The 57,671-nt window shown below is 43.7% G+C and carries 54 protein-coding genes and 2 pseudogenes (2 of these 56 only partly in view); 31 read left to right on the top strand and 25 right to left on the bottom strand.

All coding sequences use genetic code 11. The features are described 5' to 3' along the window. A protein-coding gene (locus HKI82_RS07900; RefSeq protein WP_171137688.1) for a GH36-type glycosyl hydrolase domain-containing protein crosses the window boundary here: on the bottom strand, positions 1-1,775 show its 5' portion. 589 nt of this gene lie to the left of the window's left edge; 1,775 of the gene's 2,364 nt are visible here — the first part of the coding sequence; it begins with the start codon at positions 1,773-1,775; the stop codon falls past the left edge of the window. Between the two features lie 19 nt (positions 1,776-1,794). Next, positions 1,795-2,814: a LacI family DNA-binding transcriptional regulator gene (locus HKI82_RS07895; protein ID WP_171137687.1), complete on the bottom strand. Its 1,020-nt coding sequence runs from the start codon at positions 2,812-2,814 to the stop codon at positions 1,795-1,797. A 269-nt stretch (positions 2,815-3,083) separates the two neighbouring features. Between HKI82_RS07895 and HKI82_RS07890 the strand changes: the two genes are divergently transcribed. The 5 genes from HKI82_RS07890 to HKI82_RS07870 all read left to right on the top strand — a co-directional run bounded on the left by HKI82_RS07890 (position 3,084) and on the right by HKI82_RS07870 (position 8,468). Continuing rightward, a complete protein-coding gene (locus HKI82_RS07890; protein WP_171137686.1) occupies positions 3,084-4,310 on the top strand; it encodes an ABC transporter substrate-binding protein in 1,227 nt (408 codons plus the stop codon). An 83-nt stretch (positions 4,311-4,393) separates the two neighbouring features. Next, positions 4,394-5,278, top strand: a complete 885-nt coding sequence (locus HKI82_RS07885) for a carbohydrate ABC transporter permease (protein ID WP_042482017.1) — start codon at positions 4,394-4,396, stop codon at positions 5,276-5,278. A 12-nt stretch (positions 5,279-5,290) separates the two neighbouring features. Next, positions 5,291-6,199: a carbohydrate ABC transporter permease gene (locus HKI82_RS07880; RefSeq protein WP_112403930.1), complete on the top strand. Its 909-nt coding sequence runs from the start codon at positions 5,291-5,293 to the stop codon at positions 6,197-6,199. A gap of 4 nt (positions 6,200-6,203) precedes the next feature. Beyond that, on the top strand, positions 6,204-7,295 hold the full coding sequence (locus HKI82_RS07875) for an ABC transporter ATP-binding protein (protein ID WP_171137685.1): 1,092 nt from the start codon (positions 6,204-6,206) through the stop codon (positions 7,293-7,295). Positions 7,296-7,472: 177 nt separating this feature from the next. Continuing rightward, the gene (locus HKI82_RS07870; RefSeq protein ID WP_171137684.1) at positions 7,473-8,468 is read left to right on the top strand and encodes a Gfo/Idh/MocA family protein; all 996 of its coding nucleotides are present in this window, start codon (positions 7,473-7,475) and stop codon (positions 8,466-8,468) included. 96 nt (positions 8,469-8,564) lie between these two features. Here the strand turns inward: HKI82_RS07870 and HKI82_RS07865 are convergent, their stop codons facing one another. Next, entirely contained in the window at positions 8,565-9,452 is an 888-nt protein-coding gene (locus tag HKI82_RS07865; protein WP_171137683.1) for a LysR family transcriptional regulator, read from the bottom strand. Positions 9,453-9,545: 93 nt separating this feature from the next. Here HKI82_RS07865 and HKI82_RS07860 point away from each other — a divergent pair, with 93 nt between their 5' ends. After that, positions 9,546-10,475: a DMT family transporter gene (locus HKI82_RS07860; protein WP_171137682.1), complete on the top strand. Its 930-nt coding sequence runs from the start codon at positions 9,546-9,548 to the stop codon at positions 10,473-10,475. Between the two features lie 158 nt (positions 10,476-10,633). Here the strand turns inward: HKI82_RS07860 and HKI82_RS07855 are convergent, their stop codons facing one another. The 9 genes and pseudogenes from HKI82_RS07855 to HKI82_RS07820 form a co-directional block, all read right to left on the bottom strand. Beyond that, positions 10,634-11,917 (bottom strand): GGDEF domain-containing protein, encoded by a 1,284-nt coding sequence (locus HKI82_RS07855; protein WP_171137681.1) that lies wholly within the window; start codon positions 11,915-11,917, stop codon positions 10,634-10,636. Positions 11,918-12,803: 886 nt separating this feature from the next. Further along, positions 12,804-14,534 carry a hypothetical protein gene (locus tag HKI82_RS07850; protein ID WP_171137680.1) on the bottom strand — a complete coding sequence of 577 codons (1,731 nt, stop codon included), beginning with the start codon at positions 14,532-14,534 and terminating at the stop codon, positions 12,804-12,806. Between the two features lie 656 nt (positions 14,535-15,190). Continuing rightward, a complete protein-coding gene (locus HKI82_RS07845; RefSeq protein WP_042482032.1) occupies positions 15,191-16,165 on the bottom strand; it encodes an alpha-L-glutamate ligase-like protein in 975 nt (324 codons plus the stop codon). A gap of 1 nt (position 16,166) precedes the next feature. Then, entirely contained in the window at positions 16,167-17,675 is a 1,509-nt protein-coding gene (locus HKI82_RS07840) for an inactive transglutaminase family protein (protein ID WP_042482034.1), read from the bottom strand. 21 nt (positions 17,676-17,696) lie between these two features. Further along, positions 17,697-18,125, bottom strand: a pseudogene (locus tag HKI82_RS20720) (ATP-dependent zinc protease family protein); the annotation flags it as partial. 125 nt (positions 18,126-18,250) lie between these two features. Then, positions 18,251-18,440, bottom strand: a pseudogene (locus tag HKI82_RS20715) (ATP-dependent Zn protease); the annotation flags it as partial. Between the two features lie 216 nt (positions 18,441-18,656). After that, complete coding sequence (gene cmoB, locus HKI82_RS07830; protein WP_171137679.1) at positions 18,657-19,628, bottom strand: tRNA 5-methoxyuridine(34)/uridine 5-oxyacetic acid(34) synthase CmoB; 972 nt, start codon at positions 19,626-19,628, stop codon at positions 18,657-18,659. A gap of 84 nt (positions 19,629-19,712) precedes the next feature. After that, on the bottom strand, positions 19,713-20,441 hold the full coding sequence (cmoA, locus tag HKI82_RS07825; RefSeq protein WP_102941688.1) for a carboxy-S-adenosyl-L-methionine synthase CmoA: 729 nt from the start codon (positions 20,439-20,441) through the stop codon (positions 19,713-19,715). A 139-nt stretch (positions 20,442-20,580) separates the two neighbouring features. Continuing rightward, positions 20,581-21,444, bottom strand: a complete 864-nt coding sequence (locus tag HKI82_RS07820; RefSeq protein WP_240956677.1) for a DUF72 domain-containing protein — start codon at positions 21,442-21,444, stop codon at positions 20,581-20,583. Between the two features lie 341 nt (positions 21,445-21,785). Here HKI82_RS07820 and aspS point away from each other — a divergent pair, with 341 nt between their 5' ends. Both aspS and HKI82_RS07810 read left to right on the top strand, forming a co-directional pair. Next, positions 21,786-23,561, top strand: coding sequence for an aspartate--tRNA ligase (gene aspS / locus HKI82_RS07815; RefSeq protein ID WP_102941689.1), 1,776 nt, complete (start codon positions 21,786-21,788; stop codon positions 23,559-23,561). Positions 23,562-23,715: 154 nt separating this feature from the next. Then, complete coding sequence (locus tag HKI82_RS07810; RefSeq protein WP_042482044.1) at positions 23,716-24,294, top strand: thymidine kinase; 579 nt, start codon at positions 23,716-23,718, stop codon at positions 24,292-24,294. A 65-nt stretch (positions 24,295-24,359) separates the two neighbouring features. Here the strand turns inward: HKI82_RS07810 and HKI82_RS07805 are convergent, their stop codons facing one another. Both HKI82_RS07805 and HKI82_RS07800 read right to left on the bottom strand, forming a co-directional pair. Next, the gene (locus HKI82_RS07805; RefSeq protein ID WP_171137678.1) at positions 24,360-24,992 is read right to left on the bottom strand and encodes a YdcF family protein; all 633 of its coding nucleotides are present in this window, start codon (positions 24,990-24,992) and stop codon (positions 24,360-24,362) included. 4 nt (positions 24,993-24,996) lie between these two features. Further along, complete coding sequence (locus tag HKI82_RS07800) at positions 24,997-25,815, bottom strand: NAD(P)H-binding protein (RefSeq protein WP_171137677.1); 819 nt, start codon at positions 25,813-25,815, stop codon at positions 24,997-24,999. Positions 25,816-26,065: 250 nt separating this feature from the next. Here HKI82_RS07800 and HKI82_RS07795 point away from each other — a divergent pair, with 250 nt between their 5' ends. From HKI82_RS07795 to citC, 4 genes are all read left to right on the top strand, one after another. After that, entirely contained in the window at positions 26,066-27,058 is a 993-nt protein-coding gene (locus HKI82_RS07795; RefSeq protein WP_171137676.1) for a Bug family tripartite tricarboxylate transporter substrate binding protein, read from the top strand. Between the two features lie 87 nt (positions 27,059-27,145). Beyond that, positions 27,146-27,640 (top strand): tripartite tricarboxylate transporter TctB family protein, encoded by a 495-nt coding sequence (locus tag HKI82_RS07790; RefSeq protein ID WP_171137675.1) that lies wholly within the window; start codon positions 27,146-27,148, stop codon positions 27,638-27,640. Between the two features lie 11 nt (positions 27,641-27,651). Beyond that, complete coding sequence (locus HKI82_RS07785) at positions 27,652-29,157, top strand: tripartite tricarboxylate transporter permease (RefSeq protein ID WP_102941695.1); 1,506 nt, start codon at positions 27,652-27,654, stop codon at positions 29,155-29,157. A 225-nt stretch (positions 29,158-29,382) separates the two neighbouring features. Then, positions 29,383-30,477: a [citrate (pro-3S)-lyase] ligase gene (gene citC, locus HKI82_RS07780; protein ID WP_102941696.1), complete on the top strand. Its 1,095-nt coding sequence runs from the start codon at positions 29,383-29,385 to the stop codon at positions 30,475-30,477. 90 nt (positions 30,478-30,567) lie between these two features. On the opposite strand, the gene citX (HKI82_RS07775) is transcribed toward citC, so the two are convergent. Further along, the gene (citX, locus tag HKI82_RS07775) at positions 30,568-31,068 is read right to left on the bottom strand and encodes a citrate lyase holo-[acyl-carrier protein] synthase (RefSeq protein WP_171137674.1); all 501 of its coding nucleotides are present in this window, start codon (positions 31,066-31,068) and stop codon (positions 30,568-30,570) included. A 302-nt stretch (positions 31,069-31,370) separates the two neighbouring features. Here citX (HKI82_RS07775) and HKI82_RS07770 point away from each other — a divergent pair, with 302 nt between their 5' ends. From HKI82_RS07770 to HKI82_RS07720, 11 genes are all read left to right on the top strand, one after another. After that, positions 31,371-31,631, top strand: coding sequence for an OadG family protein (locus HKI82_RS07770; RefSeq protein ID WP_102941698.1), 261 nt, complete (start codon positions 31,371-31,373; stop codon positions 31,629-31,631). A gap of 17 nt (positions 31,632-31,648) precedes the next feature. Continuing rightward, a complete protein-coding gene (gene oadA / locus HKI82_RS07765; protein ID WP_102941699.1) occupies positions 31,649-33,436 on the top strand; it encodes a sodium-extruding oxaloacetate decarboxylase subunit alpha in 1,788 nt (595 codons plus the stop codon). Positions 33,437-33,445: 9 nt separating this feature from the next. Beyond that, positions 33,446-34,747 (top strand): sodium ion-translocating decarboxylase subunit beta, encoded by a 1,302-nt coding sequence (locus HKI82_RS07760; protein ID WP_102941700.1) that lies wholly within the window; start codon positions 33,446-33,448, stop codon positions 34,745-34,747. Positions 34,748-34,914: 167 nt separating this feature from the next. Next, positions 34,915-36,534: an ATP-binding protein gene (locus HKI82_RS07755; protein WP_146027676.1), complete on the top strand. Its 1,620-nt coding sequence runs from the start codon at positions 34,915-34,917 to the stop codon at positions 36,532-36,534. Further along, positions 36,531-37,223 carry a response regulator gene (locus HKI82_RS07750; RefSeq protein ID WP_042482057.1) on the top strand — a complete coding sequence of 231 codons (693 nt, stop codon included), beginning with the start codon at positions 36,531-36,533 and terminating at the stop codon, positions 37,221-37,223. Before HKI82_RS07755 ends, HKI82_RS07750 begins: the two co-directional genes overlap by 4 nt. A gap of 238 nt (positions 37,224-37,461) precedes the next feature. Further along, entirely contained in the window at positions 37,462-37,758 is a 297-nt protein-coding gene (citD, locus tag HKI82_RS07745) for a citrate lyase acyl carrier protein (protein WP_102941701.1), read from the top strand. Beyond that, positions 37,755-38,630, top strand: coding sequence for a citrate (pro-3S)-lyase subunit beta (gene citE / locus HKI82_RS07740; protein WP_171137673.1), 876 nt, complete (start codon positions 37,755-37,757; stop codon positions 38,628-38,630). Before citD ends, citE begins: the two co-directional genes overlap by 4 nt. Positions 38,631-38,702: 72 nt before the next feature. Then, positions 38,703-40,172, top strand: coding sequence for a citrate lyase subunit alpha (citF, locus tag HKI82_RS07735; protein WP_171137726.1), 1,470 nt, complete (start codon positions 38,703-38,705; stop codon positions 40,170-40,172). Positions 40,173-40,175: 3 nt separating this feature from the next. Then, positions 40,176-40,697, top strand: coding sequence for a citrate lyase holo-[acyl-carrier protein] synthase (citX, locus tag HKI82_RS07730; RefSeq protein WP_171137672.1), 522 nt, complete (start codon positions 40,176-40,178; stop codon positions 40,695-40,697). Further along, on the top strand, positions 40,684-41,616 hold the full coding sequence (gene citG / locus HKI82_RS07725; protein ID WP_171137671.1) for a triphosphoribosyl-dephospho-CoA synthase CitG: 933 nt from the start codon (positions 40,684-40,686) through the stop codon (positions 41,614-41,616). Before citX (HKI82_RS07730) ends, citG begins: the two co-directional genes overlap by 14 nt. Before the next feature lie 82 nt (positions 41,617-41,698). After that, positions 41,699-41,875 carry a hypothetical protein gene (locus tag HKI82_RS07720; RefSeq protein ID WP_171137670.1) on the top strand — a complete coding sequence of 59 codons (177 nt, stop codon included), beginning with the start codon at positions 41,699-41,701 and terminating at the stop codon, positions 41,873-41,875. 194 nt (positions 41,876-42,069) lie between these two features. Here HKI82_RS07720 and HKI82_RS07715 read toward each other — a convergent pair whose 3' ends face one another. Beyond that, positions 42,070-42,345, bottom strand: coding sequence for a hypothetical protein (locus HKI82_RS07715; protein WP_171137669.1), 276 nt, complete (start codon positions 42,343-42,345; stop codon positions 42,070-42,072). 466 nt (positions 42,346-42,811) lie between these two features. Between HKI82_RS07715 and HKI82_RS07710 the strand changes: the two genes are divergently transcribed. After that, a complete protein-coding gene (locus HKI82_RS07710; RefSeq protein WP_171137668.1) occupies positions 42,812-44,131 on the top strand; it encodes a DNA repair protein in 1,320 nt (439 codons plus the stop codon). Positions 44,132-44,198: 67 nt separating this feature from the next. Here the strand turns inward: HKI82_RS07710 and HKI82_RS07705 are convergent, their stop codons facing one another. Then, positions 44,199-44,432 (bottom strand): TIGR02647 family protein, encoded by a 234-nt coding sequence (locus HKI82_RS07705; protein WP_102941708.1) that lies wholly within the window; start codon positions 44,430-44,432, stop codon positions 44,199-44,201. Between the two features lie 336 nt (positions 44,433-44,768). Here HKI82_RS07705 and focA point away from each other — a divergent pair, with 336 nt between their 5' ends. Continuing rightward, positions 44,769-45,611, top strand: coding sequence for a formate transporter FocA (gene focA, locus HKI82_RS07700; protein WP_171137667.1), 843 nt, complete (start codon positions 44,769-44,771; stop codon positions 45,609-45,611). A gap of 261 nt (positions 45,612-45,872) precedes the next feature. On the opposite strand, the gene HKI82_RS07695 is transcribed toward focA, so the two are convergent. Then, on the bottom strand, positions 45,873-46,661 hold the full coding sequence (locus tag HKI82_RS07695) for an ABC transporter permease (RefSeq protein WP_171137666.1): 789 nt from the start codon (positions 46,659-46,661) through the stop codon (positions 45,873-45,875). 197 nt (positions 46,662-46,858) lie between these two features. On the opposite strand from HKI82_RS07695, the gene HKI82_RS07690 reads away from it, so the two are divergent. Together HKI82_RS07690 and HKI82_RS07685 are read left to right on the top strand one after the other, a co-directional pair. Then, on the top strand, positions 46,859-47,764 hold the full coding sequence (locus HKI82_RS07690) for a manganese-dependent inorganic pyrophosphatase (RefSeq protein WP_171137665.1): 906 nt from the start codon (positions 46,859-46,861) through the stop codon (positions 47,762-47,764). A 90-nt stretch (positions 47,765-47,854) separates the two neighbouring features. Further along, on the top strand, positions 47,855-48,244 hold the full coding sequence (locus HKI82_RS07685) for a DUF2750 domain-containing protein (protein ID WP_042482078.1): 390 nt from the start codon (positions 47,855-47,857) through the stop codon (positions 48,242-48,244). On the opposite strand, the gene HKI82_RS07680 is transcribed toward HKI82_RS07685, so the two are convergent. From HKI82_RS07680 to pspF, 7 genes are all read right to left on the bottom strand, one after another. Then, entirely contained in the window at positions 48,245-49,033 is a 789-nt protein-coding gene (locus tag HKI82_RS07680; RefSeq protein WP_171137664.1) for a DUF2927 domain-containing protein, read from the bottom strand. It lies immediately after the preceding gene. Further along, the gene (locus HKI82_RS07675) at positions 49,021-49,809 is read right to left on the bottom strand and encodes a peptide ABC transporter ATP-binding protein (protein WP_042482082.1); all 789 of its coding nucleotides are present in this window, start codon (positions 49,807-49,809) and stop codon (positions 49,021-49,023) included. Before HKI82_RS07675 ends, HKI82_RS07680 begins: the two co-directional genes overlap by 13 nt. Beyond that, a complete protein-coding gene (locus HKI82_RS07670) occupies positions 49,806-50,801 on the bottom strand; it encodes a peptide ABC transporter ATP-binding protein (protein WP_042482085.1) in 996 nt (331 codons plus the stop codon). Before HKI82_RS07670 ends, HKI82_RS07675 begins: the two co-directional genes overlap by 4 nt. Continuing rightward, complete coding sequence (sapC, locus tag HKI82_RS07665) at positions 50,801-51,688, bottom strand: putrescine export ABC transporter permease SapC (protein WP_171137663.1); 888 nt, start codon at positions 51,686-51,688, stop codon at positions 50,801-50,803. Before sapC ends, HKI82_RS07670 begins: the two co-directional genes overlap by 1 nt. After that, complete coding sequence (locus HKI82_RS07660; RefSeq protein ID WP_102941714.1) at positions 51,675-52,637, bottom strand: ABC transporter permease; 963 nt, start codon at positions 52,635-52,637, stop codon at positions 51,675-51,677. Before HKI82_RS07660 ends, sapC begins: the two co-directional genes overlap by 14 nt. Next, a complete protein-coding gene (gene sapA, locus HKI82_RS07655) occupies positions 52,637-54,259 on the bottom strand; it encodes an ABC transporter substrate-binding protein SapA (protein ID WP_102941715.1) in 1,623 nt (540 codons plus the stop codon). Before sapA ends, HKI82_RS07660 begins: the two co-directional genes overlap by 1 nt. Before the next feature lie 285 nt (positions 54,260-54,544). Further along, the gene (pspF, locus tag HKI82_RS07650; protein WP_171137662.1) at positions 54,545-55,546 is read right to left on the bottom strand and encodes a phage shock protein operon transcriptional activator; all 1,002 of its coding nucleotides are present in this window, start codon (positions 55,544-55,546) and stop codon (positions 54,545-54,547) included. A gap of 251 nt (positions 55,547-55,797) precedes the next feature. Here pspF and pspA point away from each other — a divergent pair, with 251 nt between their 5' ends. The 4 genes in view from pspA to HKI82_RS07630 are tightly spaced (at most 35 nt apart) and all read left to right on the top strand, a layout consistent with a single transcriptional unit that may run on beyond the window. Further along, positions 55,798-56,469: a phage shock protein PspA gene (pspA, locus tag HKI82_RS07645; RefSeq protein ID WP_171137661.1), complete on the top strand. Its 672-nt coding sequence runs from the start codon at positions 55,798-55,800 to the stop codon at positions 56,467-56,469. A gap of 30 nt (positions 56,470-56,499) precedes the next feature. Further along, positions 56,500-56,733: an envelope stress response membrane protein PspB gene (gene pspB / locus HKI82_RS07640; protein WP_102941718.1), complete on the top strand. Its 234-nt coding sequence runs from the start codon at positions 56,500-56,502 to the stop codon at positions 56,731-56,733. Next, a complete protein-coding gene (gene pspC / locus HKI82_RS07635; RefSeq protein WP_171137660.1) occupies positions 56,726-57,115 on the top strand; it encodes an envelope stress response membrane protein PspC in 390 nt (129 codons plus the stop codon). The genes pspB and pspC overlap by 8 nt, the downstream gene beginning before the upstream one ends. Before the next feature lie 35 nt (positions 57,116-57,150). Next, positions 57,151-57,671: the 5' portion of a DNA-3-methyladenine glycosylase I gene (locus tag HKI82_RS07630; protein WP_171137659.1), read on the top strand. It continues 43 nt past the right edge of the window; 521 of the gene's 564 nt are visible here — the first part of the coding sequence; it begins with the start codon at positions 57,151-57,153; its stop codon lies beyond the right edge, outside the window.

Below are 57,671 nucleotides of genomic sequence, written 5' to 3'. Positions count from 1 at the left end.
CCATAAGGCGTATCCAACTGTTCATCGACGGCTTTGAGCATTCGTGCGGTTTGTTGTTCATTAGGCATATTGGCTAGGAAAGCCCAACTTTGCGTATTTAAGAAGATACGTCCTTCTTTGTCTTGTGGAACGCCAAAAGTCACACCATCATCAGTGATACCACGAGCATACCAGTCGCCTTGCCATAAATACTCGTCGGCAATAACCGCTAGTTCATCGACGGTTTTTTGGAACTGGTCGATTTTCTCGCTGTGATTAACAGCGCGTGATTGGCGAATCCAGGATTGCAGAGCAAAACTTAGTGCTTGGGTTAACCAGCCTGAAACCCCTTTGCCTTTGTAACCCACCATATTCATTGGGTCACACCAATCTCCTTGAGCAATATAAGGCAAGCCGCGTTCATCACGGGCGTGACACATATATTCCATGGCAAGGTTCATGTGTTCCAATACGCTGCTCTTCTCATCAGAATCCGCCCAAGCGACAGGCTCATCCAGCAACGCCCAGTCATTAGTCTCATTCAAATAAGCTTCCAGAATGAGTGTTAACCAGACTGAGTGGTCGGTATGAGGGATCTGGTTGATATATTTTAATTCGGCTTCTGGTGTTAACAGAATGCCGTCAGGCATTTCACCGTCACGTTTCTGCTGTGCCAAAGAAGTGAGAATAACTTGCTTAGTCTCTTGGCTGTCGACATAGGCCATGCCCATGCCATCTTGCAAATAGTTACGTGTTTGTGGGTCAGTGGTTAATCGATGCGTATCCCCGTGGTAGAACACTTGACGAGGCAACCAGTTATTAACGAACTGATCAAAGATTTTGTCCGGTGTTGATACCTGCAACACCCCTTTACCTGACTCAATATAACTCTTGTAGCCAGCCACAGTCTGGTTCTTATTCGCACCCAGAGTTTGTTCTAGGGTGTGGCTGATCTCCGCTTTATTCAATGCTGGGCCGAATGCAAAGTTAAACTCTTGTTCTTCTTCAGATTGCAGGTCTAACGCAAACTGCATAATGCACGCAGGCATTTCATAGTAGTTTGCCTGATCGCTCAATGAACTACCTTGTTGAAGGGCGGTTGGATTATGTAAGCCACCTTGTCCTTCGAAACGAGGAATGCTGGTTTCAAAATGAGTCGGGCGCACATCACAGGCGAAGTATGTGATGTCTTTAAGATGTTTGTTCTTTTCGTAGTCTTCAAGCTTTTGATATGGCGTGATCGAGGTACAAACAATCGAATTCAGCGTCTCATCGTAGTGAGCCGCCATGTTCATCCAAGACATATAGCCGACCGGAAAGTAGGGGACGAGCGAAATTTTTCTCGCCTTACTGTCGCGATTCACAACCTTGACCTTCCAAAGCTCAGCAACAAAATCGGCACTAAGGGTCAGCGTCATTTCCATTTCGATACCCAAGTGCTTGATATGCCATTTAATATCATTGAGGCCGGGTAGGAACTGATAGCTGTCCAGTTCTTTCTTCATTGGTGCAAAAGGCGCAGAGAACATTTCACCACTTTCATCATCTCTCAAATAGAAAAAGCGACCTGGATGGTGAGCGAAGTACGGTTGCTCTGGCTGCATAAAACTGGTGGCAGCCATATTCGGGTTGTGAGCGTATTTTTTAGGCTCAGGATTCATATATTGAGCTACAGCGTAACCTTGACAATTCACATGAATCATCATCTTCTTATTCCATAAATATCCCGCGCTGTTGGGTACTAGAGTTGGGTCATCTAGTAAGAAGCGTTTGCCGGAGTCAATATAGTGTGTCATTCAATAGCCCTCTGAAATACTACTTATTTTTCAATTGTTTTACTGAGTGTGTTGAATTGCGGATGGATAGCGTCGGCTCAAACCGAGTCTTTATCGGGAGCGATTCGCCGTAACATAAATTGAGAATCTGATGGCAAGCATTAATAGAAATTTCTTCTAGTGGAATGCGCACACTGGTTAGCGATGGTGAGGCATATTCTGCCAAGTCAATATCGTCATAACCAATCACAGAAACCTGCTTACCCACTACGATACCTTGTTCGTTCAGCGTGGAAATTGCCGCCATGGCACTGTTGTCGTTACCGCAAAACAGAGCGGTAAATGGAATGCCTTTATCAATCAAACGTTGAGTGGCAGCGCGACCCAGTTCAAAACTGTAGCCGCCGGATTCAATTAACTCTGGTTTCACCTCAATGCCAGATTCCGCCAATCGGTCTATGAAGCCCTGATGACGACTGATGGCATCTTGTGCATTCATACGTCCAGTGACGATGGCAATTTCAGTGTGGCCCAGTTCAATGAGGTGTTCAGCCGCTAGGCGACCACCTTGGTAATGATTGGCGCAGAAGGTCTTATCTATTAACTCTTCGATATCACGGTTAATAAACACAACTTTAGGATAGCGAGCTTCGATCTTTGCTAACTGGATAACGGATAGTTCAGGGCAGGACATCAAAATGCCGTCGCAATCGCGTTCAATCAAGTAATCGAGGCACTTGATTCGTTCTTCATCGTTTTGTGAGTCTTCAGCGTTGGCCAGAATGATGTGCTTGTCCCGCTTGCGTAATTCGCGCTCTATGGTTTGCAGCATTTTTCTATGAAATGAGCCAGAGAAAGAGGGTACCCAAAGACCAACAATATCTGAACGTTTTGACGACAATGAACGCGCCATGCTGTTCGGACGATATTGCAATTCTGCCATTGCTGAAGCGATTTTCTTGCCAGCTTTTGGTGAAACAGAAGCGTTTCCAGAAAGATATCTGGAAACGGTTCCGACTCCTACACCTGCTAACTTGGCTACGTCTTTTATAGTTGCCATAGATATCTACTCACTTACCTAAATTACTGCTTTTAGCCCATGTTAGAGCCATATTTTGCATAATTACAGACTTTTTTTGCCTTAAAACATTAAATTATGCAAATAGTGATCGATTCCTCATATTGATATATTTAATAAAAGATCTTCTAGAAGAGTCCTATTTATAGATATATAAAATATAAAAATGGAATCGATTCCATTTTGAACCATTAAGATTCAGCGTTAATTATTATTAATAGACACAATAACGAACTCTAAAGGTACCCCCAATGATTAAGAAACTTACTCTGGTTGCCGCCATTACCCTCGCCACCACGCCAGCTTTTGCAAAGGAAGAAGCAGAAGTGATGCACTGGTGGACTTCCGGCGGCGAATCCGCGGCGATCAAAGTCTTGGCCGATTCATTTGAAGCTCAAGGTGGAACTTGGAAAGATAGCGCAGTTGCGGGTGGTTCAAATGCTCGTAGCGCAGCAATCAACCGTATGATTGGTGGTTCCCCAACGACAGCGGCTCTATTTAATACTTCTCAGCAGTACCACGAGATGATCGCAGAAGACATGCTGAACAACATCGATGAAGTAGCGAAAGCCAATAACTGGGAATCAATCTTGCCGCAGCCAACGTTGAATGCCATCAAAGTTAATGGTCATTTCTATGCTGCTCCTGTGAACATTCACATGCCGGGTTGGTTCTGGTATTCAAAAGAGGCGTTTGCTAAAGCAGGTATTGAGAAAGAGCCTACCACTGTTGATGAACTATTTTCTGCTCTAGACAAGCTCAAAGCTGCTGGCTATATCCCTCTGGCTCTTGGTGGTCAAAACTGGCAAGAAAACCTAATGTTCGCAACGGTTCTAAGTAACGTAGGCGGCAAGCAACTTTACCTAGATGCGCTAGGCAAACGTGATAGTGAAACTCTTAACTCAGCTGAGTTTAGAAAGGTTGTTGATACTTTCTTGAAACTTAAGCCATACGTAGATACAGGATCTCCGGGTCGTAACTGGAATGATACAACCAGCCTTGTTATCAACGATAAAGCAGGTATTCAAATCATGGGTGACTGGGCTAAGGGTGAGTTCACTCAAGCCAACAAGATCCCAGGTCAAGACTACGGTTGTTTTCCAGGTTTAGGCGATGACTCTCTTTACATCGTGGGCGGTGACGTATTCGTATTCCCGAAAACCGACGATAAAGAACAAATCTCAGTTCAAAACAAACTGGTTGAATCAATGCTCAGCCCTGAGACGCAAGTTAAGTTCAATAACCTGAAAGGTTCAGTCCCAGTTCGTACCGATATCGATGTATCAAGCATGGATATTTGTGCACAGAAAGGTGCGGCGATCCTGAAAGTGGCAGAACGTCAGGTACCAGATGGCTCAATGCTGATGGAAGAATATCTGTACGGTTCACTTAAAGATGCTGTGACTGAAGTATGGAACGCGCAAGAAATGACGACAGATAAAGCAGTCTCAATCTTTGCTCAAGCGCTTCGTGACTAATATTGCTTTCACTGACAAGGCGTACTTATGTGCGCCTTTTTAAAGAATGTCTCTCTTATTTTGAATTATCGTGGAGTGCATCGATGAATGTTGCTGCGGTGCAAAGACACCTAAAACGTAACGCACTTGCCTATTTGGCAGCCTTACCCATGGCACTGACCGTGTTGATTGCCTATATGGGCACTATGTTCTGGTCGGTTCGTCTTTCGTTTTCTAGTTCAAGAATGTTGCCTAAAAGTGACTTCGTTGGATTCGCTCAGTATGAGCGACTATTCAGTACTTCCCGTTGGGTGACTTCGCTGGAAAACCTACTGGTCATTGCTTTTCTGTTCCTAGCAATCTGTTTTGTGCTGGGCTTTTTATTGGCTGTTTTTATAGATCAAAAAATCAAAGCTGAGAGCTTCTTCAGAACCGTATTTTTGTTCCCTTATGCCATGTCGTTTATCGTCACTGGCTTAGTGTGGCAGTGGATATTTAATCCACAGTTAGGTATCCAAAAAACCATGATCTCTTTGGGTTGGGAGTCTTTCTCTTTTGATTGGATTGTTAACCCCGATATGGTGCTTTATACCGTTGTGATCGCTGCGGTGTGGCAGGGGGCTGGTCTTGTCATGGCACTGCTTCTGGCTGGTCTTCGTGGTATTGATGAAGACTTATGGAAAGCGACCAAAATAGACGGTATCCCAACTTGGCGTGTCTATATCAGCATTATTTTGCCTATGCTGCGCCCAATGATTATCACTACTGTCGTTTTACTTTCTATCAGCATCATCAAGATGTATGACGTCGTTGTCGCGATGACTGGCGGCGGCCCCGGTGTGGCAAGTGAAGTTCCGGCTAAGTTCATCATGGATAACCTATTTGAACGCGCCAATATCGGGTTGGCGACGGCAGCATCGACCGTGATGCTAACCACTGTCCTGTGCTTAATCGCGCCTTTCATCTACTCAAATTACATTAAGAAATAAGGTAGGTAACTTATGTCGGCGACACATTCACCTACAATGAAACTGACCGCATCAGAGCGACCGATGTCAGTCAAAGCACAATGGGGACGCTTTGGTGTATATGGTTTTTTAACCATTACAGCACTGTTCTTTTTGTTGCCTCTTTACGTGATGCTGGTGACCTCATTTAAAGAACTGGACGAGATTCGTCTATCTTCTATTTTTGCTCTGCCACAAAACTTTTCATGGGATGCATGGAAAATGGCATGGAGTAGCGCTTGTACTGGCTTGGAGTGTAATGGTCTACAAGTCGGTTTTTGGAACTCAGTCCGTATCTTAATTCCAAGTGTGGTTATCTCAGTGCTATTTGGTGCCATCAACGGATATGCACTGTCATTTTGGAAAATTAAGGGCGCGAACCTGCTTTTTGCTTGCCTACTGTTAGGCGCATTTATCCCTTATCAAGTGTTTATCTATCCCTTGATTCGAGTTTATGCAGATATTGGTATTTACGGCACTTTGACTGGGGTAGTGGTATCTCACGTCATTTTCGGTATGCCAATTATGACGCTGCTGTTTAGAAACTATTACAGCACTCTACCGATGGAACTGTTTAATGCTGCGCGCATAGATGGAGCAGGTTTCTTCAAGGTGTTCTTCAATATCATGCTGCCAATGTCAGTGCCCATTATCATCGTGGCGGTGATCATGCAGGTAACTAATATCTGGAATGACTTCTTAATCGGTTTGGTTTTCGCGGGTAACGACAACCTGCCAATGACCGTTCAACTCAACAACATCGTGAATACAACGACAGGCGAGCGTGCTTATAACGTCAATATGGCCGCTACTATTCTTACATCACTTGTACCGCTAATCATTTATGTCGCTTCAGGGCGTTGGTTTGTTCGTGGTATCGCCTCTGGTGCAGTAAAAGGGTAATTTTATGGGAATCGTAAACATCAGTAAGCTCGACATCAGTTATGAGTCGACAAAAATCGTTAAGCAGTTAGACCTTGTTATTGATGATGGTGAGTTTCTCGTATTGCTTGGCCCTTCAGGCTGCGGGAAATCTACGTTACTTAATGCGATCGGTGGTTTGATTGATACCAGTGGCGGAAGCATCCATTTTGATGGTAAAGACGTGACTTGGGCAGACCCAAAAGACCGTGGCATTGGCATGGTATTCCAGTCTTATGCGCTGTATCCAACAATGAGCGTTGAGAAAAACATGTCTTTCGGGTTGCGCATTGCAGGCGTAGATAAAGCGACTATCGATAAGAAAGTCGCGTGGGCGGCAAAGTTGCTGCAACTAGAGCCGCTACTAAAACGTAAGCCGTCAGCACTTTCAGGCGGGCAACGTCAACGTGTTGCGATAGGTCGAGCTTTAGTTCGCGATGCGGATATCTATCTGTTTGATGAGCCTTTATCGAATCTAGATGCGAAACTACGTGCGGAATTAAGGTTAGAAATCAAGAAGCTACATAAGACGCTCAAATCAACAATGATCTACGTTACACACGATCAAATTGAGGCGTTGACTCTAGCTGACCGAATTGCAGTAATGAAAGACGGAATTATTCAGCAACTGGATACCCCTCATAATGTCTACAACAAACCACAAAACCTGTTTGTTGCGACATTCTTAGGTTCTCCAGCAATGAACTGTATTAAAGGGCATCTAAGCGTAAATGCGGATAAAGTGCTGTTTAATTCAGCAGATTTGAACATTGATGTGAGTGGATACCCATTTGTTGAACAGCCTGTAGATGGTGCCGCAGTGACGTTAGGTGTTCGTCCTGAACACTTAATTGCAGAGCTTAATGAAGACGCTTCCGACAACGTTATTCAAGGGGTAGTGGAGTTGGTCGAGCCGATGGGATCTGATACCTTGGTTTGGACCAAGTTTACCGAGCAGCATACTTTATCTCACCGAGTAACTTCGGAAGACCAACTTTCTGTAGGCGATTCATTCAAAGTGAAAGTTGAAGCAACCAAATGCTCGATTTTTGATACTCAGTCGACTCAGCGTCTGTAAAGCTGTTGTGCTGAAAAGCCTGTGACGCCTCACTCTTTCTGTTACTCAATAGAAAGCTAGGCTAAGGTTTAGTTTATACGTTCTAAACCTTAAACTCGTTGATAACTTGGAGAAGCTGGCTTTGAGTCGGCTTCTTCATTTTGCTTTTTGGGAACAAAAAAATAACAGGGAACATTTATGTCTGAAACTACCTTTAACTGGGGGGTTATTGCCCCTGGCCGAATAGCTCACAACTTTGCCAAAGCCCTTAAAGTGGTACCCAATGCGAGTTTGTATGCGGTAGCCAGCTCTAACCTAGAACGAGCGAAAACCTTCGCCCAAGAGTACGATTGCGAGCATGCCTACGACGACTACCAAACTCTGATTGATGATCCTCAAGTTGATGCGATCTACATAGCAAACCCACATCGCTTTCACTTTGAGTGTGCAAAAAAATGCCTGATAGCGGGTAAGCCGGTACTGTGTGAAAAACCCATCACCGTCAATGAAGCACAAGTTCAAGAACTGGTAGAGTTAGCGCAGAAGCATCAAACCTTTTTGATGGAAGCGGTTTGGACTCGCTTTTTGCCAGTTTGGCAGCAAGTGAAAGTGTGGCTTGAAGAACAACGCATTGGCGAGTTGCGCGTATTGAGTTCTTCCTTCTCATTTAATGTTCCGCGTGATGAGAATGACCGCTTGTTAAACAATGAACTTGCTGGTGGTGCCTTACTTGATACGGGGATTTACAACCTCACCATGTCGCAGTTTGTGTTGCAGCGTGAACCAAGCTCAATCGTCGCCAATGGCTTGATCGGCGAAACCAATGTTGATGAGCGTACAAGCGTGATTCTTGATTACGATGGCATAGCCAGTCAGTTCACATGTGGGCTCAATGCCACCTTGGACAACAGCTTTACCATTTATGGCAGTAACGGAAACATTGCCGTTGATTCTATGTTCTGGGGTGCTACCAAAGCAGTTCTCAAAGTTAAAGGCGAAGAAGAGCTGGTGATAGAGTTACCTTTCAGAGCAACAGGGTTTGAATATCAAATCGAAGAGGTGATGAACTGTATTGCTCAAGGCAAACTGCAAAGTGACGTTATCAGCTGGCAGGACAGTATTAATACCATGAAAACCATGGATGAAATTCGCCGCCAAATTGGTCTCGAATACCCTTTCTTAAACCGTGATTAGTCGCTTGAATACCGTCTTCTAGGCGGCAGTGCAAAAAACGCATAAAAGATAACTTCCAACACTCGGCCAGCTATTTAAACGCTGGCTGAGTGCTTTCTATTTAAAGTGTAATAGCACGAACTCGATGAACAGACGCACTCGCATTGGCAGGTTGTCGCGGTCGCGATACAGCATATGTAATGTGCGGGCTTTACTACTCCAGTCGGGTAGCACGTGATTCATTTCACCCTGAGCTATCATAGGTAGCGCAAAGTAATCTGGTACGTATCCAATACCCAACCCTGTTTTGATGGCGTGAGTTAGCATTACAATTTCATCCACTTCCAGTCTTACCCCCTTATTCGGGTGATAATCAAACTCTTCGCCACTCTCTTTGTGTATCAACTGCCAAGGTATCATAGGGCGACAAATGACTGTGGGATGCCCGCACAACTTATCTGGTGTGGTTATGCCGGAAATATCATAGTCAGGATGAGAGCACAAAATGAAGTGGATGTGCTTTAACGGCCTTGCTATCCAGTTGTCGACCACAGTGTTTCCGACTCTAAACACCACATCCATGCCTTCCGCTTCAATATCAATCAAGGTGTTGGAAAAACTAAGATCTAGCTGAATATCGGGATACTTCAGCAAGAACTCATAAAAAATGGCACGCAGAAACTGAGAGCCTGCATTGATGGGGGCGGAAATGCGGATTTTTCCTTGAGGCTGATACTTATCCCGATGCAGATCCTCGTCAATATCGTTGAGTTCATCAAACAGGGCGACCGAGCGTTGAAAATATTGCTCCCCGATACTGGTCAGAACGACACGATGAGCGTCGCGATTAAGAAGACGAAGTTGCAAATCGGTTTCCAGCTGGCGGATGCGGCGACTCAAAGTTGAGAGCGGCATACTCAAAGATTGGGCAGCGTCTTTGAAACTGCCCAAACGTGCTACAGTACAAAAACAGCGCAGATCGTCTAACGAATAGCTAGGTTTCATTATTGGCATTTACCGTCTTGTTATTGCTTGTTTATCCAACTATTGAAATCAATACACTAAGGAATACATTTTGACAAGTCATCTGGAGTGACGATGAAATCTGATTCAACGATGAAAGCAGTGATCCTTCTTATTATATGTACCTTCTTTTGGGGTAGTTGCTTTCCAATTGGCAAACACGTTTTAGAGGAAGTTCATGCTCTTACTTTGGTGTTCTGGCGCTTCGTTATTGCGGCCTTGTGTCTGGCTGTGTATCTCAAGGCAGTGCGCATACCCAAACTGAACTTGAGTTTGAATCAATGGGTTTGGGTTATTGCCGTCAGCGCCGTGGGAATAGGGGGCTTGAACCTCGGTTTGTTTACAGGCTTGGCTTCTACTAATGCCACTAACGGCTCATTAATTATGGCGCTTAGTCCTTTGATGACCTCTCTTATCGCCTGTGTTGCGTTGCGAACGCTGCCGTCTGCTATGCAGTGTTTTAGCCTGCTGGTCAGTTTGACGGGTGTTCTGATGGTGATCACCAACGGACATTTTGAGGCGCTATTTTCAATGCAAATCAACCACGGTGATAAGCTGATATTCTTCGGAATGCTGGCTTGGAGTTTCTACACATACTTCAGCCAAGGCATCAGTCGTTGGATGCCAGTGATCCCTTATACCTTCGTTGGCATGTTAAGTGGGGCTGCAGTTATTGGTGTGATGTGTTTGGCAACGCCAGCGGTGCATCCATTTGCCGAGTTATGGAATAGTTCTGTGTTGGGTATATCAGAAATATTGTATATAGGGGTATTTGGCACCGTTGCTGGCTATCTGTTATGGCTAAACGGTGTGCGACACTTAGGTTCTGCCAATGCGGCACTGTTTTTCAACTTTGTACCCATCTTCTCTGTATTGACCTCGTATATGCTCGGTCAAGCGGTGACAGAATTACAACTGCTTGGTATTGCCGTCGTTATTACAGGCTTATTATTACCACGTATTTCCCTGTTTAAACGCGAATCTAAAACCTGCTCAGAATCTTAGGTGGGAAGACAAGCATTTCAATTATATAGGCGGAAACTTCCGCCTTTATCGTTCACCCAGCTTGTGATTTTGCTTACTTAACTCAATGCCCAAAGCGTTTAACAAGCTTACAAGGCTAGATATATTTGAGATTCAGAATGTCGCTTAAAAATTAAGACCTAACACTTTGCAAACGAGAAGGCATTTTTGCCGGATTTCTTCACCTTATACATCGCATCATCTGCAATCTTCAGTAGATCTTTCAGGTTATCAGCATCTTCCGGATATGAAGCAATTCCGATGCTGGCATTCACATTAACCATTCCACTAGGCAGAGAAATAGGCTCAGCTAAACTACTCAGGGTACGCTTAGCAATGCTCTCTGTATCGTTAGCACCGAGTTGAAGTATGACAAACTCATCACCACCGACACGAGCCAAAATATCCGATTGGCGAATGACGGACTTAATTCGCTGAGCAACAATTTTTAGTACTTCATCCCCAATATCATGACCATGTTTATCATTGATCTGCTTAAAACCATCAAGGTCGATAAACAGTGCTCGCACACTTTCACCATGTATCGTGGCATCGTTCAAAAACTGCTTTGCGGCTTCTTGCATATGATGCAGGCTAGAAACTTGAGTCAAAGTATCGGTCATGGCGATATGGTGTAAGTTTTCATGTGCCTGTTCTAGTTCCGCCAATGCTTCATAAAGTTCGGTCACATCATACTCAACCACCAGCAATAAAAACTCTCCGGTTAAAGGGTGGCGAGTGCGTCTAATATCAAGTGAATGCTGACGATCACCTTCGGCCGTGCGCATAATGTAATCCCAACGACCGCCTTTTTCCTCGATTGCTTTCGCCAGACATTCTCGCCCCTGTTCGGGAGAGGCAAAACGCGCCACGAACACACTCTGTCCTTCAGGGATTGGTTTGCTGTGTAAATGGGCATAAGTTTCTGTGGCGGCTGGATTTTCAATTACGATCTCGCCAGCATCAGTAAAGGTGGTAGCAGCGACTCGTGTATAACGCATCGCTTCTACCAACAATAAATTTTCAGGCTGCTGACCCAATTCCACTTTTTCGTTAATAAAAGCAATGATTCCACGATGCTTTTCAGGACCCAATAACACAGCTCTGTGCATCATAAAGACAGTTTTGGGTTTTCCGTTAGGGTAGGTTGTCCATGGATCTATCGTCAGACCATTTTTAGCTGCCAGCTCAAATGTCTGCGCCGTTCTATCCTTTGCACCTTGGGTGTCACCAGAGAGGTCTTTATCAATAAGTTGTTGAACATTCTCTAATCCCCAAAAGTCGACGGCGGCCTGATTTCCCCACCACCAACCATGTTTATCGAGGTCAAAAAACCAAACCACATTAGGAATGAGTTCATACAAAGCTAATTCGTCGTGGCTTTTGATATGGACCAAATGGTCGTAGTTACTTTTGCTTTCCATGCGTTAAGTCAACTCATCTACAATGTCTGAAAACAGTAAAATCATCATATCACTGCATTTGAGAGAGAACAGTAGCTCGGTGCATACCTATCTCACACCATTGATAAATCCCTATTGAGATTAGTGAAATCTACATCGAATCTATTCATTACGATGAAGCATGACTATTTTCGCCAATTTGGCAAAACGCTTTAAAACATCAGAGGTACACTGTTCTAGAACTGTTAGAGTCGGCACAATCTAACTCGAAAATGCCCCATTATGAGTTACGGCCCAAAGTTCAAACAATGATGTTCAGGTAGCTTTGATATACAAAAAGTAATGAACAACAATAGACAAGAGCTGGCCCTATTTGTTCACACTATTCAGTTAACATAAGCTTTGCTTTAAGAAAAGTAAGTTTGATGTCATCAGTTTTGGTGAACTTGAACTTGAACTTGAACTTGAACTTGAACTTACCGTTAGTCGAAGTATTAAACCTTTCAAAATAGTATTCGAGTAGCGGATCGTCTCTGCCACCGTGAACCCAAGTGTAGAACTTATCAAGTTCATAACGTAATTCTTTATCAAGGTTAGATCTTATCCTCAGTTCACTATCGTTTTCTAGGTCACGATGTTCATTTTTTGAAGATTCGTCTTAATCTCTTCAATCAGAGGTTGAAGGGATTCTTTATACATATCAGCCAATGGTACAGGGTCAGCGTCGGTTACTTCCGCTTCAAAAATAATAATCAGGTCGTTAATCTTCCCGAACACAAAAAAATGTGGTTGGTGTACCAAGCCGCAAACATATGTCGACCAAAGTTCGTCGGTTTATTGATCTGGTGGTTGAAGAATTACGATGATAGAAGTTAGCCAGCGATATTACATCGCTGGCTTGATAAGCTTAGCCAAGCACATTGAGTTGTTTCTTCAACTGTTGCAGGGACTCTTTGAATTCAGAAACTTTGGCTTGCAGCGGTTTGAGTAGCGTTTTGCGCTGACGCATATTCTTGCTCGATGAAGTGATTCGTTTGCATAGTGCAAAGACGTTAAACAAGATAGCACCAATGACACTGATGGAAAGCAGCGCATCTGAATTGGCAAACATCCCCGCAATGCTAGTGATGAAAAACAGTATGTTCCATCCCCACCAAGCATTGGCTCCTTGTACATCAGAGTAGTTGGCGAACGATCTATCTTTGTACTCTTTATCTTTGGAAATATTGTAAGCATATTCAAAGTAATAGTGGTAGTTATCTTCGCGCTCAAGGTAGCTATCGGCAATCGCTAACCAATCACCCACATCAACGTCACCTAAGATATCTTCAGAAAGAGTAAAGGTTACCGTTTTGCCTGATACATACTCGAGAATTACCTTGCCTTTAAGCGTTGACGAGCGATTACGGTAACTAGAGTGTCGAGTATCATAGGTAGAGTATTGATAGTTATTTCCGCGATAATGTTTGGTTTCGGTCGTCGTCGTGGTGTGACGAGTGACGTCAGAGACATCAGCATTGACCGATTTAGATTGAACTCGAGCCAAAATAAACTCATTGGTTAATGTCCAATGACGTGCGCCACTCAACGCATAGTGATGGGTGTATTGGCCTTGAGAGTGATAAGAGTATATTTCGTCGAGTCGTCGTTGAATATCGCTTACAGAGAGCGAGGTTGGTGCGGAAGCGAATTGTACATGCTCACGTTGTGCCACTTCGTGATTGGTTTCGCTTGCTTCAAGTGTTGGTTCTACTGCGCCAAACTCAGCATTTGAGGCATATTGCGTGGTGATCGCTGGTGGCACTTGTACCGCACTTTGGTTACCACAGCATGTGCAGTATCTGGTGTTCTCGGGTAAGCGTGCATTACACTGAATGCAAATCACATCTGAAGATTGTTTAGGTCGCTCAAGATTGTTGTAACCCAATTGATATTTGGTCACTTTTAATAGCTTGTTGAATGATGCGTTTAACGCCTCATGCTGTGCAGTCGCGAAAGCAAATTTCTTTTTATTTCGTTTTAGTTCCAGGAACAAAACGATGAGTGCGACGGCGATGCTTACCACCCAAGCAGACTCGGAAGCCGAGCGTGAACCGTTAAATAGCGTAATGGCAGATAGAATACCTGCGACAATCCACAGCCAAGGAGTTTTCTTACTCGGGCTTGGGTAGATATTTTCAACCGTATAGCACTGCCCGTCATCACCATGAACAACGACACAGGGCGCGGCTTGGTTGTCTTTGACAAACTTTTTGGCATCGCGGCTTTTTTTGTATAAGAGGGTCATGGTTGTTGGGTAATAGAGCGTGAGAATATCGCCACGACCAATAGACGTAGTGTATTTGTGCTCCGCTGAAATCGAAGTTTCGATGATCTCACCTTGGTTGGTTTCCAGTTTGATCCACCAATATGAGTATTCAAGGTTTCGTGAAGAACTCTTAGAGAAGCGCTTATAAAGTCTCGACTGGAGAACTCGGCCGGTTTTCGCCTCGGCTTCTTTATAGTACTGCTTCACTTCATCGAAAATGTCTGGGCAGACATCTTCTACGCTGTATTTTTTTTGTACGCTGCTGAGTACTTCGCCACAGTCAGCACAGAATTTATCGCCATGAAATATCGTGCTTTGGCAATGTTTCATGTTATGTCCTTATTTGAATAGAAAAAAGGGGCAAATTACGTTGCCCCTTGGAATGAGATAAATAAATGTATGTCGCCAAGTCGTATTGGCTTACCAAAGCCGCGCAGGGTGGCATTACTTTGCTTTAGAATTGTTGCAAACATCATGTAATTGAATCAAGAAGAGCTAGCCAAAAAGTTTAGTTATGTTTTATGAAGTGTGATTTTAATCAACCAGCTGCAATATATTCAACTGTATGGTTACGCATTTAAATTGTTGAAATGTAATGGTATGTGTGATGTTCTGTTGAATATTTATGTGGTAACTCTAATGAATATTTCTTCAGCTTCAAGAGAATCTATCTTCAAATGTTTGTAGAGGCATAACCTTAATCTCTATGTGCGAACATTATGCGACTATATTATCTTCATCTAATGTGTACCACGTATATGACTCACACAAATTACAAAACGCTCTCAAATGATCTATTAGTGTAATGGCTTAGTGAAATTGACCAGTCGTAAATAGGCCAACTGCATTTTTTGCAATATCAGGTGTAATCCGAAAACTCAGAGTGTACTACGGTTCGTAAATCGGAATTGTCCAAAACCCATTCACCCGTACAAAAAAGCCAGAGAATTAATCTCTGGCTTTGTGTTTTAGGAGAAGGGAAGTGTTTACTCTTCTTTGGCTCCAAAATGTTTGGCGGCGTAAGCAACACGCTCTTCTGCTGATGGGTAAATCATCGGCGTACCTAGGCTTTCAATATGTTGCAGACGAGGCAGAAGACCAGCACCGTTGGCGATTTGAATCGCTAGGCCGGGGCGGGCGTTAAGTTCTAACACCATAGGCCCTTCTTCTTTGTCGAGCACCATATCTGTACCCATATAGCCAAGGCCCGTCATTTCCCAAGCACTTGCCGCAAGTGTTAACAAACGTTGCCAGTGTGGTACCTGAAGCGTATTCAGCTCTTTACCGGTATCAGGGTGAAGTGTGACAGGGCGGTTGAACTGAACCGCTCGTACCGCTTTACCCGACGCAATATCAATACCCACGCCAACAGCACCTTGGTGCAAGTTCGCTTTACCATCAGAAGCGGATGTGGAAAGACGCATCATCGCCATTACTGGGTAGCCTTTAAATACGATAATACGTACGTCAGGAACACCTTCGTAACTGAAACCGTCAAAACAGTCATCAAACTTAATCAGGTTTTCAACCACTGCTACGTCGTTCTTACCACCTAAAGAGAACAAGCCCGCCAGTGCGTTACTCACATGGCGCTCTACGTCTTCTTTGTTGATGGTTGAACCCGACGGTTTGGTGTACACGCCATCTTTGTGTGACGTGATAACTAGAATCCCTTTACCGCCGCTACCACGAGCGGGTTTGATAACAAACCCCGGCCAGTCTTTGACCATCTCATGGATATGCTTTACGTCACCTTGGTTGCTCACCACACCAATTAGCTTTGGTACCGTTGCACCGGCTTGTTGAGCAATGAGCTTTGTTTTTAGCTTGTCATCCACCAATGGGTATTTAGAACGGTCGTTGTAGCGACCAATATAAGCGTGGTTACGCTTGTTCATTCCCATAATCCCTTTGCGCTTTAGCTTAAAGGGTGATGTGTATTCTGAGAGATTAAGAAACATATTAATCTCCGTCTACAAGAGGCTTAAATCGACGCAACTCTGTGATGCGGTAACCTGTGTATGTACCTAGAAGCAAGATGATACCTAGAACAATCAGTTGTAGACCGATGAAGTTAAAGGTCAGATGCTGTACATAAGAGTTGGTCATTGCCAAGTAAATTAATACTGCCGTTAGAAGTGATCCACCGCCTTGCAGCACGACTTCTTTCGCACCTTCTTCTTCCCAAAGAATAGACATACGTTCGATCGTCCAAGAGAGGATAATCATAGGGAAGAAAGTAATGGTTAAGCCTTCTGTTAAGCCAATCTTGAAGGCGACAACGGTAAAGATAGAAATTATCAAAATTACCGCGATGATAACGGCGGATATCCTCGCTACCAGTAGCAAGTTAAGCTTGGATAGGTAACTTCGAATGATAAGCCCCGTACCAACGATAAGTAGGAAGCCAATAATACCGGTTGTTAGCTGTGTCTGAACGAAGGCAACTGCAATCAGAACAGGCATGAATGTGCCGGATGTCTTAAGACCAATAATCACACGCAGGAACACAACAATCAGTGCGCCAATCGGGATCAGCATGATGGTTTTAAACATCGCTTGCTCTTCAAGTGGCAAGCTGTGAATAGAGAGGTTTAATAGACCGTCAGCATCAACTTTGTTGTCGGTTGCTTGTTGTGGTGACACTTCTTGCGCGATCATGCTGAAGTGCACTTGGCTGTTACGTCCGCCAATCACATCAAGTAGCGATACGTTCGATTCATCCCAAACAAGTAGGTTTGGATGAGAAGGCTGAGTCCCTGTTTCTGGGTTGAAAAGAACCCATTTCTTGCCATCCCACACTTGGTTCATGTGTTGAATAGTCTGGCGACGACGCCCATCTTCAAGATGAATAACACCCACAACTTTGTTTGGGATCTGAGCATAAGAAAGTAGCTTTTCCGCCGCTTCTACTTTACTCATCTTATTAGTAAGCAATGCTGCGTTTTGGCTTTCAGAATCGTTCAGATTTTTGATTAATTCACGCGAGAAAGAGATATCGTCAGCAGAGCGTTCGGTAGCGCGGTTAATCAGAGCAATGGCGGCAGTTTCAACAGGACCTTCAAAAGTCGGCTTAACAACTTCTTGCATTGGAGGAACGGTGGTGACTTTTGCTTGAGGGTCTACAAGAAACTGAGTCTTGTAGTAAATCGTTTGAGGACCTTGAGCTTGTCGGATAGACCATTCTGCGCGTCGGCCAGATTGGTCACTGACATAGGAAACACCATAGCCGGGTGAAGAGGCGGTTTCGCCGATAAGTGTGTAGCCATTTTGAGTGTGAGGAGCGGCAAGAGAAACCTTAGCTTCTTTGCCTAATGCGTTAAATTCTATCCTAGCTTCAATATCCCAAATCTGGCGGGTTTCACCTGGGGTCCAAGGTACTCCATAATTTTGATGACGGAGTACGCTCAATGCAATCCCAGCTGCAATCAGTAAAAAAACTGATAGATAAAATGGAACTCTTGACGTCATAAGTTACCTTTATTTTTGTTATTAATTTGTCTCTGTATGAATGTACTTACGACTCACATCCACTACAGCTATATCACGAATAAACTCGCGCCCTAGCAAGATAGGATGGCTCATTTGAGAGCGGTCTGCCAGCGTAAATTCTGTTTTTTCGTTGATGCTACCAATTTTAACCCATAGCTGAACAACTGCACGTCTTTCAGTCTCTTCATTGGTTGATTGGCGGATTCGTACGTAACGTACAATTGGCGATTCTATCCAATTAGAATCATCAGGTTTGTTCTCTCCGTCTGATAAATGGAAACGAACCCATTGCTTGCCGTTGCGCTCAAATTCCGAAATATCAATGGCGTTGAGTGAAGACGTCGCTGCGCCAGTATCGACACGGGCATCGAAGATTTGGTCAAGCGCTTTGATTTCTACGTGTTCGATTTCACCCAGCACCAGTTTATGTTGCGGTTGTGGCTTAGACACAAGTAGTTGTTTAGAGGTAGGAGACTTCTTATTAACACTTTTCGGTACACGCTTCTCTGCGATGACTTTTAGTCCTTTCACATCATCCGCTAAAGTCAGAACTTTGCTTTCTAGGCTATCGATATAGTCATTCTGATTGCTAAGTTGAAGCTGTAAATTGGTTATTTCGTTAGTGATTTGGGCATTTGACTGCTGAATCGCAGTAAGAGTAGCTTGATGATATTCATCACCATTCATTAGGGTACAACCAGAAAGAAAGCCTAGAGCTACGATTGGTGCTATGCGCTTAAACATTTACGGCCTTATTTATTTGTTTTTACTGTGATATTTGATGAGACAAAGATGACGAATTCATCCTGCGGGTAGGATAACTTTGAAAGAGGATGAGAGAGTTAAAACTGTGTCAAAATATCCCGATTTACTGGTTTCTTGGGCTCTCTCTTAGCTTGCGGTACCACATAAAGTTGCAGTGCTGCAACTTTATGTAGACTCAGAACGATACGAAAATGATTAAGGGTTTTTAGCAACCAGAATTGCACGACGTGGTGCTGGATAACCTTCGACCGTTTTGGTCGGATCATTCGGGTCGATGTAATCTGGCAGAGAGTTGTGCGTCATCCATTCGGTGCTACGTTGTTCACCAAGTGATGTCACGTTCTCATCAACGATTCTCACGTCTTCAAAGCCCACTTTTTCTAACCATGCTTTTAATGCTAAAGCGGATGGGAAGAAGTAGACATTGCGCATCTGTGCATAGCGGTCAAACGGAACCAATACGGCGTTTTCATCGCCTTCGATGACAAGTGTCTCTAATACTAATTCACCACCAGACACAAGCTGGTTCTTCAATTGAATCAAATGATCAATCGGGGAACGACGGTGATACAGCACACCCATGCTAAATACAGTATCAAACGCTTTCAGTTCAGGAAGTTGCTCAATACCAAGAGGTAGTAAGTGCACCTTCTGGTTGTCACCCATCAGCTTACGTACAGCTTCGAACTGGACTAGGAATAACTCAGAAGGGTCAATACCAATTACTTGATATGCACCTTCACCGAGCATGCGCCACATGTGGTAGCCGTTACCACAACCCACATCCAATACGGAACGGTTCTTTAACGGTGAAATATGAGGAAGCAGACGATCCCATTTCCAGTCTGAGCGCCATTCGGTATCGATATGAATACCGTGCAGGTGGTAAGGACCTTTACGCCAAGGGTGGAAAGTCTTGAGCAAGTTCTCCAGTTTTTTCTTTTCACCATCAGACAGAGGTTCACTGTTGCTGACAGTTACCGACTCTTTTAGGTCTATATGATCAGGTTGTGAGCTAGAAATTTTGTTTAAAGCACGCAACCAGCGATCCAAGTCACCGTGAGGTTGTTGTTGCCAGTCAGTAAGTTGTTGAGGCAAGACATTAAGCCAAGGTTGCAGGCGTGTGTCTTGTGCAAGCAATTGATAGACATTAGCAAAATTCAACATGGAGAATCCTAATCAAAAAATTTGAGACCCTAAAAACAATAAAGAGAAGCTGAAGGTAAGGGCAGTACTTCAGCTTCTGAAATCTTATTTAATGGCAAACATTGAGCCAAAGTTAAAGCACTGGAACCAAACTTCGAAGCTGGAGAAGCCTAATTTTGCGAAACGCTCTTTGTGCAGTTCAATCGAATCTGGACGCATCACGTTTTCAATCGCGCTGCGTTTTTGGCTGATTTCCAACTCGCTGTAGCCGTTTGCACGTTTGAAATCATGGTGCAGGTCGATTAGCAGCTCATGAGCACTTTCGTTATTGAATACAAACTTCTCAGACACAATCAAAATGCCACCCGGACGCAATCCTGCATAGATTTTTTCTAGCAGAGAGTAGCGGTCTTCCGGTGACAGAAATTGCAGAGTGAAATTCAGTACCACCATAGATGCATTGCTGATTTCGATATCGCGGATATCCGCTTCAATCACTTCTACTGGGGTATCAGAGCGGTAAGCGTTGACGTGCAGCTTGCAGCGTTCAACCATCGCATGAGAGTTATCCACTGCGATGATGTTACAACCTTCTTGCTGAATATGGCGACGCATGGAAAGCGTCGCAGCACCAAGCGAGCAACCTAAGTCGTACACTTGTGTGTTCGGTTTTACAAATCGTTCAGCCAACATACCAATAGCAGAGATGATGTTGCTGTATCCCGGAACCGAGCGTTGAATCATGTCTGGAAAGACTTCAACCACGCGCTCATCAAACGTGAAATCGCCAATCTTATCGATTGGGGCAGAAAAGATAGTGTCTTTTGGGCTCATGGTTGACCTCACGCCGAAGCAAAATGCCTACTTAAACAGTAGATGGTTCAAGAAAAGGCGCGTATTTTATGAAAAAATGTGGCGTCTGTCATTAAATGCAGCTTATGTATTTCTTTCTAAAACGCCGAAGTACTTTTTTCTAAAACATACTTAGCTGATTTGTATCGCTTTGAGCAGGGAATACCGCTAAATCCGGCAGAGCAGTAACGCTTTGTAAACGCTGGTAAATCGCCAGTGCTAATTCCGGAGCGTAGTTGTTGTCTGGGGTGTGAATCATCACATAAGGTTGCTTGCCCTCAGCAATCCAAGTCGGCAGCTTTTGAACCCAAGGTTCGAAGAATGGCATGTTGGCGTCCATGTCAGGGTGTCCGATAAAACGAATCATCGGTTTATTCCCTGTCGAAATCGCATGAACCGGCACTCTGGGCTTTTTCTGCTGTGCATCAATAATGGCTTCGGATGTGCGTTCTGCCGAGAAGAGAGGGCGGCTATCCATAATGATGCGGTCGATATTTTCTTCGTTCAGCCATTGATTTAACGCTTTCTCTGCTTCCCCTTTAGCGAAAAAGCTTGGGTGTCTTACTTCCACACCCAAAGGAAACTGCGCTGGAAAATAGCGTCGAAACTTTTTTAACTGCTCCAGATGAGTTGGACCAAAAGCAGCAGGCAGTTGAATGGTCCACATACCCACTTTGTCATGTAACGGTTCCATCAGGCTCATGAAGGCTTTCAGTTCGTCCTGACAACCATTCAACATGCTCTGGTGAGTAATGGATTTCGGCAGTTTAAACGTAAATCGGAATGACTCAGGTGTTGCCGCTTTCCAATTGTTGACTGTCGCAGGTGACGGAGAGGCGTAAAAGGTGGTGTTACCTTCTACCGTATGAAATACCTGAGCGTATTTTTCGAGTCGCTGAGATGCTTGAGTACCACTTCCGTAGAAATGCTGCTGCCAGAAAGGGTGAGACCACATCGTCAGTCCGAGTCGAAGAGGGTATTCCATTGCATCCATAGCCAGTGTTGTTTGCTCTTTTTTGTTGTTTATCGTCACGAGAGTTTTGAAGAATACGATACTTTAGCGCTATAATCAGCGCCAATTTTTCCATGTTGCAGATGCTATTGTCGCTAAAATGGCGGTTTATTGTACTAAATGTCAGCAACGATGGATAAAACACAACAAATTGTATTCTGGAAGGTCGATTTTATACGTCTTTCAGCGTATAAATGGAACTTTTCCGTGGCAGAGTCCTTTCTTGAAGAAAAGTTGTTGTTTACAACTGCTTCAACAGAGCCGACTGTGTCGCATAGAATTTGATGACTTATTAAGAGATTGGGAATTTCATTATGCGTAGCCATTATTGTGGTCACCTGAACAAGTCCCTTGCAGGACAAACTGTGGAGCTGTGCGGTTGGGTTAACCGTCGTCGTGATTTAGGCGGTCTTATCTTCATTGATATGCGAGATCGTGAAGGTATCGTTCAGGTGGTTGTTGATCCGGATATGGCAGACGTCTTTGAAGTTGCTAACCAACTTCGTAATGAGTTCTGTATCAAGTTGACGGGTGAAGTTCGCGCTCGTCCAGAAAGCCAAATCAACAAAGACATGACAACCGGTGAAGTAGAGATTCTGGCGACTGGCCTTTCTATTATCAACCGTAGTGATGTGCTGCCTCTAGACTTCAACCAGAAGAACTCAGAAGAGCAACGTCTGAAATATCGTTACTTGGACCTACGTCGTCCAGAAATGAGCGACCGTATTAAGCTACGTGCCAAAGCATCAAGCTTTGTTCGCCGTTTCCTAGACAGCAACGATTTCCTAGATATCGAAACACCAGTACTGACTAAAGCAACACCTGAAGGTGCTCGTGACTACTTGGTTCCAAGCCGTGTTCACAAAGGTAGCTTCTACGCGCTTCCTCAGTCTCCTCAGCTATTCAAACAGCTGCTGATGATGTCTGGTTTTGACCGTTACTACCAAATCGTTAAGTGTTTCCGTGACGAAGACTTACGTGCTGACCGTCAGCCTGAATTCACTCAGATCGATATCGAAACTTCATTCATGAGCGCAGAACAAGTTCGCGCTGTGACTGAAAAGATGATTCGCGAAATGTGGTTAGAGCTGAAAGGTGTAGACTTGGGTGAGTTCCCAATCATGCCTTACTCAGAAGCTTTGCGTCGTTTTGGTAGCGATAAGCCTGACCTACGTAACCCGCTAGAGCTAGTTGATGTTGCTGATCTGCTTAAAGACGTAGATTTCAAAGTATTCTCTGGCCCAGCAAACGATGAGAACGGCCGTGTTGCTGCTCTACGCGTACCAGGCGGTGCGGCACTTAGCCGTAAGCAAATCGATGAATACACGTCATTCGTAGCGATTTACGGTGCGAAAGGTCTGGCATGGATGAAGGTGAATGATCTAGCAGCAGGCGCTGAAGGCATTCAATCTCCAGTAGCGAAATTCCTGACTGAAGAGATCATTGCGTCAATCATCGAACGTACTGGTGCTCAAAATGGCGATATCATCCTATTTGGTGCAGACAAAGCGAACATCGTTGCTGAAGCAATTGGTGCGCTACGTCTGAAAGTAGGTAAAGACCTAGAGCTAACCGATACTTCAGCTTGGGCTCCGCTATGGGTTATCGACTTCCCAATGTTTGAAAGCGACGGTGAAGGTAATGTTGCAGCAATGCACCACCCATTCACGTCTCCTCTGAACATGACTCCAGAAGAGTTGAAGGCGAACCCGACTGCTGCGCTATCTAACGCATACGACATGGTACTAAACGGCTACGAAGTGGGTGGCGGTTCTGTACGTATTCACGATGCGAAAATGCAGGCAGCGGTATTCGATATCCTAGGTATTGAAGCTGACGAACAACAACTTAAGTTCGGTTTCCTATTGGATGCACTTAAGTTTGGTACGCCTCCACACGCGGGTCTTGCATTCGGTCTTGACCGTCTAGTGATGCTGCTATGTGGTACAGATAACATCCGTGATGTTATCGCGTTCCCTAAAACAACTGCTGCTGCGTGTCTGATGACAGATGCGCCAAGTTTGGCAAACCCAGCGGCTCTTGAAGAGTTGGCAATTGCTGTAACTGTTGCGAAAGAAAAAGCAGAGTAAATTCTGCATTGATTTGAGGGTGGCTAACTAGCCACCCTTTTTATTGTCTAACTGATAGTTTTATTGTCTAACTGATAGTGGATCAAAGTAAGCATTCTCTTTGCTTTGTATAATCCCGACAAAATGATTTTGAATAAGATAGGAAATTTGTCCCTTGGCTCAGATGTATTTTTACTACTCTGCAATGAATGCAGGTAAATCAACCACACTGCTGCAATCGTCTTTTAACTATCAAGAACGTGGGATGACACCTGTTATCTTTACCGCAGCAATTGATGACCGCTATGGCATTGGTAAAGTGAGCTCACGTATTGGTCTGGAAGCAGAGGCACATCTATTTCAAGCCGAAACCAACCTTTTTGATGTGATAAAAAGTCTCAATGAAGATGAAAAGCGTCACTGCGTGCTGGTTGATGAGTGTCAGTTCCTGTCTAAAGAGCAGGTTTATCAATTAACAGAAGTGGTTGATAAGCTTCATATCCCAGTACTGTGCTATGGCCTGCGTACCGACTTTCTTGGTGAATTGTTTGAAGGTAGTAAGTATCTACTTTCATGGGCAGATAAGCTGGTGGAACTGAAAACCATTTGTCACTGCGGACGCAAAGCGAACATGGTTATCCGTACCGATGAACATGGCAATGCGATCTCCGAAGGTGATCAGGTTGCGATTGGTGGCAACGACAAATACGTCTCTGTATGCCGAATGCATTACAAAGAAGCATTAGGTAAATAGCGAAAAGCAGATAAATAAAAGGATGGGATTGCCATCCTTTTTTAGTTCATAAACGAGGGCCTGTATTAAGCTGCTAAAGGTTTTAATGCCTGATAGGCTTGCAATACATCTTCAGGGATTTCCTGCTCAATCTGGAAGCCTTTCGCAGGGTAATTCTGAATACGTTCAAAATCACCAATCAGCGCTTCGACAACGAAGTCTAATGTCAGGTCTTCAGTCAGATAATCAAAGAAACTATTCGCTTGAGATGTGACTTGCAGTGATTCCAGTTCTTCTGGCCATTGCTGCATGAAAGTCGCATAGGCTCGTCTTTCCATATACGGCTTTTGAACCAAGATGATTTTTTTAGCTGTGATGCCTTTTTTCTTTAAAAGCTCATAGGTGAAAAGTACGTTTTCACCGCTGTTAGAAGAGCGAGGCTCCAGCAATATTGCGTCACTTGGTAAGCCGCAGTCTTTTGCTACTTCAGCAAAAGTCACTGCTTCGCTGCGCTCAAACAATCCTTCAGTGAAACGACCATGACCGCCAGAGAATACAACCAAAGGAGCCAAGCCTTGATGATAAAGGGACGCTGCAACTTCGGCGACACGGGTATCGTTGCTTCCAAGAACAATGAGGACATCGGCTTTTTGTAGCTGATGGCCCATTTGCATATATTGCCAAAGCGTTTCTAAATGCTGATAAATTCGTTTACTCATCGCCTTACAAGGCCTCCAGAGTGTGAGAATAGTGAAACTTGTATCCCGCTTTAATGAGTTTGTCGCTGACAATTCGCTTGTCTGCTACATCAACAATCGGAGGGAGTTCTTCATCCAAATTTGCGGCTTTAAGAGCGGCTTGATAGAACTCGGCTTTGCTTACTGTCGCAGGAGTGGTGGCATTGACTACCGTATGGTTGAGGTGCTCGATAGCAAAAACCGTCGCTCCGATAGCATCATAAAGGTGCAGCATGTTTGCAGGAGCCAATCGACTGACCTGTTTTAACCTTGAAGCAAAGCGGGCAGGGTGGCGATCGGGTCCAATAAGACCACTGCATCGAACAATGACGTAATCCAAGCCAGAGTCTATTACAGTTTGTTCTGCCTGCAACATCTTCTTCGCATTGGCTGAGAATTCATCGTTATTTGTAGCCAGTTCAAGAGAAGCATCCTGTTCATACATATCTTGAGCGCGGTCTGGATAGACGGTGGTTGAACTTATCATGACCAACTTACTGACTCCCGCAGAGTTCGCTCGCTCAGTTAAAGCTTGCCATTGGGTAATGTATTCATCCCCTTGTCCACGGCGAAAGCCAGGAGGAAAGCTACCAACAACGGTATCAATGTTGTATTCGGCAAGTGTGTCAGCAAGCTTTTGCGGGTTATTGAGGTCACAAACAAAACCGGCGATTCCGTTTTGTTTCAGTTCTGACAGACCTAAGTCAGAGGTTCTACTGGCGAACACCGAATAGCCTAGTTTATCCAGTTGCTTGGCTAACGGTAGACCCAACCAGCCTGCTCCAATAATAGCGATTCGTTTCATTGCGTTACCTTTAAAAATGGCTGTAGCCAAATACTATCGCTTGTACCACTGAAATACTAATTGTTCTCTGTAGAAGGGCGATTACTAAAATTCATTAACGCCATTTTCAGCATTAAAGAACTAGTCTTAAGAGTTTTAACTCACAAATAACATTACAGCTCTCATGGATAATTAATTCATCGACGCCAAGCTGATGAAAATAAATTAGCGAAGTGTTGGATAGTTTCCAATAACAATAATAGGAATTTCCATGAACATGAATATCAAAAGTGTAATGATTGGTACCGCCCTAGCTTCTGTCGCATTTATGCCGTTGAGTAGTGCAGTAGCAAAGGACTACCCACCTAAAACTATGTCTTTTGTTGCTCCAGCTGGTGCTGGTGGTGGCTGGGATTTAACCATCCGTACAGTCGCAAAAACTCTGAAAGATACTCAGCTAGTTGAATCCAATATGCCGATTACCAACCGACCTGGTGGTGGTGGTGCAGTAAACTTGGCTTACATGCAGACTCAAGCTGGTAAAGACAACTTAATCTCGGTTTACTCTCCACCAATTCTGCTTACTCATTTAACCGGAGCAAGTAAATATAGCTACCAAGATACTACGCCACTTGCTCGATTAATTACCGACTATGGTGCGTTTGTTGTTTCTAAGGATTCTAAATATACCTCAATCAAAGAAGTGATGGATGCTCTAAAAAAGGATCCAAAATCCGTGAAAATTGGTGGCACTTCTTCTGCGGGTAGTATGGACCACATTCAGTTCCTAATGGTTGCTAAGGCTGCTGGTGTACCTAAGTTAAATCAGATTGACTACATCTCTTTCCAAGACGGCGGTGCGGTTGCTCAAGTATTGGGTGGACACGTAGACCTTATTTCTACAGGGCTTGGTGACGTAGTTCAGTTGGTGAAAAGCGGCAACCTACGCGCATTAGCACAGACGGCAGACAAGCGTGTTGGTGAAGGTGCTATCGCGGATATCCCGACAGTGAAAGAGCAAGGTATTGATACAACGTTTGAAAACTGGCGTGGTCTGTTCGGACCAAAAGATATGCCTGATTACGCAGTTGCTTACTGGGGCACAACACTTAAAAACATGGTTGAGACGCCTGAGTGGGCTGAAGCTCGTAAACGTAACGGTTGGGATGGCGCATATCAAAATGGTGAAGACTTTACTAAGTTCTTAGCCAAAACAAACGATCAATATAAAGAAATTTTAGACGAAATTTTCGCTAAAAAATAATGTTCCGTTTCTATGACATAAGAGGGGAATATTCCCTCTTATTCTTGATTTAAAAATAATTAAATCTAGCAATAAGGTCTTGTTCCTATGAAGAAAAATGATGTCAGTCCTAATTGGGACGCATTCACAGGATTATTTGCAATAGGCTTTGGCGTTATTTACGGTTATATGTCGTATTCGATGCCAAGAGCTGCATTTGGTAATCCTATGGATCCAATATATTTCCCTCTTGGTATATCCGTAATTTCGTTTTTAATTGGCGTTCTTTTACTGGTTAAAAGTAATTTTAGTGCTTCAGTACAAGCATATAAAAACTTAATCAATGAAGATGCTAGTAAGAAAAATGACCGACGCCGTATTCTATATACCTGTCTGCTTTCAGTTGGTTACGCTCTTATATTTGAACATCTGGGATACGTTATCAGTACATTTCTATTTATGGTTGTAATGATGACTATTACAAGCGGAAAAGACATGTGGAAAAAAAGTGTTGTGATTTCACTGTTATTTGCCGTAGGTGTTTATTTCATATTTAACACGCTATTAAGTATTAGCCTTCCACCATTACCATTCGGGGAATAGGGTGAACTATTATGATGGATATTTTATCTAACTTGATGAATGGATTTGGCGTTGCTTTACAGCCTTACCATCTACTACTTGTGACTGTGGGCGGTGTACTGGGTACTATCGTCGGTATGCTACCTGGCTTAGGCCCTGCAACGGGTGTTGCGGTGCTATTGCCTATGACTTTTGCGATGGGACCTACGGCAGCATTGATCACCATGACCGGTGTGTACATTGGTGCAATGTTCGGTGGTTCACGCAGCTCTATTTTGATTAACACTCCGGGAGACGGTGCCGCGCTGGCCGCAACGTTTGACGGCTACCCAATGGCAATGCAAGGTCGTGCTGAATCTGCACTGGCGATATCTGCCATTGCATCATTAGTTGGCGGTACTATCGCTGCTATTCTGATGACACTATTGGCTGAACCTGTGGCGAGTTTCGCCTTAAAATTTGGTCCTGCTGAGTACTTCTTGTTAATGGTTGCTGCGCTTTCCATGACGGCTTCTATGTCGAAAGGGAACATGCTCAAAGGCTTCTTATCTATGGTGATCGGTTTAGCAATCGCCACCATTGGTATCGATGCGCAATCCGGTGTTGAGCGTTTTACTTTTGGCAACCTTGAACTTCAAACAGGTGTCGATTTCCTTGTGGTGATCATTGGTATCTATGCGCTAGGTGAAGTATTTAAGAGCTTCCGTTCATTAAGCGAAGGCACGAAAAAGGCGCAGACTAAGTTCAAACGCATTTGGATTAGTGGTGACGATTGGTCTCGTTCTAAATGGCCGATTCTACGTAGTGCTCCAGTAGGGTTCATTATCGGTTCTTTACCTGGTGCTGGCGGTACTATGGCATCGCTTATGTGCTACAACAATGAGAAACAACTCTCTAAAAACAGCGAAGAATTTGGTAAGGGTGCAATTGAGGGGCTGGCTGCACCAGAATCTGCAAATAACGCAGCGTCTATCGGTGCAATGATTCCAATGCTATCACTAGGTGTACCAGGGTCTGGTACGACAGCTGTAATGATGGGTGCGCTATTGATGTTGGGTATTCAACCTGGGCCGCTTCTATTCACCCAGTACCCAGAAACAGCATGGGGCCTAATCGCTAGTATGTTTGTTGCTAACATCATCTTAGCGGTAGTGAATATCCCACTCGCGGGTGCATTGGTTCGTGTGTTAGCGATTCCGCCAAAAATGCTTTACCCAATTGTGCTAGGTCTTGCGTTCATTGGTTGTTATGCAATTAGTAACTCAGTTATTGATTTCTACATCCTAGCTATCTTAGGTGTTGCAGGGGTAGTGATGAAGCGTGCTCATGTACCAACAGCGCCGATGATTCTTGCTTGTATCGTAGGTGGCACGATGGAGCAATCATTCCGTCAGGCATTTAGAATTTCAAACCAAGAATTGTCGATCTTTACACACTCAACCGTTGCTCAAGTGCTTATTGCTATTACAGTATTGTCAATCGCGTTACCTCTGATTGGTATGCTACGTAATCGTAAACAACAAACTCAAGTGGCTTAAATGGTATCGCAACAGTGAACTAAGAAGTCAGCTCGGATTTATCTGGGCTGGCTCTTTTTTGTTTATGAATGGGTTTTCAATTAGCGCGCGATGCTCATCCCGTGAGAATAAATTCATAAACGCCATAAACAGTTTTAATGCTTCTGTATAGATTGCGTGAGAGTCACTAAATTATCTGTTGGACTTAAGATAATTCGTTATCCGTTTTGTTGTTGAGAGATCGCTGTGTTTGATACCTACCAATTCCAGAAAATTAACACTCAAAATAGCAGCCAAATGGAAAAGGTGCGGCAGTTCTTGCTTAGTATGGGGTTAGGGATAGATGCCGATGTTGAGTTTTTTGTCGTCGCTTTAAGTTCTAGCGTTATTGTTGGATGCGCGGGGCTGGCTGGCAACACTCTTAAGTCGATAGCAGTTTCTCCTGATCTTCAAGGAACTGGCTTGTCGACTCGATTACTCACTGAAGTGGTCACACATGCTTATGACATGGGTCGATACAACCTATTTATTTACACCAAACCCGATAACTACCGAATGTTTCACGAGGCAGGATTCCACCAACTTACCGCCGTAAAAGACAGAGTTATCCTGCTGGAAAACAGTAAAACAAGGCTTCAGGAACATTGCGAAAAGTTAAGTAGCTTTGCACAACCGGGTGAAAAGATTGGCAGTATTGTGATGAATGCTAATCCGTTTACCAATGGTCATCGCTATTTGGTAAAGCACGCTTCTGAGAACTGTGATTGGGTACATCTGTTTGTTGTGAAGGAAGACAGGTCATTCTTTTCCTATTCAGACCGCTTAAATATGATCAAAGCGGGAGTGAAAGAGTTTAAAAACGTTACTGTGCATGCTGGTTCGGACTACATCATTTCAAGAGCAACGTTCCCAAGCTATTTTCTAAAGGATGAGGGGGTAATTAATTACTGCCACACCGCTGTGGATTTGCAGATCTTCCGGCAATATATCGCACCAGCCTTGGGTATAACTCACCGCTACGTAGGAACGGAGCCGATTTGTAAGGTAACTCGTTTCTACAATCAGCAAATGCACCAGTGGTTGTCTACACCAACCATTGACAGTCCCAAAGTCACTTATGTGGAAATTCCACGCTGTGAAGAAGAAGAGTCACCAATATCCGCTTCCCTAGTCAGAAAGTATTTGTTTGAAAACAATTGGCAAGCGATTGAAAAAATCGTCCCTGAAACCACATACGCTTATCTGCATCAACTGTTTATGGAAGACACTTCCGCCTATCACGCGAAGAGAAAACAAGCAGCGCTAAGAACCGCACAAGCAGAGCAATTGAGTTTAAGCTGAGTGTTTTTAGTAACAAGAGAACTGAACAACCAACATAGCAGCAGCCAGTTCCCTATTAGGTAAGGTGATGTTTGGGGAACTCGCACAGAGCTAATACTGTGCGATGATAGATTTGATTTTGTGTTTTATTTCTTCAACAGAATGACGGTGATTCATAGAGCAGTAGCTGGCTGGATATTGGCACAGGATGCAGCGTCTAGGTTCCATTTGAGAACCTCTTCTCGAAACCGCATAGCCTTGCGGGTCAATAATATCAATGTTGATCAAACTGCCAAGCGGATGGCTGTTTTCAATTTTCACCATGGCACGCTTTAAGTTCGACGTAGTCACCCCTCGCACTACAAATACCGATTCTAGGTTCGAGCTATTGATAGCATCTTCGTGCTCTAGCACCATTGCATTCAATAGCGTCAGTTTCTTGTTAACTTCGTCCAACGCCAGCTTATAAACAAAATGAGCCTGTTCATTTTCATTAAGCTCATTGGAAATATTCGTTTTGACGATAATTAAAGGAAGTTCATATTTTCTTGTTAACTGCGATTGTCGCTTTAGATTATTTAAAGAAATTTGATGAACATCGAACAAAGACATAGCACTCCCCATAATGAGTTTTCCTCTTTAGACCAACATCCCACCAATGCTAAAGACAGCTGCACCTCGTAACTGAGGAGTAAAATACAAATTGCGGTAAATCTTGTGTTGTTAATGGATTAAATGAATTTATTTCTTCGAATGGTTATTTCAATTGCAAATAGAAATTCAGCTGCAACCAATTAAATTTATTTACGCCATTTAATACGTTTAATGGTTCCAATTGAATGATGTGCTTCACGAAGTCCATTCCTCTTATTTCGTTAGACTGTTTGGACTTTCAATATCCAAAGGTTCGAAAGATGAACGAAGGTCCAATTATTCTTGAAGGCGTCAATCTTATGTTTCTGGGCATGGGATTTGTTTTTTGCTTTCTGGCGCTCCTAGTCGCTGCAACCCGTCTGCTGTCCACTTTATCGATTAAGTTTTCACCCCCTGAGAAAGCCATCGTTTCTGCAAAACAAACGGTTTCTGCAGGCGCGCAGGATGACAATTTGGTTGCCGCGATTTCCGCAGTACTACACCACCACAATCAAAAAATTAATAAGCAAGTTCAGGCTTGAGGTTAGAGGAATTTAATATGTCTAAAATAGCTAAACCACTCGGTATTACTGACGTTGCATTGCGTGACGCGCACCAATCACTACTCGCTACGCGAATGAGATTGGATGATATGTTGCCTATAGCATCTAAGCTCGATGAAATTGGCTATTGGTCACTGGAATCTTGGGGTGGTGCAACTTTTGACTCTTGCATTCGATTCTTGGGTGAAGACCCATGGGCGCGCCTAAGAGAGTTAAAAAAGGCAATGCCAAACACCAAACAACAAATGTTGTTGCGTGGTCAAAACATCCTTGGCTATCGCCACTATGCTGATGATGTTGTTGATAAGTTTGTTGAACGTGCCGTTGTAAACGGCATGGATGTTTTCCGTATCTTTGATGCATTAAATGATACTCGCAACATGAAGCGAGCCATCCAAGCGGTAAACAATCAAGGCGCACATGCACAAGGCACTATCTGTTATACAACCAGTCCTGTTCATACTATGCAATCTTGGGTTGATGTAGCGGAGCAGCTTCTGGAATGTGGCGTAAGCTCGATCGCGATTAAAGATATGTCTGGCGTTATGTCTCCGTATGAAGCATACGAGTTGGTATCCAACCTGAAAAAACTCGTGGATGTTGAGCTTCATCTTCATTGTCATTCCACTGCGGGCATGGCGGATATGACGCTGCTTAAAGCGATTGAAGCTGGGGTTGACCGTGTTGACACCGCAATTTCTTCTATGAGCGGTACTTATGGTCACCCATCGACGGAATCGATCGTGGCTGCACTGAAAGGAACGGAGCGTGACACTGGCTTAGATATTGAGAAGTTGGAGAGTATTGCGGCTTACTTTAGAGATGTTCGTAAGAAGTATCATGCGTTCGAAGGTCAACTTAAAGGCTCTGATTCTCGAATTCTCGTTGCTCAAGTTCCGGGTGGCATGCTTACCAACATGGAAGGTCAGTTAAAGCAACAGAACGCGCTGGATCGTATTGATGAAGTACTGACAGAAATTCCAAGAGTCAGAAAAGATCTCGGTTATATCCCTTTAGTAACACCAACTTCGCAAATCGTAGGTACACAAGCGGTAATCAACGTCATGATGGGTGAACGTTATAAAACCATCACCAAAGAAACGGCTGGGGTATTAAAAGGCGAATACGGTAAAACACCAGCACCTGTCGATGCAGAGTTGCAGAAACGTGTACTTGATGGCGCAGAAGTGATCACTTGCCGACCAGCAGATCTGATTGAACCTGAAATCGAACAGCTAATGGAATCGGTGGTTAATCAGGCGCAGGAAAAAGGTATCGAACTGGCTGAAAACACCATTGATGACGTACTTACGGTTGCTCTTTTTGACCAAGTCGCGTGGAAATTTTTGGCTAATCGTAATAATCCAGAAGCTTTTGAACCAGTTCCAACGGTTGCTGAAGTGGCAGCCCCTGCAAAAGCAGCGAAACCATCAGACAAAGCTGTATATACAGTTAACGTCAACAATCAGGCTTATGTGGTTCAAATCAACGAAGGTGCAGATCCTGAAGTTTTGGCCGCATCAACGACTGCTCCTGTGGCCGCAGCTCAACCGGTTGTGTCATCGGGTTCGGCCGAACCAGTTTCCGCTCCTCTCGCAGGTAACATTTGGAAGATCCACAAGAAAATCGGGGACATGGTCAAAGAAGGCGAAACACTGTTAATTCTCGAAGCGATGAAAATGGAAACCGAGATTAAGGCGTTTCGTGACGGCAAAGTCGAATCAATGGCTGTATCAGAAGGCGATGCGGTTCAGGTCGGTGATGAACTATTTGCATTGGCATAAGGATCTGAAATGGACAGTGTAATCGGCTTAATCAGTGATTTTGGTATCCTCCATCTTCAATGGGGCCAATTTCTAATGATTGTCATTGGGATGATCTTGCTCTATCTGGCAATCGTGAAAGGTTTCGAGCCATTGTTGCTCGTGCCTATCGGTTTAGGTGGCATTCTTTCAAACTTGCCTGATGCTAACCTTGCCATTAATGCGGTAGATGCCGCCATTCATGCTGGTAAAGCAGATGTAATGCAAGCATTCGCGCAGATACTCAACGTTGTTGAGTCAACACCGGATGCGATTAAGCATGCAGTGCAAATGGCTACTCCTGAGCAAAAGATGCATTTAGGTTTGCTTGCAGAGCAATATCAATACTCTGACGGTATGTTATATACCTTTTATCATGTTGCCATTGCGTCTGGGGTTGGGCCTCTGGTGATATTCATGGGTGTGGGTGCGATGACAGACTTCGGTCCGTTACTGGCTAATCCTAAAACCTTGTTATTGGGTGCAGCTGCGCAATTCGGTATTTTCGCAACCGTGTTGGGCGCGCTTGGTCTGACTCAATTAGGGATAATGGATTTCAGCGTGGCGCAAGCTGCAGCGATCGGCATCATTGGTGGCGCAGACGGCCCTACAGCTATTTATGTATCAAGCCTGCTTGCTCCTGAACTCTTGGGTGCAATAGCGGTAGCGGCATATTCGTATATGGCATTGGTTCCTATGATTCAGCCACCAATCATGCGTGCGTTGACTACGGAAGCTGAGCGCAAAATCGAAATGAAGCAACTGCGCAAAATCGGCAAGATCGAGAAAGTGTGCTTCCCGCTAATGTTGCTGGTTCTTATTGCAATGTTACTGCCTTCAGCGACGCCACTGATGGGGATGTTCTGTTTTGGTAACTTGATGCGTGAATGTGGAGTTGTCGAGCGCCTCTCAGACACGGCACAAAATGCTCTCATCAATATTGTGACCATTTTCCTTGGGTTGTCTGTAGGTTCGAAACTTATGGCAGATAAGTTCTTGCAACCACAAACGCTGGGAATATTGGCTCTGGGGATTGTTGCTTTCTGTGTGGGAACCGCAGCAGGTCTATTGATGGCGAAACTGATGAATAGACTTTGTGTTGAAAAAGTTAACCCACTCATAGGATCCGCAGGTGTTTCAGCAGTTCCAATGGCAGCTCGCGTCTCAAACAAACTTGGTTTAGAAGCGAACTCGCAAAACTTCCTGCTTATGCATGCAATGGGTCCCAATGTTGCGGGTGTTATTGGATCAGCGGTTGCCGCCGGTGTGATGATTAAATATGTGCTTGGTTAATATTTTAGGAAATCAATAACTAAGGAGGGAGACTGAGTTCTCCCTCTCTGCGTTTTTATTGTCTTTTTGATGCACATTACTAACTTGGTTGGCGAAACGGGCTAACATTCGGTTCTGAATTGAGCACTATATAAGTTCGCACTACTTAATAATAAGGAAATAAATGTATGAATATGATGGAAAAGATGAAGACTGGAGCTTCTTTTCGCGTCAAAGTTTTTCTTCTTATTTTTGCTCTTATGAGCCTTCAGATGATTTTCATGGGTGTGAACTTTCATCAATCCTTACTCGATACACTTGAGCATCAGGTTGGGACACGTGCGTTAATTCAAGCAAAGGAAATTGCCAGCGACCCGAACTTAATTCAGGAAGTGAGGATCAAAAACATCCCCGCGATAGAACGCATTATTAATCGTTTAACGAAAATATCGGACGCTAGCTTTATTGTTATTGGCGATGATGACGGCACTCGCTTATCTCACCCGATAAAAGAAAACATTGGTTTGCCGATGCAAGGAGGGGATAACGCTGCTGCGTTAGAACGAGGCGAGTCTTACATTTCTATTCGTAAAGGCTCCTTGGGATATGGCGTCCGTGGCAAAAGTGCCATTGTTGACTTCGATGGTGAAATTATTGGTGTCGTCTCCGTTGGTTACCTGTTTAACCGTTTTGACCAGTGGCTGGTATTTTATGCCAAACCGGTCTCTTTTGAACTTGGCGCAATATTACTGCTAACGCTGATAGGCGCTTGGTTTTTTTCCAGCCACATCAAAAAGAAAATGAACGGTATGGAGCCATCAGAAATTGCGTTGGCACTTTACTTACAACGTTCAATCCTTCAATCCGTTTATGAAGGGATTATCGCCATCGACAAAACGGGTAAGATTCTGGCGGTAAATAAAAGTGCCATTGACCTGTTAGGTACGGATAAAGAAGTCAGTGAAATAAAGAACAGAAGTATTTTGGAATATCTAAATCATACCCAGTTCTTTTTTCAGACACCTTATGAAGAAAATATAAAGGATGAAATAGTATCTATTAACGGAAAAACACTTATTGCAAATAGAGTGGCTATCTTTGATAGAGATTTGTTAATTGGTTGGGTCATCAGTTTTAGACATAAAAATGATATAAATTCTCTAACGGCAGAATTGACTCAAATCAAACAATATACAGATAATTTAAGAGTTATGAGGCATGAACATGCTAACAAGTTGTCAACGATTTCAGGCTTAATTGAAATTGGTGAATATGAAGCAGCGCTCTCATTGATCAATAATGAAAATACAAAGAAACAACAACTTATTGATTTCATACGTTCAAGAATAAAATGTAAACAAGTGGCAGGAATTCTACTTGGTAAATATGCTCGATCTCAAGAACTGGGACTTCAGTTACAGTTTGATCCTACCTGTCAGTTATATAATCTGCCGGACAATATTGATGATGATGAATTATCAGCAATTATTGGTAACTTGATTGATAATGCATTTGAAGCGACGCTTAAAAACCCAGAGAGCGATAAAGTAATAACGCTACTAATTACAGATGCAGGTAAAGAATTAGTTATTGAAATTGGCGATAATGGTTGCGGTATCGATCCTGAAATAGCGGGGACTATTTTCAACCGAGGCGTTACAAGTAAAGGTGATGATAAAGGTCATGGTATTGGACTGTATTTAATTAACCGTTACGTAACGAACGCTGGTGGCGTCATCTTAGTCGACAACGCAGAGCCTAAGGGCACTATTTTTTCTATTTTTATTCCCAAGAACGGTAACCGATGATGGACTCTATAGATGTTTTAATCGTTGAAGATGAAGTTGGAATTGCTGAATTACATGCTCAGTTTTTAAGACAGATGATGCGTTTTAGACCTGTAGGTATCGCGAATACTATTAGCATGGCTAAAACAATGCTGAAGGTTAATAAACCGAACTTAATTATATTAGACAACTTTCTTCCAGATGGTTTAGGCATCGACTTATTAAGAAGCATTGTCGCGGATAAATCTGACTCAAAGCCTGATGTCATATTGATCACAGCTTCAAGTGAAATGGAAACGGTTAAAGAGGCAATGCACTGTGGCTGTTTTGATTATTTATTGAAACCAGTATCATATGTGCGTTTAAAGGATACATTGAACCGTTACGTTCAATATCATAGTGCAATGAATGCTTATGACAATATTAGCCAACGCCACGTTGACGACCTGTTTAATATTCAAGCTCGAGAAAAGTCTGCTAATACGTTACCTAAAGGTATTGGTGAACTAACTTTAGATAAAATAAAACAAACCTTTATCGAAAATACGGGAATCAAATATACGGCTGAAAGGCTAGGTGAACAGGTCGGGATTAGTAAAACAACCGCCAGACGTTATTTAGAATATTGCTCAGCCAATGGCTTCCTAGATGCTGAAAATGAACATGGACGAGTAGGCCGCCCTGAACGAGTCTATGTAAAGTCCAATTAAACACGTCTTAATTTGAAAAACGGCTAAGGATATCTTTAGCCGTTTTTTGTTTCCTACCAAACGGAATAATTTAAACCATTTAAATCATTAATGGTTTTTAGCCTCCAACTAAACATGATTGGTATCGCCAAAAACATAGCGGATAGCAAAGAGAATAGGCGTTAGTTATTCGGCATTGAGCATTCTTTGCCTTTATTCAATTTTCTGCCATCCGAAATGGGATTCACGAGGTGCATACATGATAATCAGTCAGCGATCATACGCTGGAACATTGGAGTCTAGCGACTTGCTAGTCGAAATAGTCCCGTCAGCCACAAAGAGTTTGGATATAGAAATTACCAGTTCTGTAGAAAAGCAATTTGGAGAGTTAATCAAAAATACAGTGATCAGCACTTTGTCAGAAATGGGAGTTCAGTCTGCGTTGGTCAAGATCAACGACAAAGGTGCTTTGGATTGTGTCATTAAAGCAAGAGTTCAAGCCGCGGTAATTCGAGCAACCGCTGGCAGCGATATTGTCTGGGGGAGATTGAAATGAGCAAATTACGCAGAAGTATGTTGTTTGTCCCTGGTTCTAATGCCGCGATGTTGAGCAACTCTTTTATCTATAATCCAGATTCCATCATGTTTGATTTGGAAGACTCCGTTTCAATTCGTGAGAAAGACACGGCAAGAATGCTCGTTTTCAATGCGCTTCAACATCCTATGTATAAGAACATTGAAACCATCGTTCGTGTGAACGGTTTGGATACTGACTTTGGTCCACTCGATGTAAAAGCGGTGGTGAAAGCAGGCGTGAATGCTGTGCGTCTTGCTAAAACGGACAGTGCTCAAGATGTTCATAATATGGAAGAACTCATCACGGAAGCTGAGATGGAGTTTGGTCGTGAAATTGGCAGTACCAAAATGCTTGCAGCGATTGAATCTGCTATGGGTATCAATAATGCAGTCGAAATTGCAAAAGCATCAAGTCGATTGATTGGTATTGCTTTGGGTGCAGAAGACTATGTTCGCGACCTTAGAACTCAACGTACAGCGGAAGGCGTGGAACTCTTATTCGCGCGATGCTCAATTCTTCAAGCGGCAAGAGCTGCCGGTATTATGGCATTTGATACCGTCTATTCCGATGCCAACAATGAAGAAGGCTTCATCCACGAAGCCGAACACATCAAATCTCTCGGCTTTGACGGTAAGTCACTGATTAACCCGCGTCAAATCGAAATCATTCACAACATCTTTGCTCCAACTCAAAAAGAGGTTGACCACGCAAATGCCGTTATTGAAGTGGCGGCAGAGGCAGAAGCTCAGGGCTCTGGCGTTGTATCACTAAACGGCAAGATGGTTGACGCTCCAATCATAGAGCGTGCTCGGTGGACACTACAGCGTGCGAAATCAGGAATCAGACAGTAGGGCAATATGATGACAACTATAACTAATGCAATTGATCGTGAACTTGATATTGATGTTGAGAAATGTCCAACACTGTTGCCATATTCTGGCGCACATCAACTGACTTCTCACCTGCTAAACAGAGAAACCAAGAGAAGCCGTAAACTCTTTGAAACCTTGGAAGAGGCAATCAAAAACGTTGGTCTGGCTGATGGTATGACTATTTCGTTTCATCACTCATTTCGAGGCGGAGACAAAACCATCAACATGGTGATGAATGTGATTGCTTCCATGGGCTTTAAAGACCTCACTTTAGCGTCAAGTTCACTCTCTGATATTCATTCACCGCTTGTTGAACACATTAAAAATGGCGTAGTGAAGAAAATATACACATCCGGAATGCGCGGACAGCTGGCCGAAGAAGTGTCTCGTGGTCTGCTGGCTGAGCCTGTTCATATTCATTCTCATGGCGGCCGTGTTCATTTGGTTCAAAGTGGTGAACTGAATATCGATGTTGCGTTTATCGGCGTATCAAGCAGTGATGAGTTTGGTAATGCTAATGCTGTCAAAGGTCAGTCTCGCTGTGGTTCCCTTGGTTATGCACAAATTGATGCTCAGTATGCGAACAAAACGGTTGTGCTCACTGAGTCTCTTGTTGAGTTCCCAAATACGCCAGCGTCAATTGCGCAGGACCAAGTCGATGCGATTGTGAAAGTGGCAGAGGTGGGTGACGCGTCTAAGATTGGTGGTGATGCAACGCGTATGACGACTAACCCTCGCGAATTGTTAATTGCTCGCAAAGCTGCTGACGTTATTGAGCATTCAGGCTATTTCAAAGATGGTTTCAACTTGCAAACCGGTTCTGGCGGTGCATCTTTAGCGGTTACCCGCTTTTTAGAAGATAAGATGGTCAGACGAAATATTACGGCGAATTTTGGCTTGGGCGGTATTACGGCCACTATGGTTGCGCTACACGAGAAGGGGCTAATTAAAACATTACTTGATGTGCAGTCATTCGATTCTGTTGCCGCTGATTCTTTGGCTCGTAATCCCAATCACATTGAAATCTCTGCTAATCAATACGCAAACCCTTCTTCTAAAGGTGCGATGGTTGATCGATTGGATGTCGTCGTTCTCAGTGCTCTAGAAATTGATACTGACTTTAACGTTAATGTTATCACTGGTTCAGACGGTGTAATTCGCGGCGCTTCTGGCGGTCATAGTGATACCGCAGCAGCAGCCAATTTGACTATCGTTGTTGCTCCGTTAATTCGTGGTCGAATTCCAACCGTTGTGAACTCTGTATTGAATGTTGTGACTCCTGGAACGCAAATAGACGTTCTGGTTACTGATCATGGCATAGCCGTCAATCCAAATAGAGAAGAAGTGAAAGCTCGACTTATCAACGCTGGTATACCGATCATGGATATTCACGAGTTGCAGCAACGAGCTGAGTCGTTGACAGGTAAGCCAAAGCCAATTGAGTACTTAAACAATGTTGTTGGCTATGTGCGTTACCGTGACGGTTCTGTTATTGATGTGATTCGTCAGGTTAAGGAGTAAATCGTGTATCGAGGCCCAGCAATAACCCTAGAGCAGGTCTTAGAGAATCGAGAGCTTCGAGCTGAAAGGCAAAGAGAATGGGTTTCGACCCATTCTCTGCCCATCGTGAGCTTTACGATTAACATGCCCGGCAGTGTAAAACTAAACCAAATATCTCAAATAGGATTTGCTGCGGGTCAGGAACAGATCAGAAAGGCATGCATGCACTCGGGCTGTTCGAGTTTTATCAGTCAGTCGTTCATCAGTGATTGCGGTTGTGAATCGATGAGTGCGGTAGGCGGCATTTCTCCTCAAGATTTAAAACGCCTGATGATCGAGGTGGAAGACACTCATCCGTTAGGTCGCCTATTTGATATCGACGTGTTCGATACCCAAGGTGTGGTGCTTTCTCGTGACCAGCTTGGATTTGCAAGAAGACGGTGTTTCGTTTGTGGCAGAGATGCAAAATTATGTGCTCGTAACCGTGTTCACCCACTACCAGCCCTGATCGACAAATTGAGTGAGATTATTCATGCAAACCACTAATTCTTTACGTTGGCTTTTGAGTGATTGTTGTTTATATCAGAAAACAGATCGTGGGACATTTGAGCTCAATATTTGCGAACTGGTCGGGAATCTGGCTTATCACGCGATGATGCTTGAAGTTCATCTGACGCCGAAACCTGGCTTGGTTGACTGTGTCTCCACAGGTGCACATAGCGATATGAACATCGATACCTTTGTCGAAAGCGCAAATAGCCTGCGCCCCTATATGCTGAAGTTTGTTAAATCTGGCTACGATCAATACTTCACTTCGCCCGCGAATCTCCTTCCTAACCTCAGAAAAATTGGTATAGAAGCAGAGAGAGCAATGTTTACCGCAACAGCAGGTGTAAATACCCATAAAGGGATGATTTTTACGCTTGGTTTAATTTGTGGTGCAGTAGGCTGGCTTTACAAAAAAGAATCCACTTTTACATCCTCCCGAATTCAATCGGTAATCAAAGAGTGCTGCGCTCAACTGGTTACCGATGAGCTTGAGCATTCAAACAAAATTCCCGTCACGGCAGGGGAGCAAATATATCGTCGTTATGGATTAGCCGGAATTAGAGGGGAGGCAGCAAAGGGCTACCCTATGATTTTTGACTGCGCGTTGCCAACTTATGAATTCGCAATCGATAAAGGTTTGTCTGAAGAGCAAGCGATGTTTAAGACTTTGCTGACGATCATGTCGTGCAATGAAGACTCAAACCTAGTTCACCGAGGCGGTCTTGAAGGGCTTGAATATGTGAAATTGTATTCGAAGTCATTGCTAACAAGCTGTGAAGTCTATGATGATGATTTTGAACAACGGATGCAGGATTACGATAAACAACTGGTAGAAAGAAATTTAAGCCCAGGTGGAAGTGCCGATTTGTTGGCTGCAACCTGGTTGATTGCACAGTTAAACTTACTTAATCGCTAGGCCGCCCATTCAACTAGGCCGTCCATTCAATACGGACCTGTTCGTTACTCAACGAAATTTGGCTACTCAATAAAAAAAGGCAATGGAAAAGATCTCCCATTGCCCACCAACAATTCCCTACAATCAAATCAGTGTTGATCAAAACCTATTGGAACTACTTCGATATCATTTTCCAGCTCAATTGGGTTATGGAAGTTTTCGTAGTGATGCTGGCAAAGAGGTATCTGAAATACATCGTCAGCTTGGTTACTTGAATTAATTTGGTTCTTGCTCTTAACCAGAACTTGACGCGTATATTTGTTTGTACAATTCACTTCCGAGCAAAAAGTATTTTTCAGTTTGTTTTTTGAATCGGAATATTCATTTATCAGATTTGATTCACTATCTAATATATTGTTTACGAGCATATCGTAATCCTTTGGAGTACTTTGTTTATTATTCGGTGGGTAATCGCTATAAAGTAAATCCGATAGGGACAAGTTCAACATTGTCTTGGATTTCTAATTGGTTGCTTTCGTTGTTACCGTGCTCTGCGCAGAGCGGGACCACGTAGATCGACTCTTGCTGATCATTAGGGTCAGCAACAAAGATTGCTTGGTTGTGATTTTTTGCGCAGTTAGGTACTGAGCATTTTTCGTGGCTACTTTTACTAAAGTATTTCCAATATGAGAGCCAATTTTCTTTTGCTTTTTGAGTTATGGATTCTTCTGATAACCGTGAAACTAACATGATTTTATCCTCTTGGACTAATAATCTGTATGTGACTATTACACCGCTTATGGACTCTTCAGTTTCTAATTAAATTCATATGTTTTTGTGGTTTTTAAAGAATTTTTAAATTTAATGAAGCAAATATATTCAGAGGGAGAATAACGAGGGAATTTTGCTATTAACAAGAAAATAAGCTGTCATCAAACCACTGCAAGTGTCACTAGGTCAGCTTGGAGTAAGAGGTGAATGGAAGGGATCTTGAGTTGAGGAAGCGGTGTGGGCAGTATCCGTTTCTTATCATGCATTGCGCTAGGTGTTTATTCTGTAATTTATGCTTATGAAAACTTTGTGTTTTATTATTTTTATCTATGGATTAAAGTGCCATAGCACTCTGTCTTTTCTTTAAGACATCTTGCTTTTGTTAAGGTAAAGATAGTGATGCAGGTTGGCACTATTCAGTTGTAAAAATAATAAGGTCTAATCAATGACAAATATTAGAATGACGCTGCTGGCTTCAGTAGTCGTCTTTGCGCTTGCAGGATGTCAAAGTACATCGGAACCCGTTTCTCTTACCCAAGAAACAAATCATGTTGAACAATCCGTAGAAACTCAGTTTGCTGAGGTCGATCAGGTATACCAAAGTTGGCTGGAAATACTAAAAGACAGCGACAACTTAGCCTTGTATTCACCAACCCATTTCCGCCAGCTAGCGGATGCATGGTTAGGTTCGACAGAGGTTTATAAACAAATCGAGTCTGAACCTGCACTAATTCAAAAAGACTACTCGCTGTTTTCGAGCAAGAGCTACAAACAAGTCTTTGAAGAGAACATTGCTAAGGTCGATGCATCTTATCGTGAGCTTCAAGAGTTTAAGCTGAAAGCGGATAACGCGTTAGCCGACGCTATCGCGCAAATGGCTTATTTAGAGAGTATTGCAACCGTTAGTTATTTCCCTTCTGACTATAAAAAAGTAGATTCGGACTATCGCAATTTGTTTATCGATGTACGCGATGACAAGCTGGAAGCAGCGCAGGAAAAACAGGTGAAATTCCTGGCTAAGGCGAAGCTGTTAGAGGTTAAGGTTAACCACAAAATCTATATCGAACCTTTAGAGAAGCAAGCAGCAGTACTTAAGAAAGAAGGATTGTCTCGCGTTGCTCCACTATCTTTTGACCGAGTAGAAGGAGAGATTACTCTAGCGACGAATGTCGTTTCTACTAACCCAAGAGATACGCAAAGTGTTCAAAATGCCGTTAAGCGAGTGGAGTTCGAATTAAAACACGTCGCTCAAGTGGCGCATCAGGTGAAATTGTTGGCAGCTATTGACGACAACAAATTCGAGCCTATAGTGCTGGAAATGGAAAACAACTTGTTTGCTATCTCTCAGAAAATCGACGGTTCAGACTACCGTGACACTATGCTGCGTGAACAGGCAGAACGCATACTGACCAGCGTAGAAGGTCTCGTTGCTGCTGATAAAACCAATGCCTTAAAAGAGCAGTTAACTGCGTTAACGCTTAAGGTTGAGTCGTTAGAAGCGGAAAACAAGAAGCAAGTTGAGGCTCTTGCACAAGCCTCAGCCAGAGAACAGCAACTTCAGCAACAGAAAACTCGTGATGAACAGTATATTCGCCGTATGGACGAGTTGGTGGCTTCTTTGAAACAGCTTCAGGTTGCGCCAGTAAGTAAAACTGTAGGTGAAGTAGAAGCTCCGGTAAGCACAGCAACACCTGCAGAAAGTGCTCCGCTAGTTGAAACTCCTACAGTACCCGTTGAGAGTGCGACACAGAGCGATGCAAGCTAACTCGATTTAGGACAACAGAAACAAAAAGAGCGCCATTGGCGCTCTTTCTTTATTGATTTCAGGAAGTTTAAGCCGTCAATACTCGTAAAATTCGGTCAGCTTTTTCAGCCATTTCGATACCTTCATCAGTCAGGTATCCACCATCAGGCAATGTACATAGGCCTTTATCATGGAGTCTTTTCGCGGCAGCTTGCATGGCTTCTCCCGCTTCGCTATGTACCTTAATACCCGTCGCAGCACTACTAATGTCAAATTGGACAAGGAGATTTAATTCATCTAAGTGTTGTTGGGAAAATTTCATGACACACCCTTCTTACTCGTTAAGTTAACTTCACAATAGGCGCAGCCTTTCAAAGACGCAATGAGATGAAAACAGAAGTGTTATCTAGAACCAATATGGGCGTTTTTTACACATAACAAATTATTCACAACCTTTGCCGCATAAGGCTTTGGTAAATTACTTCGTGTTATTAAAATTCTGTTTTTTATTATCAAATAGAATTTAATTCGTTGATTAGCTCTTTCGAATTGCTCCCGAAATAAACATTTTTAGTTAACGTAAAAATAGCCCTTGAATAATCGTGGTTTTGGAGCGATTATCGCGAGCTATCTTTGTATCAAAATGTAACTTTTTATTATGGAACATAGTCAATTCGATTCGTTGCTCCCTCCTCAGATGGCTGAACGTGCCGCTGAGACTGGGGTTGGTAAAGCAACCAAAGCCGCATACAAATCTTTTCTTCTAGCCATTTCTGCGGGTATTCATATTGGTATTGCATTTGTGTTTTACACCGTAGTGACAACTGGCGCGCATGATTTACCTTATGGCGTGACCAAGTTATTAGGCGGTATAGCGTTTAGCTTAGGTCTTATTCTTGTGGTCATTACAGGCGGTGAGCTTTTTACCAGTACCGTGCTTACTCTGGTTGCGAAAGCGAGCGGCAAAATCTCATGGCGTCAGTTAATGAAGAACTGGACGGTTGTTTATCTGGGCAATCTCGCTGGTTCTGTTTTACTTGTCGCGATTATGTTGTCCACACGCCAATACATGGAAGACGGTGGTCAGCTTGGTCTAAATGCCATGGCTATCTCACAACATAAACTCCACCATACTTTTCTTCAGGCATTTTCTTTGGGGTTGATGTGTAACATTCTTGTTTGTTTAGCGGTATGGATGACGTTTAGTGCTCGCTCACTGACTGACAAGGTCATGGTTTTGGTGTTGCCTGTCGCGATGTTTGTCTCCTCAGGTTTTGAACACTGCATTGCCAACATGTTCCAAGTGCCTATGGCGATCGGTATTAAGAATTTTGCTCCAGAGGCATTCTGGAAGATGACAGGGGCGAATATTGCAGATTACGCTGACCTCAACATGATGGACTTCATCATCAATAACCTAATTCCGGTAACACTAGGAAACGTTGTTGGTGGTGGTGTGTTCGTTGGTATGTGGTACTGGTTGATTTACCTGAAAGATTAATTGTCTGAAGGACTTCAATATCTGACTAAAAAGGAAAAGCGGCAAAAATGCCGCTTTTTTCATGTTTTCCATCTCAAGCTTTTGTTGCGCAACAAAACTCGTTATTCACCTTATCCACAATTTCTGTGGATAACCTGTTTTAAATACCGTGTGTAAACGCAACTAAATGATTTTTTCAGTAATTGTGCACAAATTACGTGCGACAAACGCACTATTTTAGGGTGTTAAATAAAGGTGATTATTTGTACTGTTTTTCAATTTCTAGTCACGAAATGTCACATTTACTCGACCTTCTTTGGTAAAAGTAGCCTTTAATGTCAAATGAATGGATAAAGTGAGAGAAATCGTCATCATCACAAAGATGGCAATCATGATCATCAACTGATATTTGATTGCGACAAGGGGAGAAGCCCCGCCCAGTATTTGTCCCGTCATCATACCCGGTAGTGTCACTAAGCCCGTCGTTGCCATAGAGGCAAGAATAGGAGCGTTAGCTTTCCGCAGCGCGTTTCTTACAAAATCCCGTGAAGCATATTGAGGTGAAGCACCTAATGAGATTGCGGCTTCGTATTCACTCTTTCGTTCTTCGAAAGCGGTGAACAAGTTCTGCAAAGCAACGATGTTGCCGCTGAGACTATTTCCTAAAAGCATTCCGGCTAACGGGATCAGATACTGTGCACTGTACCAAGGAGATGGTTGAACAATACCGAAACAGAGAATGACCACTATAGGGAACAGTCCTGCCGCTAAACCCAAAACAATCGGCACAAGCAGCTTGTTCGTCGGCAGGCGAGTTTTTGAAACGATAGAACTGGCTCCGACAAGTATCATCAAAGAGAGCCAAACAAGATTGACCCAAATACTGTTGAGCTTAAACAGATATTCCAGATACATACCGACGAGTATCAGTTGTACGGTCATTCGACCCACGGAAATGAAGATCTCTTTACTGATGCCCAGTTGATAAATTCTACTCACCATAACGGGAATGATGAGCACCGAACTAAAAATAGCTAATTGCCACCATGCGATATCAATCGTGCTGTTCACCTTTTCTCCCGTTTAAACGTTGTTCTTCTTAGAAATCTGTTTGCTAATTATTACTTAACCCCTGATTCCAACAAGCAAAAAATCGATGAGTTAGTCACTCTTTATTGATTTAGCTCCATAAAGAGTTCTTCAAAATAAGTACAGTACTCATCTTTATGTGTTGTTTACCCTTAAGGGTCAGAATAATAGGAACAGTGATGATTTTAGTAGTCGGTCATAAGAATCCAGACAGTGATAGTATTTGTAGCGCATTAGTGGCTGCCGAACTGTTGAAAGCACGTGGTTTAGAAGCGAAAGCGGTACGCCAAGGCGAAATCAACCGTGAAACCCAGCACATCTTGACGACCGCAGGTGCTGATCAACCTGAATTACGTACTAGTGTAGCTGGTGAAAAAGTATGGTTAGTTGACTACACCGACTTAGCGCAAGCGCCTGATGACTTAAATGAGGCAGAAATTCTAGGTATTGTCGATCACCACCGTTTGGGTGATGTGATGACAGTAAATCCTTTGGAAGCATGGATTTGGCCGGTAGGCTGTACTAGCACTATTTTGTTTAACCTATTCAAAATGGAAAATGCTCCAATCACTAAGCAAACAGCAACGCTTATGATCTCTGCGATTCTTTCAGATACCGTTGGTTTTGCTTCTCCTACTTGTACTCAAAAAGACAAAGATGCCGTTGCTGAACTGGCTGTTCTGGCTGAAATCGAAGATCTAGATGCATTTATCCAAGCACTCCTGATTGCTAAAACGGACATTGAAGGTTTGTCTGCGGCGCAACTGGTTGAAAAAGACCTTAAAGCTTACCCGTTTAATGGCCGTGACGTTGTCGTTGGTCAAATTGAATTAGCGACATTAGACCAAGTTGCCACTATGATTGATGCGCTAGAAGCGGATTTAGAGCGTCGTTGCGAACAAGAGAACCTTGCGTTTGCAGCTCTAATGCTGACTGACATCACTACTGCGCAAACCCGTTTGCTGTTTAAAGGTGAGTGGTCAGATAAACTGGCGAAGCATCTGTCAGACGGAGTATTGATGATGGAAAATACTCTAAGCCGTAAGAAGCAAGGCTGGCCTTGGTTACAGACTGAGCTAGCTTAATCGCTGATTTCGGGTATGATGCCCAGCCTAATAAAGGTTTTAACGCCCATAGCTTAGAAACTGCTGTGGGCGTTTTGTTTGGAGGCTAATATGTCCAATGCGTTAACCGCGGAACAAATCGCGACAATTAATCAGTACGACCAAGAGCAGCGCTTTAAATACTGCATTAAGGAAATTGTAGCGAATCAGCAAGTGTGGATTCTAAAAGACGAACACGGTTGTGTGATGCTCAATACTGAAGATGACGATTGCGTGCCAGTATGGCCAAATCGTGAGTTTGCTGAAGCTTGGGCAACTGGCGAATGGAGTGAGTGTGAAGCCGAAGCGATTTCATACAACAAATGGCGCAGTCGTTGGACAAGCGGCCTAGAACAAGATGACTTGTCAGTGGTTGTTTTTCCAAACGAAAACGAAGAGGGTGTTGTGCTGTTTCCTGACGAGTTTGATTTTGAACTCGACAAGCAGAACGCTCGTCGCTAATTAGCGAAACCACTGATAGAGTGGTGATGACTGAGATTCTTTAAGGGCCTGCTTTAGCAGGCCTTTTTGTTGATACTGTTTTATTAATTTTCTAAGCACAGGGCGAGCCTGTGATTCCGTCATTCCGGTTTTTAACTCGGGCTCATAGAGTAACTTCAGCAGGACCACATCCAGAGGTGAGAGCAAATCTTCGGGTGTTTTATCGTTAAAAATTGAAGGGTAGGCGAATTCAGAGTCGTTAGGCAAACCGAGTGTTTGCGTAATTTCCTCGACGATACAAGCCACAAGTTTCCCATGGCTGCGAGCTTGATCTACAGGGATGACCACAGCCGCAGAGATAATCTCATGGGTCTTCGAGTTTGTCTTGTAGCCAGCTTGGCATACGGCGCCAAACATATGTTTGGCAGACTCTTTACCCATCTCTCGCTCAACATCTTCACCCCAGTTTTTTTGCTGGGTGAAAATCCAAACTACGTTGGCTTCTTGGCGAGTTTGTACTCGGTAGATAGGGTGACCAATGATTTGATTTAGATGTTTGATATGTGCATCGGCCAGCTCGTCATGTAAGGCTTGATCACCGACTTTATGCTCAATCCAGATTTTGATGGGTTGTTGCCACTTTACTAATGGTTTCTTACCCGCTGAATACTCATTTCTCAAAGCTACATGGATAAAGGCCCGTTCTACGAATGAGGTATCTTGCCAGTTATTCTGAGCAATAACTTTGGTGCTGACGAGCAGCACCAGAAGAGACGATAGGACGAAAAAAACTCGGCCTATTTGAAGCATGGTGCCTTATTGAAATGGCTCTCAATCATACGTTGAGTAATAGGGTGTTGGGGTTCAGACAACACCTCAAGCGTATTTCCGGATTCAACCACTTCGCCTTCGTGCATAACCATCACTTTGTCGGTGATGTGTTTAATCACACCAATATGTTGTGATACGTAAATAAACGATACGCCCATTTCTTCTTGCAGCTCTAGGAACAAGTTAATGATCTGAGAGCGCATAGCCATATCCAAACCATTGAGAGCTTCATCTGCGATGATGATAGAAGGCTGCAAGATCAGAGCTCGCGCAAGACATACACGCTGCTTCTGACCCGTTGCTAGCATTTGCGGATAAAAGTAAGCGTGCTCTGGCAGTAAGCCAACTCGTAGTAACGTCTCTTTAACGCGTTTTTCTCGTGCTTCCGGTGGCATACTGGTGTTCCGCTTTAGCGGGCCTTCCAAAATACGACCAATTTGGATACGAGGGTTGAGCGACGTGTTCGGGTCTTGGAAGATCATTCGTATCAGTTTACAGCGTGTTGAATAATCTTTGTGCTCAAGCAATTCGCCGTTAACGCGAATTTCTCCACCTGTCGGTTCAATCATTCCTGCCAACATACGTGCAAGGGTGGATTTACCAGAACCGTTTTGTCCGATAAAACCGATGGTTTGACCCGCTTCAAGAGTGAAGCTCACAGGTTTAACCGCTTCTTGTACTTTCTTACGGAAAAGACCAGAGCGCGTTACAAAGTTCTTTTTAAGGTCACTGACTTCTAATAGTGAAACGCTCATGATTTTTGCTCTACGTTAAGAGGGAAGTGACAGGCAAACTTATGGTTCTTAATGATCTGACTTCTTGGTACTTCAACACATTGTTTCTTTGCGTATGGGCAGCGAGGACCCAAACGACAGCCAATGGGTAAATGCTGCAACGGAGGAATGGACCCAGGCAGAGAATGCAGCTTCTGCTTGTGCGGAATCCAGTCACTGAAGTCCGGCATCGCTTTAAGCAATGCTGATGTATAAGGGTGTTTTGGCTCAGTGAGAATTTTGTTGGTGTCAGCAGACTCGACTGATTGACCACAGTACATTACGGTAATGCGATTCGCCCATTGAGTAATAGTGGTTAAGTCATGGCCAACAAGCAGAATCGAGGTATTGTTAACCTGATTCATACGACTCAATAAACGCAAAATCTGCGACTGCGTGATTGGGTCTAAGTCGTTGGTTGGTTCATCCGCAATAAGCAGCTTAGGTTTGGCGGCAATCGCCATCGCGATCATAACTTTTTGACATTCACCGTCGGTCAGCTCGTACGGGTAGCTTCCCATAAGACGCTTATGATCTTTGATGCCCACTTTGTGCAGCAGCGCTACCGCTTGTTTGTGACGCCAAGTAAAGCGTTGCCACCATTTGCCTTCAAATGTGCGTGTCGGGATTGATTCTATCAACTGTTTGCCCACCTCTTCAGAAGGGTCCAGACAGGTTGATGGTTCTTGGAAAATCATCGCGATATCGCGGGCAATGACACGACGCCTTTCTCGTGGCGTCAGTTGCAGTAAATCAATATTCCCCAGACGCATGCGGTCTGCGGTAATTCGCCAGTTGTCTTTACAAACACCGACAATCGCTTTCGCGACCAAACTCTTACCAGAGCCGGATTCGCCCACTAGGCCACGAATTTCACCTTCGTTAAGAGTGAGGCTCATGCGGTCTACCGCTTTCACGAGGCCTTGTGGGGTATCAATTTCAATAGTCAGATGACGAATATCTAATAATGGCATTATTCGACTCCTGCATTTAATGCTTGGCGTGCGCCTTCACCGACAAGGTTTATCATAACAACGGTGTACATGATTGCGAGGCCGGGTAGGGTAACTGTCCAAGGTGCAAGGTAGATAAGTTCTACAGAGTCACCCAGAATCGCACCCCATTCAGTACTAGGCGCTTGTGCACCAAGGCCCAAGAAACCTAAAGCGGTTATATCAAGAATAGCAATAGACAGCGCCATAGTAACTTCTTGAGCCAGCATTGGCAGAGTGTTTGGCAAAATCGAATGCCACAACAGATAGAAATCACTCGCACCATCAAGTCGTGCAGCCATGATGTAATCTTTCTCTACCTCGTTATGCACGGCGATATAAACCGAACGCACGAATCTTGGAATCAGAGCAAGACAAATAGCCAGCAATACGTTGAACTCACCAAAACCAAGGAAAGCAACGAAAATAATCGCCAGCAGCAGTGATGGAATCGACATTACTGTGTCTAACAGGTGGTTCAAAGTACTGGACAATAACCCCTTCGTCATACCAGCAAGAATGCCGATAAGACAGCCCACAAACGCAGCGATAAAGGTAATAATGACAGAAGCACCAAAGGTGAGCTGAGAGCCGTCTATAAGACGCGACAAGATATCGCGTCCTAAGTCATCTGTTCCTAGGAAGTACTCAACTGAGCCCGATGGATCCCAAGATGGCGGCATTAATAGAAAGCCACTTTGACCGTGCGGGTCATGCGGAATCAACCAAGGAGAGATGAGCGTAATAAGTATGATCAAGCCTAGGCTCCAAAGTCCGAACATCGCAAGACTGTTAGCTCTGTAACTACGCCAGAAACGTTCAAACTGAGTTGGAATGCGCTCTTCCTGATAAATATTATTTGTTAGCATACCATTCCTTTCTCACCAGAGGGTTGATCATCGCGCCGATCAAATCCGATAGGATGTTCGCGGTTAATACTAAAGAACCCACAGCAATCACACCAGCCTGAATAGACATGTAATCCTTGTTCGATAACGCATCCAGCAACCAACGGCCAATGCCCGGCCAATTGAAAATTGACTCGGTGATGATAGCCAAAGTCAGCATGCTCGATAACTGAACCCCAAATTTGGGAATGATAGGCGGAATCGCATTACGCAATACGTGCTGAGTAATGATTTTGTAATAGGACAAACCTTTAATTCGCGCGGCACGTACATAGTTTTGAGACATAACATCTGCAACTGAAGCGCGCATCAAACGAATGACCTGAGTGGTCGGGGCTAATGCCAGTACAAAACAAGGCAAAATCATATGTTGAAATACGCTGTGCAGGATGTTGGCGCTATTCACACCTTTGGCGAAGAAGGCATCAATAAGAATGAAACCTGTGACCGGTTCTACTTCATACAATAGGTCGTAGCGTCCCGATACTGGGAACATGCCATAGTGCAGTGAGAAGATCATGATCAGCATCAGGGCTATCCAATACAGTGGAGCCGAGTAACCCATCATCGAAGTAAAGGAGATAACAGTATCAATCCATTTACCTTGCTTCATGCCTGCGATGGTACCAACCGGTAAACCAATGAATAGAGACAGTAAAAAGGCAATCAAGCATAGCTCAAGTGTTGCAGGGAAGACTTTAACCAACTCAGACGCAATATCAACGCCGCTTTTAGTTGTGCCGAAATTGAACTGAGAAAGCTCGCCCAAATACATCCACCAACCGCGCCAGAAATCTTGAATAGCCCAAGGTGACTGAGGTTCAAGACGCAGCAGGCTGTAACCCACCAGAGTTAGGATCAGTAGCGTGATAATAAACAGATTGAAGCGGCGTACCGTATAGATAAGCATTATTCGGTAATCCTCTTCACATTGTTAAACGGTTCGACACTGAACGGACTTAAACGAAAACCAGTTAAGGTTTTGTTGTACGCTTTAAATTGCATTCCGTGTGCAATCGGAATGACAGGAAACTCTTGGTTCAAAATGGTTTGTGCCTGTTTATAAAGATTGAGTCGATATCGAGGTCGATCAACTTCCAATGCCAAATCAAGTAAGAAATCGAAATCACTGTTACACCACATAGACGCATTAAGGCCTGCACGGTTTGCTCCGCATGAAAGCAGTGGGCGTAAGAAGTTATCCGGATCACCAGTATCCCCCGTCCATCCTCTTAGGAACAGATCAATGTGACTCTTTTCGGCCAGCTGAGAACGGTTAACGTTGCTTTCAGGAATTAAGTGCAGAGTGACGCCAACGTCCGCAAGGTTCGACTGAATCATTTCTGCCATTTTACGCGGGCTCGGATTATAAGAACGAGGCTCAATAGGCACAGACATCGATAACTCAAGACCGTTGGCATAACCCGCATCTCTTAACAAACCAAGCGCGTAGTTACGGTCATAACGGATTTGGACATCATCTTTTTGATAAGCCCATGAGCTTGGCGGCAAAATGTTGTAAGCAATACTGCCAGTACCGTAATACACAGAATCAAGAATGTTTTGACGGTTGATGGCAAAGTTCAACGCCTTACGCACACGTACATCATTCAGAGCAGGATGTGAGGTATTTACAGCGATAAAAGCCACGTTCATCGCTGGCTTAATCGAAAGATCGATATTCTCCTGCTTTTGAATAACAGGTATCTGGCTGGAAATAGGGAAGCTCAACACATCACATTCGTTACGTAGCAGTTTGGCTAACGTGCCTGTACCACGTTGTGAAATATCGAACACCACCTGCTTCATAATGGCAGGGTTATTCCAATATCCTTCATGGCGACGTAAGCGTACTAAATCATTAACTTTGAACTCATCGAGAAAGAAAGGACCTGTGCCGACTGGGAACTCATCGATATTGTGTTTTTCGTCTTTAATTTGCAGCTGCTGTGCATACTCTTCTGACAAAATTACCGCATGAGTCGTTGAAATGTTGGATAAGAAGCTATTGTCAGGACGGCTAAGTGTGAACTTTACTGTTTGGTCATCGATGGCTGTGACACTCTTCAACAGGCTACGAAAGTTAATACCCGCAAACCAAGGGTAGTTGCCATTGCTAACGTAGTGGTATGGATGCGTTGGGTCGATGATGCGCTTAAAGCTGAAGACTACGTCTTTTGCATTCATTGTGCGTGTCGGAGTGAACCAAGACGTGGTGTGGAAATTAACGCCGCTGCGTAAGTTGAATGTATATTCGGTGCCGTCTTCGCTGACTTGCCATTGAGTCGCAATATTTGGAATGGGTGTGTGTGTATCCGGATCAAGCTTCAACAGCGTATCGTACAACTGCGGACTCAATGCTTCAGAAGTAATACCGCTATCAACTAATTGGGGATTAAAGGTACTAGGGCTGCCTTGACCACAGTAAACAAAGCCGCTTTGGCGGATTTTTGTATGATCAATTTCTTCTCCACAGCCAGCAAGAAGGCTTAGTCCGCATAATCCGAGCGTGATTCGTAATAAAGTGTTCATATAGAAAAACAGTGTGGGAAACGAAGCAAGGTAACTATTCCATTAAAGTAGAAAGCGATATGTTGTCGATAAGCGCTAAAAGTAACAATCACGTTTGCCTCAAAATCCTGCTAATTTACCATTTTTTCGGTTGTTAAACCAAGAAAAAGGTTGCTGCGTATACCCAAGTAACCTCACGATGCTTGTTCAGCGAGAATTAATTCGTTCATAGGCAAGGCACTGATTTGAATATATAGTTATTCTACCCAGAAAATCAGTAACTTGATGTTACTTGGGTATATAGGGTTATTCACCTTTTGAAAGTTGATACTTTCTCATCAGTCCTCGAAATTGATGATAGCTTAATCCGAGCGACTTAGCGGCTTGTCTTTGATTAAACTTGGCAAATTTTAGCGATTCATTAATAACGTATTTGTCTTGTTGTTCCTGCCATTGCTTAAAATCCATCGGGAATGCAAGCTCGGCTTGGTGTTCTTCTTGTTTATTCGGTGATGCAGAAGCTTCTTGAGCTTCCTCTTGCCAATGTTTTTGGAACGGGTCAAAAACTAATGAATCAATAGGGAAGTCAGCAGTGCCGTGTTGATACACCGCTCGCTCAACCACGTTTTTCAGTTCTCGAATATTTCCCGGCCAAGGATGCTCTGTAAGATTCTGCATTGCCAGTGGTGTAAAACCAGCAAAGAAAGGCAGTTCGAGTTCTCGACACATGCGGATAGCGAAATACTCCGCCAGCAGGGCAATGTCTTCTTTGCGCTCGCGAAGTGGCGGAAGGTGAATAACATCAAACGCTAGTCGATCGAGCAGGTCTGCTCTAAAGTCACCCGCTTGGGCAAGCTTTGGTAAGTCTGCATTGGTCGCGCACACTAAGCGTACATTGGCATTGAGGGCTTGGTTACCGCCGACACGTTCATATTGCCCATATTCGATAACCCGCAGTAATTTTTCCTGTACTGACAATGGCGCGGTGGCAAGTTCGTCAAGAAACAACGTACCGCCTTCAGCGCGTTCAAAGCGGCCTTGGTGTCTGCCTTTCGAACCCGTAAAAGAGCCAGACTCGTGGCCGAAAAGCTCGGAATCGATTAAGCCTTCGCTAAGTGTTGAACAATTGAGTGAGATTAATGGTTGGTCCCAACGCTTTGATAGATAGTGTAAACGCTGGGCGATAAGCTCTTTACCTGTACCGCGCTCGCCAACGATAAGAACCGGACGCTCAATCGGTGCCAAGCGAGAGACTTTATCCAGAACGGCGTGAAACGCTGGGGATTCCCCAATTAAGTTTTGTTGCACAGTTATCTCTCTCTATCCATAACAAGACGTTATCGGTCACCGCATCTGTTTCGCTAAGTAACGGATGAAATAGTTGGTGAAATTTACCAACTGTTGGCTAAATCGTTTATAGCATAGTCCTGTCTTTTGGGTAATTCAATGTAAGCTACTGAAAAATAAAGCTGTGAAAATTGGCATGGAACTTGGAATACACAAGAAGTAACTAGGCTGTGACCGGTTTGAACAGCGAATTGATAACTAAGGAGTCAAATATGGGCATTTTTTCTCGTTTTGCAGACATCGTAAATTCCAATATCAGCGCATTACTGGATAAAGCGGAAGATCCTGAAAAAATGATTCGTCTCATTATTCAAGAGATGGAAGATACGCTGGTGGAAGTTCGTACCAATTCCGCTAAAGCGATAGCAGACAAAAAAGAACTCGCACGTAAAGTTGCAAGTATCGATGATCAAATCGAAGACTGGCAAAGCAAAGCTACGCTGGCATTGAACAAGCAGCGTGACGATTTGGCTCGCGCAGCTTTGATTGAAAAGCAGAAGTTGCAATCGGTTCTGAAAAGCTTACACACAGAACAAACATTAGTAGAAGAAACCATTGATAAGCTCACTGGCGAAATCACTAAGTTAGAGAGCAAAATCACTGAGACGCGCGCGAAGCAACAGGCGTTGGCTATCCGTTCTCAATCAGCGGTGAATCGTCGTAATGTGCAACGTCACTTACATACCAGCCGCACAGAAGAAGCCATGTCGAAGTTTGAGCAGTACTCACGTAAAGTGGATGAGTTAGAAGCCGAAGCGGATCTTTACGCTCAGTCTGCACAAGGTAAGTCTCTTGACCAAGAGTTTGCAGAACTTCAGGCACAAGATGAAATTGAGCAAGAACTGGCAAAATTAAAAAAGCAAATGCAACAAGATCAGCAATAGAACAATAAAATAAATAATTAGGAGTAGGCTATGACCTCTGTATTTTTTGCTGGACCACTCATTGTCTTTTTGATTTTCGTTGCTCCACTATGGCTGCTTCTACACTATCGCAGCAAACGAAAAGTGGGCAGCGGACTTTCTTCAGAAGATTATGAAACGCTGCAGCAGCTTTCGGAAAAAGCGAGTGGCTTGCAGTCGCGAGTAGAAACACTTGAGCGGATTCTGGACGCGGAATCTCCAAATTGGAGACGTAACTATGACTAGCCGAGAATTATATCGTGACCCCGTAAATGGCAAGATAGGTGGCGTGTGTGCCGGTCTGGCGAACTACTTTGGCCTAGAGGTGTGGATTGTTCGTATACTGGTTATCTCTGCGGCGCTATTGGGCGGCGGCTTTTTGATCGTGTTAGCTTACCTTGCATTAATGTTGATGCTGGAGAAGCAGCCCTATCAATATGAGCAAACCGTTAAGTCACAACGCGAACATACGTTGAAAAGTAAGCCATGGGAGCAAGGTCAGACCCCAGGCGCTCTGCTCAACACGTTGCATGAAGATCTAACAAAAGTAGAAAAACGTGTGCGCAATATGGAGGCGTATGTCACTTCTGACGCATTTAAGGTGAATCGAGAATTCAATAAGTTATAATCCACCCATTGAGCGGAATAACAAGGAACAATGGCATGTCAGATAAGGCAGATAACACGTGTGCTTGGGCGATGAAGAATCCTCTAGAGCGAGAATATCATGACGCAGAATGGGGTGTTCCTGTGCATGATGACGTTAAGTTGTTCGAATTCCTTACTCTAGAAGGTGCACAGGCTGGCTTAAGTTGGATAACGATTCTGAAAAAGCGAGAAGGCTATCGCCAAGCGTTTGAGAATTACGATATTAACCAGTTAGCGAAGTACGATGAATCGCACGTTCAAAAGATTATCGAGCATTATGATGTGGTTAAGCACAAAGGGAAAATTGCGTCTGTGTTTTCTAATGCTCGCGCCGCGATTGAGCTTCAGAAAGAATTTGGTTCGTTAGATAAAGCGCTATGGCAGTTTGTTGGTGGTCAACCTAAAGTCAACCATTGGCAGGATATGAGTCAAGTACCCGTCTCAACAGAAGAATCAAAAGCCATGAGTAAGTTTCTTAAGAAGCGAGGCTTTAAGTTTGTTGGCGAAACTATCTGTTATTCGCTGATGCAAGCCGT

The organism is Vibrio plantisponsor (assembly GCF_013041605.1).
Classification (GTDB): domain Bacteria; phylum Pseudomonadota; class Gammaproteobacteria; order Enterobacterales; family Vibrionaceae; genus Vibrio; species Vibrio plantisponsor.
Note: the sequence above shows the minus strand (reverse complement) of the source record. Positions and strands in the feature narration are given on the sequence as shown.

Excerpts from the sequence above, each read along its gene's own strand:
- HKI82_RS07895 (WP_171137687.1), bottom strand. The coding sequence starts at position 2,814 with ATGGCAACTATAAAAGACGTAGCCAAGTTAGCAGGTGTAGGAGTCGGA.
- HKI82_RS07890 (WP_171137686.1), top strand. The coding sequence starts at position 3,084 with ATGATTAAGAAACTTACTCTGGTTGCCGCCATTACCCTCGCCACCACG.
- HKI82_RS07885 (WP_042482017.1), top strand. The coding sequence starts at position 4,394 with ATGAATGTTGCTGCGGTGCAAAGACACCTAAAACGTAACGCACTTGCC.
- HKI82_RS07880 (WP_112403930.1), top strand. The coding sequence starts at position 5,291 with ATGTCGGCGACACATTCACCTACAATGAAACTGACCGCATCAGAGCGA.
- HKI82_RS07875 (WP_171137685.1), top strand. The coding sequence starts at position 6,204 with ATGGGAATCGTAAACATCAGTAAGCTCGACATCAGTTATGAGTCGACA.
- HKI82_RS07870 (WP_171137684.1), top strand. The coding sequence starts at position 7,473 with ATGTCTGAAACTACCTTTAACTGGGGGGTTATTGCCCCTGGCCGAATA.
- HKI82_RS07865 (WP_171137683.1), bottom strand. The coding sequence starts at position 9,452 with ATGAAACCTAGCTATTCGTTAGACGATCTGCGCTGTTTTTGTACTGTA.
- HKI82_RS07860 (WP_171137682.1), top strand. The coding sequence starts at position 9,546 with ATGAAATCTGATTCAACGATGAAAGCAGTGATCCTTCTTATTATATGT.
- HKI82_RS07855 (WP_171137681.1), bottom strand. The coding sequence starts at position 11,917 with ATGGAAAGCAAAAGTAACTACGACCATTTGGTCCATATCAAAAGCCAC.
- HKI82_RS07850 (WP_171137680.1), bottom strand. The coding sequence starts at position 14,534 with ATGAAACATTGCCAAAGCACGATATTTCATGGCGATAAATTCTGTGCT.
- HKI82_RS07845 (WP_042482032.1), bottom strand. The coding sequence starts at position 16,165 with ATGTTTCTTAATCTCTCAGAATACACATCACCCTTTAAGCTAAAGCGC.
- HKI82_RS07840 (WP_042482034.1), bottom strand. The coding sequence starts at position 17,675 with ATGACGTCAAGAGTTCCATTTTATCTATCAGTTTTTTTACTGATTGCA.
- cmoB (WP_171137679.1), bottom strand. The coding sequence starts at position 19,628 with ATGTTGAATTTTGCTAATGTCTATCAATTGCTTGCACAAGACACACGC.
- cmoA (WP_102941688.1), bottom strand. The coding sequence starts at position 20,441 with ATGAGCCCAAAAGACACTATCTTTTCTGCCCCAATCGATAAGATTGGC.
- HKI82_RS07820 (WP_240956677.1), bottom strand. The coding sequence starts at position 21,444 with ATGGAATACCCTCTTCGACTCGGACTGACGATGTGGTCTCACCCTTTC.
- aspS (WP_102941689.1), top strand. The coding sequence starts at position 21,786 with ATGCGTAGCCATTATTGTGGTCACCTGAACAAGTCCCTTGCAGGACAA.
- HKI82_RS07805 (WP_171137678.1), bottom strand. The coding sequence starts at position 24,992 with ATGAGTAAACGAATTTATCAGCATTTAGAAACGCTTTGGCAATATATG.
- HKI82_RS07800 (WP_171137677.1), bottom strand. The coding sequence starts at position 25,815 with ATGAAACGAATCGCTATTATTGGAGCAGGCTGGTTGGGTCTACCGTTA.
- HKI82_RS07795 (WP_171137676.1), top strand. The coding sequence starts at position 26,066 with ATGAACATGAATATCAAAAGTGTAATGATTGGTACCGCCCTAGCTTCT.
- HKI82_RS07790 (WP_171137675.1), top strand. The coding sequence starts at position 27,146 with ATGAAGAAAAATGATGTCAGTCCTAATTGGGACGCATTCACAGGATTA.
- HKI82_RS07785 (WP_102941695.1), top strand. The coding sequence starts at position 27,652 with ATGATGGATATTTTATCTAACTTGATGAATGGATTTGGCGTTGCTTTA.
- citX (WP_171137674.1), bottom strand. The coding sequence starts at position 31,068 with ATGTCTTTGTTCGATGTTCATCAAATTTCTTTAAATAATCTAAAGCGA.
- HKI82_RS07770 (WP_102941698.1), top strand. The coding sequence starts at position 31,371 with ATGAACGAAGGTCCAATTATTCTTGAAGGCGTCAATCTTATGTTTCTG.
- oadA (WP_102941699.1), top strand. The coding sequence starts at position 31,649 with ATGTCTAAAATAGCTAAACCACTCGGTATTACTGACGTTGCATTGCGT.
- HKI82_RS07760 (WP_102941700.1), top strand. The coding sequence starts at position 33,446 with ATGGACAGTGTAATCGGCTTAATCAGTGATTTTGGTATCCTCCATCTT.
- HKI82_RS07755 (WP_146027676.1), top strand. The coding sequence starts at position 34,915 with ATGAATATGATGGAAAAGATGAAGACTGGAGCTTCTTTTCGCGTCAAA.
- HKI82_RS07750 (WP_042482057.1), top strand. The coding sequence starts at position 36,531 with ATGATGGACTCTATAGATGTTTTAATCGTTGAAGATGAAGTTGGAATT.
- citD (WP_102941701.1), top strand. The coding sequence starts at position 37,462 with ATGATAATCAGTCAGCGATCATACGCTGGAACATTGGAGTCTAGCGAC.
- citE (WP_171137673.1), top strand. The coding sequence starts at position 37,755 with ATGAGCAAATTACGCAGAAGTATGTTGTTTGTCCCTGGTTCTAATGCC.
- citG (WP_171137671.1), top strand. The coding sequence starts at position 40,684 with ATGCAAACCACTAATTCTTTACGTTGGCTTTTGAGTGATTGTTGTTTA.
- HKI82_RS07720 (WP_171137670.1), top strand. The coding sequence starts at position 41,699 with ATGGAAAAGATCTCCCATTGCCCACCAACAATTCCCTACAATCAAATC.
- HKI82_RS07715 (WP_171137669.1), bottom strand. The coding sequence starts at position 42,345 with ATGTTAGTTTCACGGTTATCAGAAGAATCCATAACTCAAAAAGCAAAA.
- HKI82_RS07710 (WP_171137668.1), top strand. The coding sequence starts at position 42,812 with ATGACAAATATTAGAATGACGCTGCTGGCTTCAGTAGTCGTCTTTGCG.
- HKI82_RS07705 (WP_102941708.1), bottom strand. The coding sequence starts at position 44,432 with ATGAAATTTTCCCAACAACACTTAGATGAATTAAATCTCCTTGTCCAA.
- focA (WP_171137667.1), top strand. The coding sequence starts at position 44,769 with ATGGAACATAGTCAATTCGATTCGTTGCTCCCTCCTCAGATGGCTGAA.
- HKI82_RS07690 (WP_171137665.1), top strand. The coding sequence starts at position 46,859 with ATGATTTTAGTAGTCGGTCATAAGAATCCAGACAGTGATAGTATTTGT.
- HKI82_RS07685 (WP_042482078.1), top strand. The coding sequence starts at position 47,855 with ATGTCCAATGCGTTAACCGCGGAACAAATCGCGACAATTAATCAGTAC.
- HKI82_RS07680 (WP_171137664.1), bottom strand. The coding sequence starts at position 49,033 with ATGCTTCAAATAGGCCGAGTTTTTTTCGTCCTATCGTCTCTTCTGGTG.
- HKI82_RS07675 (WP_042482082.1), bottom strand. The coding sequence starts at position 49,809 with ATGAGCGTTTCACTATTAGAAGTCAGTGACCTTAAAAAGAACTTTGTA.
- HKI82_RS07670 (WP_042482085.1), bottom strand. The coding sequence starts at position 50,801 with ATGCCATTATTAGATATTCGTCATCTGACTATTGAAATTGATACCCCA.
- sapC (WP_171137663.1), bottom strand. The coding sequence starts at position 51,688 with ATGCTAACAAATAATATTTATCAGGAAGAGCGCATTCCAACTCAGTTT.
- HKI82_RS07660 (WP_102941714.1), bottom strand. The coding sequence starts at position 52,637 with ATGCTTATCTATACGGTACGCCGCTTCAATCTGTTTATTATCACGCTA.
- sapA (WP_102941715.1), bottom strand. The coding sequence starts at position 54,259 with ATGAACACTTTATTACGAATCACGCTCGGATTATGCGGACTAAGCCTT.
- pspA (WP_171137661.1), top strand. The coding sequence starts at position 55,798 with ATGGGCATTTTTTCTCGTTTTGCAGACATCGTAAATTCCAATATCAGC.
- pspB (WP_102941718.1), top strand. The coding sequence starts at position 56,500 with ATGACCTCTGTATTTTTTGCTGGACCACTCATTGTCTTTTTGATTTTC.
- pspC (WP_171137660.1), top strand. The coding sequence starts at position 56,726 with ATGACTAGCCGAGAATTATATCGTGACCCCGTAAATGGCAAGATAGGT.